Raw genomic sequence first — 56757 nt, forward strand, 5'->3', positions numbered from 1 at the left:
GCAGTGTCACAAGGATTCGGGGCCATCCGAGGCGGGCTTGACGCGGTGCGAACCCGCGCGCACGAGGACACGATCGTGGTCAGCGCCAGCATCGGTTTCACCAGCCTTTACCTGTTGCCGAGACTGGCCGGGTTTCAGGCGGATCACCCCGACACCAAGCTCCAGATTGTCACCCGGGATCAGAACCCAGACTATGATCCGGCAAAATGTGACGTCGTTATTCTTTTCGGCGAACACGGCATTCCGGGTTGCCCATCGCTGCAAATATTCCCCGAGCGCATGGTGGCCATTTGCCGCCCCGACCTGTTGCACGACGGGCAACCCTATTCCCGCGCGGCATTGGCCGGGCAAAAACTGCTGCATATGTCCGAGCGTGACCATAACGGCGATTGGGGGCGGTATTTCCAGGGAACCGGAAAGAAAGTGCCGCCACCACCCGGCCATGACACCTACCTCAGTTTCATGGTCTATCTGCGCGCCATTCAGAACGGTCTGGGCATCGGTATTGGCTGGCGGCCCTTGATTGACGAGTTTCTTGCCAACGGAACCCTTGCGCTGGCCTGTGACCACGAGCATGAAAGCAAACGCGGCTACTTCTGCTCGGTCACGGCTTTGGGGAAAACAAAAACCGGCGCCCATCTGTTTCAGAACTGGATCGCGCAGGCGGCATGATGCGCGGTCCAGTGCCCGCCGACAACAGCGTTTTCACTTTTCTGCTTGCAGGTTTCTCGCCATGATCGAACCACCGTGCAGGCGCAGCGGATCGCAGCAACCCGATACAGGATAGCCCCATGAACAGATCGGAAAATCCCGGCCCCGCAACAACGCCGCGCACACGCGCCAAGGCCCGCCACATTCTGGATAACTATTATATCGGACCGGCCGGAGACGGCTCAGTTCTGGAAATTTGGGGCTATACTGACCGCATGTCCTATGCACCGGGCGATCGGGTTGCGTTGCGGGTTTCGACCACTGCCCAAAACTGGACACTGGAAATTGGCCGCGACGGGCAGGATTACGAGCCGCTGCTTCACGAAACCAACCTGCCCGGCATGTACCAAACCACCCCGCCGGACTGTTCGGTGAATGGATGCGACTGGGCAGTCGCCTACAAATTCACCATCCCCGATGACTGGCGCCCGGGCGGATACCTGATCACCTTCAGTGCGGAACAGGACGGCGACCGGGTCGAAGAGCATCACCTGTTTCTGCTGCGCCGCGCGGCGGATCGCGTGCCCGCCCCTTACGTTCTGGTCTGTGCCACCGGCACCTGGCTGGCCTATAACTGCTGGGGAGGTTCGAACCATTATCAGGGCATTACCGGACCCGACGGTGATGCATTTTCACCCGTGGTTTCGACCCGGCGCCCCTGGACCCGTGGGTTTTGTAAACTGCCCCACGGCGCCCCGCGCGCGGTTCCCGAAGCCCCGCATGTGCCCGGTGGAATGGTACGTTACCCCTACATGGAATGGGCCTATTCCTATGGGTACTCCAAGAAATACGCCTCGGCCGGCTGGGCCAGTTACGAGCGGCATTTTGCTGTGTGGGCCGAAGCGAACGGTTTTGATCTGGACTTTGCCACTCAGCACGATCTTGATGCTGACCCGGACCTGCTGAACCGCTACAAATGTGCGATTTTCGTGGGTCACGACGAATACTGGTCTGCCCCGATGCGCCACGCCGTGGACCGGTTCACCGAAAACGGCGGCAAGATGGCGCGGTTTGGCGGAAACTTCCTATGGCAGACCCGGATCCAGGATCAGGGCCGTCAGCAGGTCTGCTACAAATACAATGCCGATCAGGATCCTCTGGTAGGAACAGACCGGGATAATCTGGTCACTTCCGCATGGGAGGTCGCCCCCACCAACTGGCCCGGCGCACAGACCTTTGGCGCAAACGGGCTGGGGGGCGTGTATGCCAGCCTCGGACGTTGCGCGGGTCAGGGCAGTGGCGGTTTCACCGTCTATCGCCCCCGGCACTGGGCGTTTGCAGGCACTCAACTGGGTTACGGCGACCAACTGGGGGCGACCTCGCGCATTTTCGGGTACGAGGTGGATGGCGTCGATTACCGGATGGAGGATGGCCTGCCCTTTGCCACCGGATATGACGGCACCAATCCAGAGGTCGAAATCCTTGCGCTGGGTCTGGCTACAAATGTCGAACCCGACCACGGCGTCTGGGGTGAAACCGTCTACATCGGTAACGATGATGCCAGTTTCAAAGCGCAGGCAATCTTTGGAGAGGTCACCGAAGAAACGCTGGACCGTAGCACCCGCGGCAACGGGGTGATCGTGCACTGGCACCGCGGCAAGGGTGAGGTGTTCAACGCCGCCACCTGTGAATGGGTCATGGGGCTGACCCGGCGGGATTGGCAGGTTGAACGGATCACAAGGAACGTACTGACCCGGTTCGGTATCTGAACGTCGCGGACGCCGCGGTTGCTTTGCGTGCTATTGGGTGCAGGCCAAACCGGCAATCGGGTCTGTGCGGGAAACTTCCTTTACCTGAGCAACATCGCCGCAAACAACCTGAAGCCGCAGCATCCCTGCGTTCGGAAACCTGTCGAAATACGCGAACTTTACTCGATCAAGCTGCTCTGCGTTCTGGCAAGTGATCCGATAGTCGGCAACAAATTCCATATGCCGTTCGTCACCTGCCTTGTCGCTCTGCCCCTGTGCGACGCTGGTCAGCGTTACATTCGCTGACGCGTTAAAACAGCCAGCTTCGACCGGAGGTTCAAACAACTCCAGCGGTTTGGACAGGTCCGACACGGCCCGGGCTACCAGCACGCGATCGTCGTTGTTTTCCGCCGGATGTTCGAACCCGACGATGTCCGCTCCGGGCGCGGAAAATGAGAGCTGTATGCTCGTATCGGAGTGGGTAACGATCAGTGTTCCCGTACCGTGGCTATGTGATTGAGAAATATTGGATTCTTCGGCCAGAACAACGACTGGCATCAGGGAAAATGCGACCATCGCTGCTTTCATAACCAGTGCACCGTTCAAAAAGAATCACTGGCTTTATTGTATTCCGATCCGTCAATCGCGCAATGTCAGCACCCCAACCAGACCTCGCCAGATATGGGTAGGGGGCGCGGTCGGAACATAATACGACTATTTCCGACAATAAAACTCAGGTTGACATTCCTGACTAATTAAATCAGCTATAGACGGAACGGTGCCTGCCACAAGACACCCGAACTATTGTTTCTGACAGGAAAGAAAATCATCATGACCAAACGCTTTGCCACAGCGGGTACGTTGACACTACTTGCCGCAACTTCAGCAATTGCCGCTGATGCGCCCTCCCGGGCGGACGTTCTGAACACCTATGCCAAAATCGCCGAAGCCACGTTTGAAGACAGCCTGATTGCCGCGAAATCCCTGCAAACCGCCGTCGACGCACTGATTGCCGATCCGTCCGACGCCACGCTGAACGCCGCACGCGCCGCTTGGATTGCGGCCCGCGTGCCCTATCAGCAGACCGAAGTCTATCGCTTCGGCAACGCCATCGTCGACGACTGGGAAGGCAAGGTGAACGCATGGCCACTGGATGAGGGGCTGATCGACTATGTCGACGCCTCCTACGGCGGACCGACCGACGAGAATGAGTTTGCGGCGCTGAACGTCATCGCCAACCCCAGTTTCGATCTGTCCGGCAACACTATCGACGCCGCCGAAATCACGCCCGAATTGCTGAGTGAAACCCTGCACGAAGCAGACGGCATCGAGGCCAACGTCGCAACCGGCTATCACGCCATTGAATTCCTGCTTTGGGGCCAGGATCTGAACGGCCACAGCTCGGGCGCGGGAAACCGTCCTTATACCGACTATGCGCAGGGTGACGATTGCACCGGCGGCAACTGCGATCGCCGCGCACAGTATCTGAGCGCCGCAACCGAACTGCTGGTCAGCGATCTGGACTGGATGGCCACCCAGTGGCAGTCAGGCGGTGCGGCACGCGCCGCACTGGCCGAAAGCGACAAGGCCGGTGTCAGCGCCATCCTCACCGGCATGGGCTCGTTGTCCTATGGCGAACAGGCGGGTGAGCGGATGCGCCTTGGCCTGATGCTGAACGACCCCGAGGAGGAGCATGATTGCTTCTCGGACAACACTCACAACAGCCATTACTACGACGGGCTGGGCATTCAGAACGTCTATCTGGGCAGCTATACCCGCATCGACGGCACACCGGTTTCCGGTGCGTCGCTGTCGGACCTGGTACTGGCCACCGACCCGTCGCTGGACGCTGAGATGAAGGTCAAACTGGCAAACACCATGCAAGCGCTGGGTCGTCTGAAATCGACAGCCGAGGCAGGCTTTGCCTACGACCAGATGCTGGAACGCGGCAATGAAGGCGGTGAGGTCCTGATCATGGGCGGTGTGAACGGCCTGATCGACCAGACCAAGACCATTGAGCGTGTCGTGGCTGCGCTGGACCTGGATCAGGTCAGCATCGAAGGCTCGGACAGCCTAGATAACCCAGGTTCGGTGTTCGAATAAGACCTGTCTGGCCGGGCACCCCCTCCCGGCCTGACTGAACCGGAAGCATCTGAACGTGGGTGCTTCCGGATATCCGGATCACCGGGGTTTGATGTGAAAAGCCGCATCCGAACCCCCAACTGACATCAAAGCTCGACCGCAAAAATGGGCACATTACCATGATCATCTGCCACTGCACACATATCTCGGACCACGACATCCGCGCCGCGATCGACTGGATGCGCGCGTCTGACCCGCACACGGTGATCACGCCCGGAAAAATCTACCATGCGCTTGGGAAATCAGCGGATTGTGGCGGATGCATGCCGCTTTTTCTCGACTCGATGCGGTCCTGCGATAATCTGGAAGTCCCCATGCAACTCCGCGCCCTGCGCAGCGGAGCAACACAGGAGAGTGCAGATGAAAGGCGACCCCAAAGTCATCGAATACCTCAACAAATCCCTGCGGCATGAACTGACGGCGGTCAGCCAGTACTGGCTGCACTACCGCCTGCAAGAGGATTGGGGCCTTGGCCATATGGCCAAGAAAAGCCGCGAGGAAAGCATCGAAGAGATGGGCCATGCCGACAAGCTCATCGAACGGATCATCTTCCTGGAAGGGCATCCCAATCTGCAAAAACTCGATCCTCTGAGGATCGGCCAGACCCCGAAGGAAACGCTGGAATGCGACTTGGCGGCGGAACAGGATGCCCGCGCGCTTTATGTCGAAGCCCGGGAATATTGCCGCGAGGCGGGCGATTATGTGTCGATGTCATTGTTCGAGGATTTGATCAGTGATGAAGAAGGCCATATCGACTTCCTCGAAACGCAGCTCGACCTGTATGAAAGGATCGGCGAAGCCAATTATGCTCAGCTCAACGCGTCGAAAATGGACGACGTGGACTAAACTCTGTCTTTTGTCGGTGGTCACGTGCGTGGCCACCCCCTCCCTGTCCGCCGAACTGCGTGACATTCATCTGAACTTCCAGCCCAGAACCGAGGAAGAGCGCAACCGGATCTCCGCCGTCACGGCGTTGCCCGATGATTTCAGCGCGCCGCAACGGTTCGAGGACCTGCCCGCCGGGGCGGCCACCGTGCGGGCGCGCCAGGACGCCGATGCCTTTTCACAACCCTCGGGCAATCTGAGCTTCGAGCAGGAGCTGGATTTCCGAGTCGGCAACGGGCTGTTCAGAAAGATTTGGGTCTGGTCCCCCGCATCTACATTGGCCTCGGACGGTCTGGGCCCGCTTTACAACGCCCGATCCTGTCAGCGATGCCACATCAAGGACGGGCGCGGCCATACGCCCAACGGCCCGGACGACAGCGCGATATCGATGTTCCTGCGCGTGTCTGTTCCCGGTGGCCCCGACGACGGGTATTCCGAGATCGAGGACTACATCGCCACCCGACCCGAACCGAATTACGGCGGCCAGATGCAGGACCTGGCCTTGCCCGGCCATCCGGCCGAATACCGGCTGGATATCGCATATGATGATGTCCTCGTTGAACTGTCGGAAGGCGAAACTGCCATCCTGCGCCGCCCGACCTACAGCGCAACAGATCTGGGATACGGCCCGTTGCACCCGGGCGCGATGCTCAGCCCCCGCGTGGCGCCACAGATGATCGGATTGGGGTTGCTTGAAGCCATCCCGGTCGACGATCTGCTGGCCAACGCCGATCCCGAAGATATGGATGGCGACGGAATTTCCGGACGCCCGAACATCGTCTGGTCAGCGGAATTTGGTGAACCCATGTTGGGCCGGTTCGGCCATAAGGCCGGAATGCCGACGATAATGGAACAATCCGCCGCCGCCTTTGCCGGTGACATCGGCATTTCCAGCCCGCTCTACCCGGCCCCGCACGGCGATTGCACTGACCGCCAGACTGCTTGCGTTGCGGCCCCCCATGGCGATCAGGACATTCGGGAATTCGAAATTGACCAGCAGGGCATGGACCTGGTTGCATTCTACAGCCAGAACCTTGGCGTTCCGGCCCGACGCGATGTGAATGATCCGCAAGTGCTGCGCGGGAAAGAGGTGTTCTACACCTCCGGCTGTGTTTCCTGCCATACGCCCGCTTTCGTCACGCACCGCATGGACGACCGGCCAGAACACAGCTTTCAGTTGATCTGGCCGTATTCCGACCTGCTGCTGCACGACATGGGCGAGGGACTTGCAGACAACCGCCCCGAAGCCCGCGCCGATGGCCGGGAATGGCGCACCGCACCGCTGTGGGGCATTGGCTTCACCGAACAGGTGTCCGGCCATACCCAGTTTTTGCATGACGGGCGCGCCCGGTCGCTGCTTGAAGCCATCCTGTGGCATGGGGGTGAGGCGCAGGCGGCGCGGGACAGTGTTGTTTCGATGCCAAAAGCCGACCGCAATGCCCTTGTGCGTTTCCTCGAAAGTCTCTGATTCATGCGAATTCTCACCTTACTGGCTGCCCTCATACTGCCAATAGCTGTCCACGCTCAGGATCGTCAGGCTGTACTCGCGGACACGGTGCAATCCCACATCCTGCCGCGTTTTGCGCAGCTTGCAGACACGTCCGGGACACTGAAAGCATCGTCGCAAGCGGATTGCTCAATGGACGCCCCCGATCTGCAGGCGGCTTATCACGATGCCTTCGACGCATGGATTTCTGCCAGCCACCTGCGCTTTGGCCCATCGGAAACCGATGACCGCGCCTTTGCCCTGGCGTTCTGGCCCGACAGTAAAGGTTTCACGCCCAAGGCGCTGTCTGGACTGATCGCCCGGGAAGATGATGCGGTCTATTCCGCCGAAGGTTTCGCGGAAACATCCATCGCGGGACGCGGTTTCTTTGCTTTGGAGCAGGTTCTGTTCGACTCGCAACTGTCCGTGGCAGGCGCGGATGACTATCGCTGCGCTGGTTCGGGCCATCGCGACAGATATCGAACGGAATGCGCGGGCTATCGACAACGACTGGCAGTCCTATGCCGGCAAAATGGCTCGACCCGGACCCGACGGCCCCTACCGGTCCGATGATGAAGCGATGCAGGAACTGTTCAAAGCCCTGATCACCGGTCTGGAGTTTAACGCCGACACCCGCCTTGGCCGCCCCATGGGAACGCATGACCGCCCCCGCCCCAACCGGGCCGAGGCACGCCGGTCCGAACGATCCCTGCGCCATGTGGAATTGTCGCTGATCGCCTTGCGCGATCTTGCCGCGCATCTGTCGACTGGTCATCCCGGGATTGCCGATGATCTGGACGCCACCTTTGCAAGAGCCATAAGCCGGGCACAATCACTGGACGATCCGGCCTTTGCGGGTGTCGCCGATCCACAGGGACGCATCCGGGTCGAAGCGCTGCAACAGTCGATCAACGACATCCGCGCTATTGCCTCTACCGAACTCGGCCCGACCCTTGGCATCAGCGCCGGGTTCAACTCACTGGACGGAGACTGATCCGCATGACCACCCGCCGCCGCTTTCTGGCCGGTCTGACCGCCGCCGGTCTTGCCCCCATGAAAGGGTGGGCGTCGGTGGGCGGCCCGGACTATCTGGCTGCGGCGTTATTCCCGGATGCTACGTACCGCCTGGCCGGGTTGGATGTGAACGGAACCATCCTGTTTTCCCTGCCATTGCCCGCCCGGGGCCACGCCGCCGCCGCGCATCCACACTTGCCGCAGGCGGTGGCCTTTGCCCGCCGTCCCGGTACCTTTGCCGCGGTGATTGATTGCGCCACTGGGGTGCAAATCGCCGGGTTGCAGGCCCCAAAAGGGCGCCATTTCTATGGCCACGGTACCTATTCGCGAGATGGAACAAGGCTGTACACGACCGAAAACGACTATGACGCTGGCGCGGGCATCATCGGCATCTGGAACGGCCAAGATTACACTCGGATCGGAGAGATTTCCTCGGGCGGTATCGGCCCGCACGACTTGCGCCTGATGCCGGATGGCGTTTCTTTGGTCGTCGCCAATGGCGGGATCGAGACCCATCCCGACACGGGCCGCACCAAGCTGAACCTGCCGGTGATGCAACCCAACCTGACCTATCTTGACCTGTCCGGCGACATTCTGGAGACGGTGGAACTGCCGCGCGCGATGCACAAGAGCTCGACCCGTCATCTGGCGGTGCGCCGGGATGGACTTGTTGCCTTTGCCATGCAATGGCAGGGCGACGCGACCGCTCACCCGCCGTTATTGGGCCTGCATCACCGTGGTCAGGCGCCCAGGCTTTTGGCGGCACCCGACACCGATCAAGCCACGCTTCAAGGCTACGCAGGAAGTATCGCGTTTTCTGCCAATGGCGAAACCGTCGCGATCACCTGCCCGCGCGGCAACGCGTTGCATCAGTTCAATGTCGCAGACGGGCGACTGGCCAGCATCCACCAGCTTGACGATGTATGCGGGTTAAGCGCAGGGCCCAAGGGGTATGTCTTTACCACCGGCACCGGAGTGATCGGCAGCCTGAGCGGCATCAGCGCCAACAATTTGGCCCAACTGGACTGCCAATGGGACAACCACCTGATCCCTGTCCGGGCGTTTGGCTGAACCTCGGCATTTTCCGTCGCATAGATTAAACTTGGACGAATCAAACTGCTACCGTATTGGCGGGCGCAAAACCGGCACTCCAGACTTACAAGGACTGACTTGATTGAAACACACGCCCAACGCACCGCATTCCATCTACGGGGTTGAAAAATGGGGCAAAGGCCTCATCGAGGTGACGAAGCAGGGCGAGATCGGTCTGCGCAATCCCATGGCGCCAGAGGCTGCGGCAATCAGCCTGCCCGGCATCCTGAGCGACCTTGAGGAACGCGGCATCAGGGCCCCGATGCTTTTGCGTATCAGTTCCTACTTGGAAAACGAGATCGCTCATATCAATGAAAGCTTCCGTGATGCGATTGCCCGTACCGGGTACAAGGGGCACTATCGCGGTGTCTTCCCGATCAAGGTGAACCAACAGGCGCAGGTCGTGGACCGGATCGTCGAGTTCGGGAAGAAGTACAATTACGGCCTGGAAGCCGGATCGAAACCCGAACTGGTGATCGCGCTTGCCCATCGTCTGGCCAGCGAAGCGCTAATTGTGTGCAACGGCGTCAAGGATGCGGAGTTCATCCAACTGGCAATCCTCAGCCGCAAGATCGGCTTTAACACCGTCATCGTGCTGGAAAGCCCGAAAGAGGCTGACACGGTGATCGAGGTCTATAACGATCTGGGCATCGAACCCCTGATCGGTGTGCGGGTCAAACTGACCAACCAGATCAGCGGCAAATGGGAAGAAAGCTCGGGCGACCGGTCCGCCTTTGGCATGAACACCGATCAGCTGGTCGCTACTGTCGACAAACTGAAAGCGGCCGGTCTGCTGCATTGCCTGAAGCTGCAGCACTCGCATCTCGGATCTCAGGTGCAGGACGTCAACGACGTGCGCCGCGCCGTGGGCGAGGCCTGCCGGTACTACACCGAACTGACGCGCGAGGGCGTGCCGCTGACCCATCTGGACCTCGGCGGCGGCATGGGTGTGGACTATACAGGCGAAAAGAAAGCCGCCGAGAACTCGATCAACTACACGGTCGAGGAATACTGCGCCAATGTCGTCGAAACCGTGGCCTACGCGATGGATGAGGCCGAAGTGGCCCACCCGACTCTGGTCACCGAAAGCGGTCGCGCTGTGGTGGCAACCTCGTCGATGCTGCTGTTCAACGTGCTGGAAAGCACGCTCTACGATGCGCCCAACGGGCCCGAGGTGGAACCCGATGACCACCATATGGTTTCGGACCTGGCCGCTGTGTCCAGTTACCTCAGCAGCGACCGGTTGCAAGAATGCTGGAACGACGCCACCTTCTATCGCAATGAACTGCGTGCCCTGTTCCGGCGCGGCTATGTCGACCTGCGCCAGATGGCCCGGGCCGAGCGCATCTACCTGTCGCTGATGACCCGCCTCAAGGCGCTTGCGGCCAGCGACGATCTGGAAACCGATGTGGACGACCAGCTTGAAAAAGTGGCCGATATCTACCACTGCAACTTCTCGCTGTTTCAGTCCCTGCCCGATGTCTGGGCCATCGACCAGTTGCACCCGATCGTCCCGCTGCAGGGACTGAACGAAACACCCGACCGCCGCGCGGTCCTGTCCGACATCACCTGCGACAGCGACGGCAAAATCGACCGCTTCATCCTGGCCGATGGTGTCTCTCCCAGCCTGCCGGTGCATTCGCTGCCTGAAGAAGACGAATACTACATGGGCGTCTTCTTCGTCGGCGCCTATCAGGAAACACTGGGCGATCTGCACAACCTGTTTGGTGATACCAACGTTGTCACCATCGACCTGCGCGCTGACGGCGGCTTCGACCTGCTGCACGAACAGGAAGGCGACACCATCTCCGAAGTTCTGTCCTATGTCGAGTTTGACCCCGGCGATTGTGTCGCTGCCTTCCGCAAAATGGTGGACGAGGCGATCTCGACCGGTACTCTGAAAGCCAAGGACCGCAAAACCCTGATGAGCGCCTACCGCGACTCGATCAACGGCTACACCTATTACGAATAACCCCCTGTGAGAGGAGAAAACCCCATGGGCAAAACACTGGTTGTCGGCGCAGGCGGCGTATCCCACGCCGCCGTGCACAAGATGGCAATGAATTCAGACATCTTCACCGAGATTACTCTGGCCAGCCGCACGAAATCGAAATGCGACGCCATCGCCAAATCGGTGAAAGAACGTGTTGGCGTTGATATCGCCACCGCAGAACTGGACGCCTACAAGGTCAAAGACACGGTCAAGCTGATCAAGGAGACCGGCGCGGAAATCCTCGTGAACCTCGCCCTGCCCTATCAGGATCTGGTTCTTATGGATGCATGTCTTGAGGCCGGTATCCATTACCTCGACACCGCGAACTACGAGCCCGAGGATGAGGCCAAGTTCGAATATCACTGGCAGTGGGCTTATCAGGAGCGGTTCAAAGAGGCTGGCCTGACCGCCATCCTCGGCTCGGGTTTCGATCCGGGTGTGACCAGTGTGTTCGCCAAATGGCTCAAGAAACACAAGCTGGACACCATTCGTCAGATCGACGTTCTGGACGCCAATGGCGGCTCGAACGATCAGGAATTCGCCACCAACTTCAACCCGGAGATTAACCTTCGCGAAGTATTGGCCGAAGTGCGCCACTGGGAAGGTGGCGAGTGGAAGCACTCCCCCGCCATGACCCATAAGGTCGAGTTTGACTTCCCCGCCATCGGCCCCAAAAACATGTACCTGATGTATCACGAGGAACTGGAGTCGCTCTCGACCCACTTCCCCGAGATCGAGCGTGCCCGCTTCTGGATGACCTTCGGTGACGCCTATATCACCCACGCCAAAGTGCTGGAAAATGTCGGCATGACCCGCATCGACCCGGTGATGCATAACGGCAAGGAAATCATCCCGATCCAGTTCCTGAAAACCCTGCTGCCCGATCCTGGCGATCTGGGCGCGGAAACCAAGGGCAAAGCCTGCATCGGCGACATCGCCACGGGTCAGGCCAAGGATGGCTCGGGCGAGAAGACTTATTACATCTACAACATCTGCGACCACGAGGAATGCTATGCCGAGGTCGGCAGCCAAGCGGTCAGCTACACCACCGGTGTCCCTGCCATGATCGGCGCGGCACAGGTTCTGAAGGGCAACTGGACCGAGCCGGGCGTCTGGAACATGGAACAGCTCGACCCGGATGATTTCATGGACATGCTGAACAACCACGGCCTGCCGTGGCAGGTCCATGAACTCGACGGCCCCGTCGAATTCTGATCTGGTCTTCATCTTTTTCCAAATACTCCGGGGGTCCGGGGGCAGCGCCCCCGGCCTCTCCACCCCAAGGAGACGCCGGTTATGTCCGACATGATGACCACACAAGCCGGGGATGCCGGAGCCTTCCGCAATTTTGACCTGAGCCGTGTGCCGACCCCCTGCTTCGTGGTCGATGAAAAGGCCGTCGAGCGGAACCTGACCGTTCTCGCCGATATCGGATCCGGATCAGGCGCGCATGTGCTGAGCGCGCTCAAAGCGTTTTCGATGTTCTCGCTTGCCCCCCTGGTACGCAAACATCTCGGTGGCACCTGCGCCAGCGGCATCTACGAGGCTCGGCTGGGCCGCGAGGAATATGGCGGTGAGGTCGCCACATTCTGCGCCGGGTACAAGGACGCGGATATCGACGAGATCCTGTCACTGTCCGACCACATCATCTTCAACTCTCCGGCGCAAAAGGATCGGTTTCTCGCCAAGGCACAGGCTGCGGGCGTTCAGGTCGGCTTGCGCATCAACCCGGAACACTCCGAGGGTGAAATTCCGAAATACGATCCCTGCGCCCCCTGTTCTCGGCTGGGAACGCCCGTCAGCCAGCTCACCTCGGAAACCCTGACCGGGGTTGATGGCCTGCACATGCACACGCTCTGCGAGCAGGGATTCGAGCCGCTGCAGCGCACGTGGGACGCCGTCGAACCGAAACTCATGCCGTTCATGGGGCAACTCAAATGGCTGAACTTCGGCGGCGGGCACCATATCACCCGCGACGACTATGACCGCGACGGGCTGGTCGCTTTCATCAAGGGCATCCGCGAAACATATGGCATCGATGTCTATCTTGAACCCGGCGAAGCCGTCGCACTGGACGCAGGCGTTTTGATTGGCGAAATCCTCGACCTGCCGACCAATGGCATGAACCTTGCGATCACCGATATCTCGGCCACCTGCCATATGCCCGACGTGATCGAAGCCCCCTATCGTCCGGCTTTGATGGATGAAGCCGAGGCTGGCCACACATACCGTCTGGGCGGCCCGTCCTGTCTGGCGGGCGACGTGATCGGCGACTACACATGGGACAAGCCGCTGGAGATCGGGCAGCGCTTCGCCTTCCTGGACCAAGCCCATTACTCAATGGTCAAGACAAACACATTCAACGGCGTGCCGCTGCCGACCATCGCGCTGTGGAACAGCGAAACGGACGAACTGAAAATCATCAAAAAGTTCGGCTATGAAGACTTTAAGGACAGACTCTCATGAGCATTTTCCTCGACAGTGAACTGACCGCCTCCGAGCGCACTGAAGATGCGCGGTTCCACGTGATCCCGGTGCCGCTGGAGCGCACGGTGTCCTATGGCTCGGGCACGGCCAAAGGGCCCGAAGCAATTATCGAGGCCTCAAATGAGCTGGAGCGGATCGTCGGCAGCGCTGAACCCTGCCTGCAGGGCATCTTCACCGAGCCGCCATTGGATTGCGATGCCTCGCTGCCGGAAATCATGGAACGCCTGGCCCAACGCACCGAAGCCGCAGTGCGCGCGGGTAAGGTGCCGGTGACGCTGGGTGGCGAGCATTCGCTCAGCTACGGTGCAGTCATGGGTGTTGCCCGTGCGTTGGGTCAACCAATCGGTATTGTTCAGGTGGACGCGCATGCCGACCTGCGCAACGCCTATCAGGGCGAAAAACACTCCCACGCCTCAGTCATGCATCTTCTGGCCGAGGAAGGCATCCGACTGGCCCAGTTCGGCGTTCGTGCCTTCTGCAAAGAAGAGGCCGAGAGCCGTGTACAAAACAACGTTTTTCACGTCGATGCCGAAGAACTGGTGACCGACAACATCCACGCCATCGACCTGCCCGAAGACTTCCCGGAACTGGTTTATGTCAGCTTTGATGTTGATGGACTGGACCCGGCGATCATGCCGGCAACCGGCACCCCCGTTCCCGGTGGGCTGGCCTATTACCAGGCGCTGCATCTGGTGGAACACGCGTTGAAGGGGCGAAAATGCGTCGGACTCGATGTGGTCGAACTGGCCCCCGATGGCGATGCCGCATGGGATTTTACCGCCGCGCAGATCGTCTATCGTCTGATGGCAAGCTGCTGATCGGTTCAGGCGGGCGGCTCAGGCCCGCCTGTCATTTTTCTTAATCAATCTTGCCGTCGTCCGCCGTCTCGTTCAATTCCATGTGGCCTTCTCCCTTGTTCAGAACCCGGCGCAACATGGGTTCAAAGAACTCCAGCGGTTTGGTCGGGTAATCGGGGTCGAAGGCGCACTGGTCGTATTCGTGGCAGAAATACCGGCAGTCTTCCCAGTACGGGCTGTCACGATACTTGTCGCGGGCGTTGCGGTCGCCACCCAGGAAGTGATTGTAATAATACCCCTGAAACACGCAGTGATGCTTGAGAATCCAGTAGGTTTTTTCGCTGACATAGGGCTTCATCATCGCCGCTGACAGCTCACCATGGTTGTAGGGGGACAGGATATCGCCTGTATCATGCACCAATGCAGCGATGACGATCTCTTCGTCGGCCCCGTCGTTATAGGCACGGGTCGCGGCCTGCAGGCTGTGTTGATAACGGTTTACAGGATAGGGCGTCCACTCTTCATCGAGCGAACGGATTGCATCCAGAATGCGATCCGGCAGAGCCGCGTTATAGGCGTCTTCGTATTCCATCACCGCCAGAAAATCTTCCTTGGTGGCGTTTTCGAAACTGGTCCAGGTGGGTTTGTGGCTTTTGTCCAGCATGGCGCGTCCTTTGGCTGAAGTTGCGCATCATGATAGTGCAATCCCTGTGGCCAAAAAAATGAATTGATTTTATCGGTTCGATCAAAAAATACTTTCGGTATGCAGATCAAAGCGCTCGAAACATTTCTGTGCGTTGCCGAGGTCGGAGGCTTTCACGCCGCGGCCCGCAAGCTGAACGTGACCCAGACTGCCGTCAGTGCGCGTATCCGCGCGATTGAAGATGAAACGGGAAAGCAACTGTTCAATCGGGGCGCGGGTGGCACCACACTGACTGATTTCGGGCGGCAATTCCGCCCTTACGCTGAACAGATGCTGTCGCTTTGGTCCTTTGCTTCACACGACCTGCCGTCTCAATCCCAGAACCGCATCGCCTTGCGGCTTGGCGCACAGCTGAGCATCTGGGATCCGTTGCTGGTTGATCTGGCCGTGCGGTTCGAACGGCAGTCCGGAAAACTGTTGCTGACGCTGAACTATGACCACGATCTGAACATGGTCGACGCTGTCGCGACGCATGTTCTGGATGCCGCCCTGACCCATGAAAAACCGGCCGATCCGCGCGTGGTGTTTCACGACTTGGGCACCGAGCGCCTGATACTTGTCCGAACCCGGGGCACGGCCGACACCGGCCAGGATCTGGTATTTGTCAATCTGGAATTGGGTGAAGTCTATCAGGAGCACGTGAAATCCGTGGCCCGACAGGCGCCGGGGCAGACGATTTTTCTTGGCAATTGCATGATGGCGCTGCGCTATGTGTTCCGCCGGGGCGGAACCGGGTATTTCCCGCGCTACGTCATCGAAGACCACCTGCGATCGAAGGAACTGATCCCGATTGAGGGGGCACGTGACCTGTTACTGCCGCTCTATCTGGTGACCCGCCGTGATGGCGCGGGCATCGACGATATCCTGAGCTGCCTTGCCGATCTTCGCGGCTGAACTCAGGTGCCTGCCTGCGGCATTGTCTGGCTTTCGGTTCGCCGCATCACGACAAGCGGCCGGCCCGCAACAAACAGGAACATGCAGGAAATCAGGATGCCCCCGAAGGCCGGCAGATACAGCATCGGCCACATGGCAGGATCGGCGATGACAATGGGAGAGATAAATCCGCGAACACCCTCCAGCAGAATAAGGATGGTGAAAGCCCCGAATATCTGTGGCCAAAGGCCAAACCGCGAGAAACTGCCCAGCATCAGCGTGGAATACCCCGCCATCGCGACAGCAATACAGATCGCGATCCAGGAGAACCGCTGGTGCAGCTCCTCGATCATCTCACCCTGACTGAATCCTTCCGCTGCCGAGATTGCGTCCCGGTCATTGAGCAACTCGATTGTCGGAACCGCTTCGAGGCTGCGGTCGTTCATGCCGCGCGAACTGGTCAACCCGGATATGTCGTAAGACGCGTCCTGAAACAGGGTCGAAGACAACGTCCGGCCTTCACGGTCCAGGCGCAGCGCAATCCCGTCCAGCATCACAAGATGCAGACCCGCATCATTGTTGACCAGATACGCCGTCTTGCTGGAATAGCTGGCCGAGTTCAGTTTGTCGCGACGATCGGAAACAAACACTTCGTGCAAAGTACCGTCCAGATCAATGCTGCCGATATAGACCGTCACCGAAGCGGCCGGGTGCAGAAATTCACCCTCGTTCAGCAATTGCGCGGTAACGTCCCCGGCGACTTCGGCCTGCCGCTGCTCAAGCTGATCGACGGATGCTGGGCGCAGGAAGATGCTGATGACCGCCATCATCAGCCCGGCAATGACACCAAAAACCAATACTCCGCGCGCCAGCCGCCACGGGCTTGACCCGGTGGCCAGCATCACCGTCATCTCGCTTTCCCGACTCAGCCGGTTGGTGGCGTAGACTGCGGCAGCAAATACGGCCATTGGCATCACCGTGCGGATCAGCGTCGGCAGCGTCAGGGCCGTGAATTCAAGAAACACCATGGCCGACTGACCACCGCTGATTACCCGGTCAAACAGGCTGACTGATCGGGTAATCCAGAAGACGCCAACCAGAACCAGAGTGAAAAATCCGAACAGCACCAGCAACTGCCGCAGGAAGTAACCATCGAAACGCGACATATATCCCCATCCCGGTGCGTTCTGTCTGCACGGGACAATAGGCCATTCATTCGCCGGAGGGAACAGCGATTGCCCGTGAAACTGAACCCGCACAAGAAAGGGTATCCCCAACCTGGGCTTCGTCGACAACATGGAAGGAAATGGCAGGGGCAGCAGGGTTCGAACCCGCGACCTACGGTTTTGGAGACCGTCGCTCTACCAACTGAGCTATACCCCTGTGGTGCGACCCAGATATGCCAGCCGCGCGGCGGACTCAAGAGGCTTTTTGCGATTCATCGTCAGATCACCCCGGGGACAAACAAGTTGCACAGAACGCGCAGTTCTTTAAGACAAGGTCTGGTCAGCAAAAGGATACAATACGTGAGCCTCCGCAAGAAAATCGCAGACAGCGAAGCCGTTCTCAACTGGGCGGCGCGGCGGATCGCCAGCTACATCCGGATGGTTCATCGCAACACGAACTGGCAGCGCCTCGGGTTTGAGGAAATGGACAAACTGGTGGAACAGGGTGAGCCGGTGATTGTTGTGATGTGGCACCAGCGGCTGACGCTATCGCCCTACCTCTTTCCATTGGACAAGGGACGGGTTTGTACCATCACGTCGGCCGCGCGCGCCGGCAGCATGGTGGGCCGGGTGCAAAAGCTGTTCGGATTGGACTCGATCGCCATGACCAGCCGGAAACGCCACGTCGCCTTGTCGCGCGAGGTGCTGGGGATGATCAAGCAAGGCATTTCGATTGGCATTGCCGCCGACGGTCCGCGTGGGCCCGAACGGGTGTTGTCGACCGTGCCGCTGGTTTGGGCCCGCACCTCGGGTAAACGGGTGTTTGGCATTACCTTTTCTACCCGCTACGGGCGCGAGGCCGGAACGTGGGACCGCATGCTGCTGCCCCGCCCCTGGCGCAATCAGGGCGTTTTCCTGTGTCGGGAATGGACCGAAACCGTCCCCCGCAAAGCCAGTGAAGAACAGATCGAAACGCTCAGGCAAAGCCTTGAGCACCACATGAACGATATCACGGCAGAAGCGGACCGGATGGTCGGGCGTGAACCCTGGCAGGGTTAACAGCCAAGCATCAATTCCAGCCAAAACAACCGGACTTCAACTGCTTCGAACAAGGTGTAGTTGATTTGTCTTCTTGCAACAGTCATTTCGAACGGCAGGTTTCGCCGGTACTGCATTCTCGCAGCGGTTGAAATTTTCAATTAACGTCGGTGCCGAATCACGAGATACGACACCATGACTGATTCAAAGCAAAAGCAAGATTTTTCAGAACGAATACAACGCATTCAGCAGAAACACGGCACCCCTCCGCCACCGCAAGTCCAAACAGAAGCTCCGCCCAGTGAACCGGCGCCGAAAGGTCATAATCTCCGCAACGCGATGATCTGGGCCATATTGGCGGCCATGGCCGGGGTTGCCGGGTTCCACGGCCTGATGATGTTCGACGAGTGGAAACTGTCGCAAGCAGCGGCCCCAGACAACCAGCCGGCCCCACAGCCACAACCCAAGCCTGTGCAGGACGTTCGCCAGATCACCGATCAAGGCTGGAGCATTCCCAGCCCGGGTCTGGCAACTGCGGGCCGGGGACAGTTGACCGTGTTGGATGTGGCGACGGGCTTTGAATCTTCAGTGAAGGACGCCCCACCCAACGTGCTGATCCCTTTTGCCGTTAACTCCAATTGCACCTTCAAAAGACCGCAGCCGAATGATGTTGCTTATAACGTGCGCATGGAGACCGGCACGCTGCTGACAACGACCCATGTGTTCTCGAACCGGGCCATCGCAAATGCACTGATCGACCAAATCAAGGGTGTGCAGGTTTCGGAAAAACACTATCAGACCGGATCCCGGGCGCAGGGACGGATGTTTGCCGTGGACGTGTTTGTCACGGACACGTCGGCACCCGTCTATCTGGTGCTGCAAAGCTTCCGCCAGAACGTGATCTGGAACCTGCAACTGGCCAGGGGTGTCACCCTGTCGCATGTCGCGATGATCGGCGAGAACTCGGGTCTTGTGGTGCCGGAACAGGACATGCCGCTCGAGGCAATCAGGATCAGCGACTTTGTAACGAACTTTGAATTTGGCGCGAATGATGACCCGGGGCCTTGCATGGTTGCACCATGGCGAAGGCCACAGGTGCATTAGCCCGCGCAGACCAAGGCGGATAACGGAAATGATCTGTACACGAACCAAATTTACAGCTTCAACACCGGTTACCGCGCGTTTGACGCATGGTACCGGCAGGTCATGGGTGTGCCTGCGGACACCAATGTAACAGCCCCCCACAGTGCGGCCCATGTCCTGGTGGGCGACCTGCCGGACCAGCCAATCGAATATCGCAGCATGGCCAGACGTGATGTCTATGTCTCGGAAAACGACTTTACGCTGATCGGAGATGACACGTTTGAGGACACGCATGTCATGCTGCTGACCGCCGCGGTCGGTGGTGACCTTGCGCTGCTTGATCCCGCGCCGCAGGAGGTTTCCCGGCAATGAAACTGATAGGTATGGCCCTGACTCTTTCAATCCTGGCGTTACTTGCGGTGTGGTATCTGCCGACGATGTACTGGGGCTTTCAAATCAGCCACGCGGTATCCCGGGCGCAGTCCGGCGAAGACGCGGCGTTTGAAACCGTGGGTGAACTTGCCGAAGGCCCACCACTTGTTGCCTGGCTGCGCAACAACAAGAAGCTGAACGCAGCATTCAACCCCACGGACCTGACCACAGGTCGCTATGTGTCATACAAGCTGGAAATGCCGTTTGAGGCTTTGCTGAAGCCCGGAGAAACCCTGCCAGAGCCGGATTTTCAGGAACTTTATGCCCATGCGCGCGCGCCGCAAACTCTGGCGGGATACTGTTTCGAAGTACTGGGCAACCTGGGAACAAAATGTGATGTTTCCAAATCCAACGCCACGCTTTCACGGGATGGAAACGTCATGATCATCGGAAACCTGCAATATGTCCCAGATTACGAAACCGGCGATCCGTCAGTCGTCAAGAACGGCGAACTCATCTCGGCCCGGGTGCGGCTGATTGGTGGCCGCGATCTTCACAACACTCTGGGCAACCACGCAGAGTTGTTCGAAAAGGCACGCAGAATCTGTACCGAAATCCGCGCCTTGCCGGGAAACTGCATTATCTCTTCGATCAGTTTCGATATCACCCCACGGGACGGCGTTCAAATTCTGCGGGCCTCGGCCCGTTTCGACGCCTTCGCCGATAGCACGCAATATCGACGCGACTCTCTGCAAACTGCCGTGGATCAAATAGCCGAAGACTTAGTGAACTGATCGTTGCCCCTTCCGGGTCAACCTCGCTCAGCCGCCACGCAGGCGTTGCATCAGGTAAATCTCGCTGCCTTCCGGGATCGGTTCGGTCAATCCCGAGGCGATAACACGGCCATCGATGGCGATTGATACCCCGGCATCAATCGGTGCCTGCAATTGCGGATGCGCGCGAACAAGTTCGCGCAGCAGCTCGCCGGTGGTTTTGGCCTGCACCTCAACCACCTGCTGGCCCCCAGTCAGAGACCGGAGGCCGGACCAGAGGTGGACCTCAACCATTGTCCTTGAGCGCCGCCAGAATGCGGGGCGGCGACATTGGCAATTGCTTCATCCGCACGCCCGCCGCATTGGAGACAGCGTTGGCGATGGCCGCGAGCGGCGGCACGATGCCGGTCTCGCCCACGCCGCGCACACCGAACGGGTGGCCGGGGTTGGGCACTTCGACAATCACCGTGTCGATCATCGGCAGGTCACTGGCCACAGGAATGCGATAGTCGAGGAAAATCGAGTTCTGCAACCGGCCATCCTCGCCGTAGATATACTCCTCATTCAGCGCCCAGCCGATGCCTTGCGCGGCACCGCCCTGATACTGACCTTCCACATAAGTCGGGTGGATGGCCTTACCGGCATCCTGAATGACCGTATAGCGGGTGATCGCGGTTTTGCCGGTTTCCGGATCGACCTCGGCATCGACGATGTGGGTGCCAAATGACACGCCCGCCCCTTCCGGAGTGGCTTCGAAATGGCCCGAGATCGGGCCACCGGTCGCGCCCATATCGGCAGTGATATCGGCCAGCGGCATTGGATCGAAATCGCCTGCGTTCGGACCCGAAGGCACGGCACAGCCATTTTCCCATTTCACCGCGTCAACCGGGATACCCCATTTGGCCGACGCGCGTTCACACAGACGTTCCACAGCGTTTCTGGCTGCCTTGATGGTCGCCAGACCGCTGGCATAGGTCACACGCGAGCCGTGGCTTACGTCATTGTAGCCCAGCGTCGCCGTATCCGCGACGGTGACACGAATGTTCTCGTATGGGATACCCAGCACTTCGGCCGCCATCAGGGCCATAGACGCACGCGAGCCACCGATGTCGGGTGTGCCGACCATAACCTGGGCCGAGCCGTCCTCGGACAGAGCAAGCGAGACGCTGGTTTCACCACCGTGATTGAACCAGAACCCGCACGAAATGCCGCGCCCCTGCCCCGGTTTCAGCGGCGCCGAATAGTGGGGATGGGCCTTGGCTGCCTCAAGCGTTTCGACCAGACCGATACGTTCGTAAGTCGGGCCATAACTGGCTTTGGTGCCTTCGTGCGCCGCGTTCTTCAGACGCACGTCCACCGGATCCAGCCCCAGCTTCTTGCACAGCTCATCCAGCACGGATTCTACTGCGAACGCCCCCATGGGTGCGCCGGGGGCGCGATAGGCGGCCTGTTTCGGACGGTTGGCCAGAACGTCATAGCCGACCTGACGAACATTGGTCAGGTTGTAGGGCGCAAAAGCGCACATGGCGGTCATATCCCCGGGCGCTCCCGGAAAGGCACCGCCCTGCAGTCGGAAGATACCTTCGGCCGCCGTGATCGTGCCGTCTTTCTTCATGCCGATTTTGATATCCATCGACGCGGACGAGGTCGGGCCGGTAGCACGGAACACCTCAGAGCGGCTCATTACGATCTTAACAGGCCGGTTGGCCTTGCGGCTCAGCGCCAATGCAACCGGTTCGATGAACACGGTGGTCTTGCCACCAAAGCCACCACCGATTTCCGAGGCGGTCACCCGCAGCTGCGCCGTTTCAAGGCCTAGCAGCGTGGCGCAGTATTTCTGCGCGTACCAATGGCCTTGTGTGCAGCACCACAGCTCACCCTTGCCGTCACTGCCCAGAGATCCAAGGCAGGCGTGCGGTTCGATATAGCCCTGATGCGTTGCCTCGGTGACAAAACTGTCTTCCAGGATCAGATCCGCCTCGGCAAACCCGGCCTCGACGTCGCCATGGCCGCTTTCGTGATAGCGCACGACGTTGGGGTGCATCCCTTCGGGCACGGAATAGTCCGCAGCCCCTTCGCGGATTACCGGCGCATCAGGGGCCATCGCCTTGTCCACATCCGTGACGTGGGGCAGCACTTCGTACTCGACCTCGATCAGCTTGAGCGCATCGCGCGCAGCCAAAGCCGACGTGGCCGCAACCGCCGCAACAGCGTGACCGTCATAGAGGGCCTTTTCACCCGCCATGACATTTTCCAGCACGCTCCAGAATTCGCCTTCCAAACCGGGCTTGAAGGGCACATCCGCGAAATCGGCCCGGGTCACAACGGCTTTGACGTCCTTCAGCGCCTCGGCCTTCGATGCGTCGATCTTCACGATCCGCGCGTGCGCATGAGGGGACCGCAGGATCGCGCCGTGCAACATCCCGGGCGCATAAGCATCGGCGCCAAACCGGGCCCGGCCCGTCACCTTGTCCAGACCATCCGGCCGGTCAGGACGGGTACCCACGAAATTGAATTCGGATTTCCGATCGTCGAGTGCCATTACGAAGCCTCCCGCATCTCAGCTGCCGTATCCATCACGGCACGAATGATCTTGTCATATCCCGTGCAGCGGCACAGGTTGCCCGCCAGCCAGTACCGGGTCTCCTCCTCGGTCGGGTTCGGGTTCTTTTCCAGCAGGGACTTCGCCGCAACCAGAATACCCGGCGTGCAGATGCCACATTGCAGGGCAGCGTATTCGATGAATTTCTTCTGCAGCGGGTGCAGAACATCGCCATCCGCGATACCTTCGACGGTTTCGATCTGCTTTCCCTCCGCCTCGACACCCAGCATCAGGCACGAGCATACCAGACGGCCATCAACCGTGACCGAGCACGCGCCGCAATCGCCGGTGCCGCAGCCTTCTTTGGCGCCGGTCAGGTTCAGCTTATCACGCAGGCAGTCCAGCAGGGTTTCGCGGGGATCACACAGGTATTCAACCGCGTCACCGTTCACGGTGGTGGATACGTGTAACTTGCTCATGCTTGCTCTCCCTTCGCGCGGGCATAGGCGATTTTTGCGGCGCGCTTTGCCAGAACACCCGAAACTTCGGTGCGGAATTCGATTGTGCCGCGTTTGTCGTTGATCGGATTACAGGCGGCGGATGCAGCCGCAGCCAGTGCATCAAGCGCGGTGTCGTCCAGAGTGGTGCCGATGATGGCCCTGGCGCAGTCTTCGACCAGCAGAACGGTCGGGGCCACCGCACCCAGCGAAACACGCGCCTCGGTGATCTTATCACCATCCAGGCGCAGGTTCACGCCGACGCCGACGACGGCGATGTCCATCTCGGTACGTGGAATGAAGCGCAGATATGCGTCTCCACCGTTGTCTCCCCGCGCCGGAATGTGCACTGCGGAAATCAGCTCGCCCTTGGTCAGCGAGGTCTTTCCGGGGCCAACAGGAATATCTTCGACCGCGACCTCCCGCGTGCCGCCAGGACCGGTCACGGTCACCGTGACACCGGCCGCTACCATGGCCGGCACGGAATCAGCCGCAGGCGAGCCATTGCACAGGTTGCCCGTCAAAGTCGCGCGTCCCTGTACCTGGGTGGAGCCGATCAGATCCATTGCCTCGACCACGCCGGGCCAGTCGCGGCCAAGTTCGGGGTGCTCGCTCATTTCGGCACCGGTGGCGGCGACGCCCAGGGTCCAACTGCCATCGGCGTTTCGGGTGATGTCCCGCACCCCATTGATTTTTTTCACGTCGATCAGTGTATCGGGGGTCACCAGTTCCGAACGCAATTGCACCAGTACGTCGGTGCCGCCTGCAAGAAACCGGGTCGTGCCCGTTGCATTCGCTGCCAGCGCCGAAGCTTCTTCGAAACTGTTGGGGCTGTGATAGTCCATTTGTTTACCTCGCACCTGTGGATCAGGATTAACTGGGGTTTGAACGGGACGTTAGTGCAGCAACCAGGTGGCGTCCATGGCCGGAACGACCAAAATTTAGGTTTCCCAAAGTCGTTTTTGAACAATTGTCAGAGGTCAATCTCGATCACGCCATCCGCATTCGCGGCGCGGCTTTGGCATAAAATGATAGCTCCTTCGCGCTGCCGGTTCGACAACACAAAATCACGATGCTCAATTTCGCCCGAGATAACCCCGCATTTGCAGACCCCGCAAATGCCGTCGGCGCATTTCACATCCACATGAATTCCCGCCTCATTCAGAACCTGCGCGGCATCCTTGTCCGATGGGACGGTCAGCTCCCTGCCTGACTTTGCTAGCTTCAGAATGAACGGATGGTTTTCGTATTCGGGTTGCTCGGGAACCGAGAAATACTCCAGATGCCGGGCGTCTTCGGGAAAACCCTGTCGTTCTGCCGCTTGTATCACGCCGTCCATATATCGATCCGGACCGCAGGTATAAACGTGCCATCCTTCCTGATAATCAGACAGGATGACATCCAGATCGGCCCGGGTGTTTTCGTCTGAAAAATGGTAGTGCACATGATCGCCCCAGGGCGCTGCGGCAAGGTCCTGCAGGTAACCAGCGTCCGCCCGCGTACTGGCGGAATAGTGCAGCTCGAAGTCTCTGCCCAGCGCGTGAAGCCTGTGCGCAAAGGCAATCATCGGGGTGATGCCGATACCGCCGCCCATCAGGAACGTCTTGCTGGCAGTCTCATCCAGTTCAAAGTGATTGATGGGTTTTGAAATGAATACCTTGCGCCCCTTGCCGAAGATACGGTGCAACAGCGCCGAACCGCCGCGCCCTTCATCTTCGCGCAGGACGCCGATCTGATACGTAGTCCGGTCAGCAGGATCGCCCGACATGGAATACTGACGCAGAAATTCCGGGGCGACCAATACATCCAGATGTGCGCCGGCAGTCCAGTCCGGCAACGGCGCACCATCCATGGCCGAGAATTCGTATTTCGTGACATCAGAAGACAACTTGTCGACCCTGGTCAGTTCAACCCGCATCACCGGTGCGTCTCCGGCGATCTGATAGCGGTGAACCACGCTCATATCCCCGGCAGCTTTGCGCGCCTTGTACTCGTCTGCCGAAACCAGAGCCTCATAGGCGGCGATCCCGGCCTCGCGGTCCATCGCGAACGGATAGGGCCATGGGTGCGGGGCCAGGTAAGCCGGGTAGACGGCCAGCGTCTGATCCTCGTATTTCAGGTCCAGATCCTTTTGCAGGTCACGCCGGTTCAGGGGATGGGTCGAAGGGCGATAGGCCCCGTCCGCCTGCAACTCGATATCCCACCACCATTTCTTGGTGTCGTTCAAACCGCCATTTCCGACCGCGTCGTCCAATCGCGCCAACACGGGTGCGACGGATGGGATGTTCATCGCTGCCCAGCGGAAAGGGCGTTCGCTGAACAGGCCTTCAAGGTTCCAAGGGCAGGTTTTCATGCACCGCCCGCACATGGACCCGCCCGGTGTCGTGATCCGATAGGTGGCGCATTTCTGGCTGTCGGACTTCCAGATTTCATAGCCGTTGAACATCAGTTTCGGTCCGGCAGTGATCGCCCCCGAGGGACATTCGCGCGCGCATTTGTTACAGGACTCGCAAAAGCTTTGCAGGCCAAAGTCGATGGGCTTGTCGTGGCTCATCGGCATATCTGTCGTTACCACGCCCGATTTCAGACGCGGCCCCAGATAGGGGTTCAGGATCACCTCGCCAATGCGGCTGACTTCGCCCAACCCGGACAGCAACAGCAGTGGTGGCTGCAGCACTTCGCCATCCATCACCGTATGCGCCTTGGCCTTGTAGCCCAGATTGCGGATTTGCTGGGCAATCACTCCGCCCAGTAAGGAAAATCTAAGATACGCACGCATGGACTGGGCGACGCTGATCCAATCGTCACCGCTGGCGCCCTCCATCGTCTCATATCCCTGATCAATGATCATGCTGACGGCCTGATCATGGGGCGAATCGATGGCTTCGCCGGTTGCGTCGTGGGAATACCAGGCCCATTCCGGGCACCGGCTTAGACCGACAGCATCAACCCCCAGAAAGTAGGACGCCGCCTTGATGTTCGCGGCGTTCCGCTGCGCATCTGTTGGCTTGCGCCCGTCGGCGCTGTCGCCATCCTGCAACAGAACGAAGGCACCCAGCGCGCGCCTTTGTGCGAAGCTGGGCGCGGATTTGCGGACGTAGTGCCCGCCTTTGGCCGCGTCTTGCAGGGGCTTGCCCATATCTCCGAATTGCGCGCGGGCAAACATGTCCGCCCGTTTCGGCACACGGGCCACGTTTTCCTCGTCAATGTATGTGGTTGGATCGTCGACACGCGTCAGCTTTTCGAACGGATGCGCGCCATCCACATAGCGCCGCTTGGCATAGGGGTCACGGTTCAGCGCACTTTTGGCAAAACCTGCACCCAGCCACCACGCAGGACCCTGAGTTTTGAACCACGGCTGCTGCGCCATGGGCTTCAGGGGCCTGTCATGGGCGATCTCCATCTCGGTGGTGATTGCAGCCAACCCGAACCGTTTGCCAAGCCAGGGGGCGACAAGCGCGCCGCCCTCGGCCGTGACCAGCCCCGCGGCAACGGCCAGCCTGTTCAGATCCACCTCGGACGACATGACCGTATGCGCCCGCGCATCGAACCCGAGCAATCGGATATAGTTGGCAATCACCGCCGCGTTTTCGGTCGCCAAAAGGCAGGCACGATGGTCCTGTGCATCCCTGATCCACTCTGTCCCCGGCTCATCCGCGTCCGGGTCGCGATGATGTTCGTACAGGAAAACAATCGCGTGTCGGTGGGCGTCTATCGAGCCGGTCTCCGCCTCCATGCTTTCCTTCAGATCCGCCATGATCACATCGATGCCCGAGGCCAGCGTCTTGGTCTGGCGCGTTCTCAGGGCGTGGGCCAGCCGGTCGATGTCGCGATTTCTCCGGGGTTCGGGCAACAGCGCCTCAGTCGGCAGCGGTCCGCATCCGATCATCGATGCATCATTGAAATAACCAAACGCCTTCAGATGATTGGCGCGCTCCGACGGGCTGTCCGGGATTCCCGCAATCGCGGGGTTCACGAACCCGTCACGGATTGCATCCATCATGGCCTGAAATTCGCCCATCGCGTTTACGATGCTTTCAGGCTGGTCGGGGCGGTGAAAGCTGAGCTCTTTCATCGGCGGCACAAGCGACAGATCCGGAAGGTTGTCCTGCCGAGCCAACCGCTCCATCGGGTACGCCCCCATGTGGACGGGTCGGTTCTTGTCCGAGAAAAAGCGTATTCCCATTTCGCGCCTCCTGATCTGAAAGCTGCCTATCCTGCCGTGGACAGCAAATCCATTCATGAATAATCATAGATTGTATGAGCAAAACTGATTTTACTGATTTGGATGGCAAGGTGCTGCGCATCTTCCTGACGATACTCGAGGAAAGCTCGGTCTCGAAGGCGGCCGACCGGCTTGGCGTTACGCAATCCGCAATCAGTCATACACTGGCGAAGCTGAGACTGGTGTTGAACGATCCGCTGTTCATTCGTTCAGGTCAGGGCCTGACCCCGACCGAGCGCGCCTTGTCCCTGAAAGAGCCGGTTCAGACGCTGCTCGACGACATGCGGGCCCTGACCCACGAGCGCCCATTCGATCCCTTGTCCGAAGAAATGGCGTTCGGGATCGCCACCAACGACATGCCGCGCGAGCTGATCTTTCCCGAGCTGCTGCGCGCCAGCCGCGCGGACGGCATTCGCGTTGAACTTGGTTTTATTCCGTCAGGTGTACCCGACCCCGACCTGCTGCGCGGTGACAGGTGCCAACTGATGCTGACGCCTCTGCCGCCGGACGGGCCGGACATCATTCAGAAGCTGTTGATCACCAGCCCGCTTATGATTTTCTATGACAGCGCGATGCGAACGCCCCCGGACAGCTGGCCCAGCTATTGTCAGGCGGAACATGTCGAAGTGCGGTTTGCCGATGGGCGCAGTTCACGCGCGGTGATGCGCGGCGTTGATCAGTCGCAGATCAGGCCACCCACCGTGGCCCTGCCGCATTTCAACGCTATTCCATCTTTCGTGAAAGGCAGCGATCTGATCTCGACCGACACGGCGCTGATGAAGCAGGGGCCGTTGTCTTCGCTTGATTGCGCGCCGCTTCCGTTCAACTGTGACCCTGTTTCGATCTACATGGTCTGGCACCAACGATCGACCAACGACCCCGCGCATCGGTGGCTGCGAAACCGGATCGAAGCGGTTGCTGCAAAGCTTCAGGTCTGAGACAACAGCCAGTCGCGAACCAACCCGACCAGTTCTGGCTGTCGTGGTTTGGCAGGCGCTACGACGTGAAACCCCAGATCCCCGATCAGAACATCCGGCAGTGCTTGCACAAGACGACCGGATTCCAGTTCCCTCTCTACCAGCGGCGCGTTTGCCAGCGCGATCCCCTGCCCCGACATCGCCGCATCGATGGCAAGGCTGGTCTGGCTGAAACTCATCATCCGGGGTTTGCCGGTTACTCCGACACGCTCAAGAAAAAGCGGCCAGAGTCCGTGCGTATCGTTCAGCAGGACCTGGCCCAGAAGATCACGTGCAGCCCGCACATTCCCTGCCAGGTCCGGACTGCAAACGGCGACGAACTCGGTCGAAAACAGGGGTGTTACGACCAGCCCGGGTCCGAAAGGTGCGCGACCTTGCCTGACGGCGATGTCCACATTGTCGGTCCGGAAATCTGCCAACCGCTCGCGGGCGTCTACCTGAACCGAGATGTCGGGGTGCAGGTCCGTGAATGTGTTCAGGCGCGGGACCAGCCATTTCGACGCGAAGCTGGGTGTAACCGAAATGGTGATCTGTCTTGTGCCGGCCAGGTCATCGACGGCCTCTTCGATAAGCTGGAAGGCCCGTTGCAGCGGTGCGTGAAACCGCCGCCCCGCTTCGGTAAGGCGCAGCCCGCGGGGCATTCGGTCGAACAGTTTTTCCGCCAACCGCGCCTCCAACCCGCGCACCTGCTGCGCGACCGCGCCTTGTGTAACGCCCAGTTCGTCAGCGGCGCGTCGAAAGTTCAGGTGTCGTGCCGAAGCTTCAAAAGCCCGCAATGCATTCAACGGAGGTAGAGCGGCCATCGCAATAACCAGTAGATTTTCTACTGTTTTATGGCAGAAGAACTGATTGGTCAAACCCGGCCGCAACCTGCACATTCAATCCAGACATTCAATCGGAGAGAAGAAATGGCAAAAGTGGCTCTGATCACGGCAGGCGGCAGCGGCATGGGAGCGGATGCGGCCCGGCGGCTGGCGGCGGATGGCCTCAAGGTCGGCATCCTGTCCTCATCCGGCAAGGGCGAGGCGCTGGCGGATGAGTTGGGCGGCGTCGGTGTCACCGGATCGAACCAGTCCAATGACGATCTGCAAAGGCTGGTTGATACGTCCATGGCGCAATGGGGCCGCATTGACGTGCTGGTCAATTCCGCCGGACACGGACCGCGCGCGCCTGTTCTGGAACTGACGGACGAGGACTGGCACACCGGAATGGACGTCTATTTCATGAATGCTGTCCGCCCGACACGGCTGGTCACACCAATCATGCAGGCGCAGGGCGGCGGATCGATCATCAACATCTCGACCTTCGCCGCATTCGAACCGGATCCGGTTTTTCCGACCTCAGGCGTGTTCCGGGCTGGGCTGGCGGCCTTTACAAAACTGTTTTCGGACAAATACGCAGCAGACAATATCCGCATGAACAACGTCCTGCCCGGCTTTATCGACAGCTTGCCCGAGAAAGAGGAATTCCGGGCGCGCATACCCATGGGAAGGTACGGTCGCAGCTATGATGAGATCGCGTCCGTCGTTGCCCTGCTGGCATCCGAAGGGGGCGGATACATCACGGGTCAGAACATTCGCGTCGACGGTGGCATCACACGATCCGTCTGACCTCACAACCGCGCCTTCACCAGATGCGTCAATGCCGCGCCTGTTTCAAAAAAGGCGCGGCGCAATCCTGTCCAGCCTTCACGATGCGCATCCACAGGCTGTACTGGCAGCACTGACGGATCATCCACCAGAAGGCTTTCGGCCATGAGACGCCCAAACACGGTTCCCGGCCCGATGCCGCGCCCGGAAAAGCCGTGCGCGGACAAGGCGCGCGGTCCAAGCCGAGTGATTTTCGGGATGTGATCCGATGTCATTGCAATTCGCCCATGCCAGCCATCTGTCAGCGGTTGGTCCGCCAGTTGCGGATAAAGCTCGGCCATCTTGCGGCGTACCCACCCGGAATGAGCCCACCGCCCGGCGTAGCCCAGATCCCCCATTGCGCCGATGATAAAGCGCCCATCGCCATCCGTTCTGAAGGATGTCATGATCAGGCCGGTATCCCAGCACCCTTCGCCGCCCGCAAGGATGGTGTCGCGCACACCATCCGGCAAAGGCTGCGTTGCATATTGGAAGTAGTAGACCGGCACGTAGGCAGGCGCGGTTTCCTGCAGGTCGCAGTGATAGGCATTTGTCGCCTGAATGAGCGCCTTGGCCCGAACAACTCCGCCTTCCGTGATCAGTGACCAGCCGCCCTCGTTCTGTGTCAACGAACGCACGGGGCTGTTCGTGAACACCCGCGCCCCGGCCGCGATTGCGGCCCGGGCAAGCCCCTGAACATAAGATAGCGGCTGGATGGTTCCCGCTCGGGGGTCAAAAAGCGCACCGTGAAACGCGGAACTGCCGGTACGTCTACTGGTATCCTCGGCAGTCAACAGCTCGACCGGCGCGCCGGATGCGCGGAGCTGCGCATGGCGTTTCGCAATGTCCTGATTGCCTGCCGGGGAATGTGCGCAATGCAATGTCCCGTTCCTGACCGGCGCACAGTCAATTCCGTGTTGCCCGATCAGGCGAAAGACTTCGTCCGGAGCCCCGGCCAACAGGTCAATCAGTCGGTCGCCTTCCGCCTTACCGAGATACGCGCGGATGTCGTCCGGAGGCAGCCATAGGCCCGCATTGGACAGCCCCACATTGCGCCCCGATCCGCCGTGCCCGATCTCCTGCGCCTCGAGCAGACAGACCGATGCGCCTGCTTTGGCGGCCGTCAGGGCAGCGGAACAGCCGGTGTACCCCCCGCCGATTATCGCCAGATCCACGGTCAGATCGGCAGTCAGCCGGGTGCTGTCCACATGCTCGCGGCTGGTATTCAGCCACAATGGCTTTTCATGATCGCTCAACTCGACGCCCTCGGATTCGCACCAGTCCTCATCGGTGTATCAGCCGGTTACCAGCATTCTCTGATCGTCGCGACCCATGGCAATCAAAAGGGGCTCTGCCTCCTGTCGGCCCTGAAACGCAGCCTTGTCGGCCATGCCCTGCCAATTTGCCAGAACCAGTGATTGCGCGACCGCGCCACCAAGCGTTGCGCCCGGCCCGGTGACAATGAACAGATCGGGGGCAAACTCGCGCGCGGCGGTCTGCACGGCACGTGAAAAGTCATAGGTTTCCGTGACCTGATGCCCCAGCGTGTAGTCCCAAAGCGCCTCTGTGTCGGTTGCGCCGGGCCACCAGATCTTGCCGCGTCCGTCGATCAGCGGCAGATCCGGCTGAGCGAACAGTTCCTGGCCAAGCAGGGCACGGCCCCTAGCTGCAACCGGTGCCTGAAGCCCGGTATGGAACGCCGCGTGATTTGCCAGTCGCATAGGAAACCGTTCCTGCACCACCGGCTGCGACTGCTCAAACGCTTTCAGCCCGTCCTCGTTACCCGCCAGCACAAGCATCCCACCCAGATCAATGGAGAGTGCCAGAGCGTGTCCGTTTAACGCATCAATTCTCGCCACATCTGCCAGCAACTCAGCCTTCCGTGCAGGATCGTTCACCCAATCGTCACCCACAAACGGATATACCAGCTGACCACCAATCAGCTGTTCCTGCATGAGGGTTCCCATCGTGTTAACCACCCGGAACCCATCTCGCGTACTCAACGCGCGCGCGGCGGCCAGTGCGATATACCACCCCATCGAATTGCCGGTAACGGCCACAATTTCGATATCGTCCGAAAGCGACTGAGCATCCGCAAGCGACGCCGCATAAATCAGGGGTGAGGCCACATCGCCTCTGGAGTACTTGCCGACCATATAGCGCTGAGCGCCATCCAGCGCCGTGACACCTTCCTGACCCGCTTCGGCGCGAATGGCATCAAACGCGGCGAACATGTTCATCCGATCCGAATGGTGTCGGTGCAGATAACCCAGTTCGGGCTTGTTATAGGTACCCCGTCCGGGGCAGATCACAACGGCGGTTCGGGTCATGGCTGCACTCCGGTCAGCTTCAGTGCAGAGGCGACGATACCATCTTTGGACGGCAGCGGCGCGGCATAGGCGGGGCCCGTCGCTATGAAACAATCTTCGGCCACGATGCGGGCGGTTGGTATCCCGTCACTTTCTTCGCAAAAGAACGTCATCAGCGCCTCGGACTGGCTTCCGGTCCTGCGGCATTCGTCCACGATCAACACATGCCGGCACGGTTTGGTAGCCTGCCGCAACGCGTCTTCCGGCAGGGGGGCCAGCCAGCGCATATCGATGACACGCACGCTCAGCCCTGCGGCCTCCAGTTCGGGCAAAGCCTGCCGCGACAGGTAATGTCCGTTGCCATAGGTCACGATCGCAAGATCGGTTCCTGCGCCATGCACGCCCACATCCCCCAACGCAATTCTCTGTTCGGGCGAAGGATAGGTCGTCATCCAACCGCCATCCTGCGGTGCATGCAGATCCCGCATCGGATACAGCGCGATGGGTTCCAGGAACACCACCACCCGTTGCTCTTCCCGGGCCAGACGGGCACACTCGCGCAACATTTTCGCTGCATCCACTCCGTTCGACGGGCAGGCAATGATCACACCCGGTATGTCCCGCAACACTGCCAGCGAGTTGTCGTTGTGGAAATGCCCCCCAAAGCCTTTCTGATATCCAAGGCCCGCAATCCGCAGAACCATCGGGTTCGAGAACTGCCCGTTCGAGAAAAACGGCAGAGTCGCCGCCTCGCCCCGGATCTGATCCTCGGCGTTGTGCAGATAGGCGAGGAACTGAATTTCCGGGATCGGAATGAACCCGTTGTGCCCCATTCCGATCGCCAGCCCCAGGATGGATTGCTCGTCCAGAAGGGTGTCGATGACCCGATCCGGCCCGAACCGTTGCTGCAGCTTCTGGGTTACGCCATAGACACCGCCCTTGCGCCCGACATCTTCGCCCATGCAGACGATCTCGCGATGTTCCAGCATCAGATCGGTCAGCGCCCAGTTGATCAGGCGACTCATCGGTTGCGGTTCATCCATTGCCCGCATGTCACCGCCAAACGCCGTGGATCGCGCACCGGCGCTGGGGCCGTTTGTGGGTTTGCAGACGCGTTTTGGTGGGACCAGGCTGGCCACAACGTCTTCGGCACTGGTCAGATGCGGGCGGGTCGCGGCCTCGGCGGCGATCCGGTCAGTACGGGCGCAGGTCTGGTTATAGATTTTCAATGCCTCGTCCGGCGTCATGGCCCCGGCCTGATCCAGCAGGCGAACGGTATGCAGCAAGGGATCGTTGGCTTCATCGGCCTCGACCTCGGATTTGCTGAGATAGGTTGTCGGCACATCCGCCCCCGCATGGCCATAAAGACGAACTGTTTTCAGATGCAGGAAAGCGGGCTTGCGGCGCGTCCGGACATATTCGGCGGCCTCCTGTGCCACGGCAAAGGTTTCGAAAATATCCAGCCCGTTGGCCTGGAAGTACTTGATGCCCGGCCGATGCTCCATCGAGGCCTGAATCCAGCCTTTTGGCGTCTTCACCGAAATACCGATGCCGTTGTCCTCGCAGACAAACAACAAGGGCAGCGGCGTTGACTGCACACTGGTCCAGCCGGCCGTGTTGATTGCACCCTGTGCAGTCGAGTGATTGGCCGACGCATCACCGAAGGAACACATGGCGATCCCGTCTGCGGGCAGGTCCCGATGCTCGGGGTCATGACGCCGGGCGGCACCCAGCGAATAGGCCGCGCCCACGGCCTTGGGCAAATGACTGGCAATGGTCGAGGTTTGCGGCGGTATCATCAGCGCCCGGGATCCCAGCACCTTGTGCCGGCCGCCTGACGTCGGATCCTCTTTCGAGCAGGCAAAGCTGAGAAGCATGTCCCAGGCGATCTGCTGACCAGGGACCTGTTCAGCCCGCGCAATCTGAAACGCGGCATCGCGGTAGTGCAGAAAGGCAATGTCGGTCGGCCGAAGCGCGTGGGCCACGGCCGCCATGCCTTCGTGCCCTGAAGAACCGATGGTATAAAACCCTTGACCTGCCTTCTGCATCGCCCGGCTTGTCCGGTCCAGCGCACGGCTGAGAACCTGCGATCGGTAGAGCGAGACAGCCTCGGGCCCGCTTAGCCCCGGATGCGGCGGCGCGCCTTCGGGCAAGTCGCGACGGGCGACGCGGGTCAGGAAGTTGTCGTGAACGTTCTGGGCGCGGTCCATTGCAAATCCCCGGTCTTTGAATTCAAATCTTTTCGACGGCGGCCGCGATGCGGCTCAGCCCTTGTTGCAGGCTTTCGGTGGCATAAGCAAAAGAAAGCCGCAGATGCCCCGGCATCCCGAAGGCCCGCCCCGGCACCAGCGCGACACCTGCTTCCTCCAGCAGGTAACGGCAAAATTCGTGATCGACCGGCATTTTAGGTGGAGTTTCGGGGAACACATAAAAAGCCCCGTCCGGCACCGCACATTTCATCCCCGCCGCATTCAGACCACGGACCACCAGATCACGGCGCGCCTGCATTTCGGTGCGCCGGTCCACCAACAAATCCTGCGGTCTGGTAATCGCAGCCAAAGCCGCAGCCTGCGCGACCGAACACGCACCCGAAGTGATCTGCCCCTGCACCGCGATCATCGCCTTGATCAAGGGTTCAGGCCCAATACCCCAGCCGATCCTCCAACCGGTCATCGAATAGGCTTTGGACACGCCGTTTACAGTCAGCGTCCGGTGCGGAAGCTCGGGCAAGGCCTCGACAAACGGGGAAAACGGCACATAGGACAAATGCTGATAAATCTCGTCGGCAATGACCCAGACCTGCGGATGACGTTGCAACACCGCGCCCAAAGCCTGCAATTCCGCCTTGGAATAGACTGCTCCCGTCGGGTTTGACGGCGTATTGAGCAGCAGCCAGCGCGTGCGCGGCGTGATCGCCGCCTCCAACTGTGCGGGCAAGAGTTTGAAACCTTGCTGTTTCGGGCACTCCAACACCACAGGCACACCGCCCGCCAGCCTGACCATGTCTGCATAGCTGGTCCAGAACGGCGCCGCGGTGATAACTTCATCGCCCGGGTTCAGGGTTGTCATCAGCGCGCCGGACAAAACCTGCTTGGCACCTGTCGACACGATGACATTCGCGGGCCCGACCCCCGCTTGGCCTGCAATCGCCGCGCGCAGGGCCGGTGTTCCCCCCGTGGCCGGGTATCGCGTCTGACCCTGAACAGCAGCAAGATGCGCGGCCTCGACCACGTGCGGCGGCGTGGGAAAGTCGGGTTCTCCAGTGCTGAGCGCGATCACATCCACGCCCTCGGCCCGAAGACGCGCCGCATGTTCGGAGATCTGAACGATTTCCGAAAGCTCTATCCCGTCGAGCCGCTCGGCCCGGTTAAACTCGGCCACTGTTTCTAGACTGCCCATTTGCCAGATTCCTGTTACCCATCAGCCTGCCCTGTATCGGGCTAGCAGCTTCGCAATGCCAGTGATATTCCATCCGAAAGGTATGAGGATTCGTTATATGATTGCGCCGCGCCGTTTTCTGCCTTCGATCCCGTCGTTGCTGGCGCTGGAAGCGGTTGATCGCCTCGGCAGCGCCTCGGCAGCGGCCGAGGAACTGTCGCTGACGCAAAGTGCGATCAGCCGTCAGCTCAAAACCATGGAGGAGCAGCTGGGGGTTGAACTGATCCGGCGCACCCAGATGCGCCTGCATCTGACACCGGCGGCCAAGGAATATGTCCAGATTGCCCGAACCGCACTGCACCAGCTTGCGCAGGCCTCTCTCAAGCTCAAGGCAAACCCGACGGGCGGATCGCTGAGCCTGTCCATTCTGCCCGCGTTTGGCATGCATTGGCTGGCCCCCCGGCTTCAGGATTTTGCACGCCGTCACCCCGAAGTGACCGTGAACCTGAATACCCGCCTCAGACCGTTTGACTTCCAGACCGAGCATTTCGATGCCGCCATCCATTTCGGACAACGGGACTGGCCCGGCGTCAATTACCTGCCCATCATGCGGGAAGACATTCTGCCTGTCTGCGCCCCGGATCTTCTGCCAAAGAATCAAGGCGATATTGAATGGCTGACATCGGCCCCATTGCTGCACATCGAAACCCGCCCGGACGCGTGGGAGCAATGGTTCGCGATACAGGGACACCCCGTCAAAGGCTTGACCGGAATGATGTTCGATCAGTTCTCAACCATGATTCAGGCCACAATCCACAGGCTGGGTGTCGCACTGCTTCCCAGCTATCTGGTTGCCGAGGATCTCAGGAAAGGCAGACTGTCGCTGGCGTGGCAGGGTCCGCCGGTCAGCCTGGGTGACTATTACCTGGTGTGGCCGCAGCACCGACCTGCCGCAACACCGCTTGTTTCTTTCCGCACCTGGCTTGAGGGGCAGGTCGCAACACCACCGGATTAAGCGGCTGGACCGCTGTCAAAGGAGGCCGAATTGGACGACAAGATCACCATTCGCGAAACGGGCGCATCAGATCGGGCACAGATTCTGGAATTGTACCCTGAAGCGTTCCCGGACGAAGATCTGACACCGCTGGTCGCGGAACTTCTGACGCTGGAAAAGGATATCCTGTCACTGGGTGGGTTCATCGGTGATCGGCTGGTGGCCCATGTCCTTTTCACCACCTGCCGGACAGAAAACGACCCGGCACCGGGGGCCCTGTTGGGGCCGCTTGCCGTTTCATCGGACCTTCAGCGACAGGGGATTGGCACACGGCTGGTCAACGCAGGCATCAGCAAGCTTGAGACACTCGGGAACCAGCAGGTCTATGTGCTTGGTGATCCGCAGTATTACAGCCGTTTTGGGTTTCTTGCGGAAGACCGGGTATCCACGCCCTATCCCATTCCAACGGAATGGGCCCCGGCGTGGCAGTCCCTGCACATCAACCGGAACCAGACAAAGGCGTCTGGCGTTCTACACCTGCCAGATCCGTGGATGAACCCTATTTTGTGGGGCTGATCCATCTGCTGTCACGAACGCAGCGCGCCCCGGCGCGCTGCGCGGCCCAACAGGAGGAGGTGTTCCGCAAGGAACATTGACGACTGGCGGGAGCGTTCAGGACTCAGACGTCCAGGGAACGGGCGATGAGCTCCTTCATCACCTCATTTGTCCCGCCGTAGATCATCTGAACCCGCGCATCCGCATAAAGGCGGGCAATCGGATACTCCATCATGAACCCGTATCCACCAAACAGTTGCAGGCATTCATGCATGACCTCGTTCTGAACCTCGGAGCCCCAGTACTTCACCATTGACGCCGTGGCCGCATCCAGTTCGCTCGCTTCAAGCTTTCCGATACAGTCATTCACAAAGCTGCGCAGAACTTCGGCCTTGGTCTTGCATTCGGCCAGCTTGAATCGCGTGTTCTGAAAATCCATCACGCGCTGGCCAAAGGCTTTTCGTTCCTGCGTGTATTTCACCGTTTCTGCGATGGCGAAGTCGATCGCGCCCAGTGCCATGATGCCAATGGTCAGACGCTCCCAGGGCAGCTGCTTCATCAACTGATAAAAGCCCTGCCCCTCTTCCGGGCCGATCAGGTTCGTCATCGGAACCTTGACGTCTTCAAAAAACAGCTCGGCCGTGTCGTTGGCCTTCATACCCAGTTTCTTCAAGTTGCGGCCCCGACGAAACCCCTCCGCGCCGTCGGTTTCAACCGCAATCAGGGACACCCCTTTGGACCCCTGCGATTTGTCGGTCTTCGCCACCACAAGGACAAGATCGGCTGTCTGGCCATTGGTGATGAATATCTTGGATCCGTTGATCCGGTACGAATTGCCATCCTTATCAGCCGTGGTTCGCACCGCCTGCAGGTCTGACCCGGTTCCCGGCTCGGTCATGGCAATGGCGCCGACCATCTCGCCGCTGGCCAGTTTTGGCAGCCATTTCTGTTTCTGATCTTCGCTGCCATAGGTGGTGATGTAATGGGTTACGATGGACTGAATCCCAAATCCCCATCCGGCATCGCCTCGTGAAGCCTGTTCGTACAGCGTGACCGAGTCGAACCCCATGCCGCCACCGACGCCGCCGTAAGCCTCGTCAATCGAGCCCGCCATCAGGCCGGTCTCGCCCGCTTTCGTCCAGAACGCGCGATCAACGATCCCTTGATCGACCCAGCGATCAATGCTCGGGACAAGCTCGTCATCCATGAACCGGCCGGCCATTTCGGCAAACATCCGGTGTTCGTCGGTGACCCATGCGGCGGTCGAAGTGAAAAGCGACATATCGTATTCTCCGGTCTTTGATAGTCCGATGCTATCCCCGGCCCCGGATTCTTCCAATCCGGGTGACGCCGCGTTCTCAACCCTTGCTACGCGACGTTCGTTTGCGCGGTCTGGCGTCTGACCTGCTCATCAAATCCGGTCATGTCAGTGCGTGGTTCAGCAGAACCTGCGCCGCCTCCTTTGCATCCTGCGCAGGGTCGCATTTTTTTAGAAGAACCGCCGTCACAATCGCGCCCTCCTGCAAAAGCAGCAGCTGGCACCCCAGACTTTCAGGATCACGAACCCCGGCCTTGCGGCACAGATCGGTCATGTAGTCCAGAAGCAACCGCTTGTGCTCGGCCGCCTGAACGTGGATCGGGTGGTCTTTTTCCTGATACTCCGCCCCGGCCTTGATGAACATGCAGCCGCGGTATTTGTCTTCCTCGAACCATTCCTTCAGCACATCGAAACTGGCGATCAGCTGACCGGCGGGCGTTTCGGAAAGGTCTTCAATCCTTCGGACGAACCAGTTTCGGAAGTTTTCATCTCGCAGGCGCAATGCCGCAAGGATCAACTCCTCCTTGGTGCGGAAATGCTTGTACATCGATGTTTTGGATACGCCCGTTTCAACCACCAGCTTGTCCATTCCGGTGGCATGAAAACCGTCCCTGTAGAAAACCTCCAAGGCCTTGCGGACAAGCTCATCACGTTTGTTGGGGCGCATTCCTAGCTCCTGATTGCACTGATCAGTACATATACACTTTCTAAAGAGGCTTCAATGACAACAATTAACATATTGTTTTATAACGCTATTACCAAAGTCAGGAGGGTGAAGTCGAATATTTTGAAAAAAGGGGCTTGAAAACATGTACCGATCTGTACATCTTATCATCAAGATTGACCGATCTGTACACCAAAGGATTTCAACGATGCGACGCCGTGCCAGCCTATTTTCACCGCAGTACGTTCCCTTTCTTCTGACTCTGGCGCTGATCACGGCCGCCTTAACCTGAAAGCCTGTAATATGAACCGCCCCCCTTTGCCGCCCTTCACGCATGTAACGGCCACCCGGAAAGTGCGCATGGCGGAAAACGCCTGGAACAGCCGCGCCCCGGACGTCGTAACGCCCGCCTACACGGAAGACAGCCGCTGGAGAAACCGCGCCGAGTTCCTGAGCGGCCACGCCGAGATTCACGCGTTTCTGACACGAAAATGGGCCAAGGAGCTTGAGTACCGCTTGATCAAGGAATTATGGACCTATCGCGACCATCGCATCGCTGTACGGTATGCTTATGAATGGAACGACGACAGCGGTCAGTGGTTCCGGTCATATGGCAACGAAAACTGGGAATTTGCTGAAGACGGCCGAATGGCCTCGCGCCACACGTCGCTGAATGACCTGCCGATCACGGTAGAACAACGCATGTTCCACTGGCCCGCAGGACAGCGCCCCGACGACCATCCCGGCCTGTCTGATCTGGGTCTCTGAAAGGACAGCCCATGCCACGCGCGTTTTCCGAACTGACCTTCACCCCCGCCGTTCGCGCCCATCAGGAGAGGATGGGTTCGGCGCGAAGTTATGCCAAGTTCCTGGACAGCGGTCCGCAAAAGGGGCACCTGATCGGAGAGGCTGAAAAGGCATTCATTCAGGCCCGCGATAGTTTTTACCAATCCACTGTATCCGAGACCGGTTGGCCCTATGTTCAATTCCGCGGCGGTCCGATCGGGTTCCTGAAGGTGCTGGGGCCGCAAACCCTTGGATACGCTGATTTTTCAGGCAACAAACAGTACATTTCACGCGGGAATTTGGACGGCAACGACCGGATTGCCCTGATCCTGATGGATTATGCCAATCAGCGCCGTCTGAAGATTCTGGGACGGGTCGAATTCACCGAAGGCGAAGCCGCAGCCGCCAGTCTTTACCCTGACAACGCCGAAGCCCCCGCCGAGCGCGCAGTGATCATCAAGGTCGAGGCCTTGGACTGGAACTGCCCCCGCCACATCACCCCTCGTTTCACCGAGGCCGAGCTTCGGCCTCACCTGAATTCGCTTGGCCAGCAACTGGCGCAGCTTCAGGCCGAAAACGAAAAGCTCAGGCAGTAATTGGCAGGGCGATCCTGAACACGACGTCAACAACGCTCCTTACCCTTGAATTAGAACAAGGAATTACCCGAATGATGCGATCAACAATGAATTTGGCCAGCGCGCTGTTAGCTGGCATCGTTTTTTCACTGGCAGTGATTTCGTTTGGGTTCTTTGCCTCGCCCGAAGCGGTTCGAACGTCTCCGCCCGCGGCGTATAACTCGCTTCTGCTGATACAGTTTGAAACCAGGTAATGCCGAACCGTCTAGGGGTTTGCGGATCGAACAAGCGCTTCGATCCCTGCCGCGCAAAAATCGATCAGTTCGTCGGTCCCGGCAAGTTGTCCGCCTTCTGACAAGGCATCCACCCGCCATGCACTGTTGAGATGCGCCAGAACTGAGGACACCGAATACACCTGCCCGCTGGCCAGCAAAGCGGCATCAACCTTCGGGTACAGCGCAGCGATTTCCGCAATGAAACGCCGCGCCGTTGGGTCGAAGCATTCCGCCGCGATGGCGCGCCAGCGCGGGTCCACAGACACATGCGCCACCAGACGCCCATAGGCCATCCATCCCGCTCCGCCCGTTTCGGCTAACGTAATGTAAGGCCGAATGAAGCAGTCCAGAACACCGCGCAGTGTTGGCTGACCAGCTTCTTTCAACGCGTTCAGGGCGTCCAGCCGGATTTGGGCCAGTTCATCCGCGCGACGCGCAACGGTCTTGTGAAACAACTCTTCCTTGCCGCCTCCGTGGTGATGCACCAACCCGACTTGCACACCGGCTTTGGCCGCGATGTCCCTGATCGACGCCCCTTCGAATCCGCGATCGGCAAACAGCGCCTCGGCCGCGTCCAGAATGCGCGCCCGGGTCTGCAGCGATCGTTTCGATGGTGCCCTTTGTCGTTTTATTTCAGTCACTTTGGCGGTCATGAAAATCATCTTGCCTTATTTTGTACGATCGTTCAACTTAAGCCGTGCGAACAGGGGAGAGTTCATGTCAGAAAAGCGCGAGGCATTCGCCCTCATCGGGGCGGGCCCGATGGGGTTGGCTGCGGCCAAGGTGCTAAAGGAACAAGGTATTCCATTTCAGGGGTTCGAGCTGCATTCGGATGTCGGTGGTCTGTGGGACATTGATGCCCCCAGATCAACCATGTATGAGACTGCCCACCTGATCTCGTCAAAGCGGATGACGGAATTTACCGACTTCCCGATGGAGGATGGGGTCGCCGAATATCCGTCGCATCGGGCAATGCGGGATTATTTTCGCGCCTTTGCTGATCACTTCGATCTGCGCAAGTTCTTCACATTCAATGCCGAGGTAACGAAAGCTAGGCCGTTGGGCGCACCCGGCGATGGCTGGCGCGTTTGCTGGCGGGATCAGGACGGGGAACATGAGGCCGAGTTTGCCGGTGTTCTGATCGCCAACGGCACCCTGTCCGAACCTAACATGCCGCAGTTCGCAGGCACTTTTGAAGGCGAACTGATCCACGCCTCGCAATACCGGTACCCCCAACAGTTCGATGGCAAACGCGTGCTGATCGTGGGCGCAGGAAACTCGGGTTGCGACATTGCGGTGGACGCCATTCATCATGCCGTGCGCTGCGACCTGTCGATGCGGCGCGGGTACTATTTCGTTCCGAAGTACGTGTTTGGGAAGCCAGCTGATACGATGGGCGGAATGATCCGCCTGCCCATGTGGCTGAAGCGCAAGATCGACAGCCTGATCCTTGGGTGGTTCGTCGGCGATCCGCAGAAATACGGCTTTCCCAAACCGGACTACAGACTGTACGAAAGCCATCCAATCGTGAACTCACTGGTGCTGTACCACGCGGGTCACGGAGATCTGCGCGTTCGGCCCGACATTCAGCAGATCGACGGCAAAACTGTGCATTTCACAGATGGCGGCAGCGAAGACTATGATATGATCCTCGCCGCGACCGGGTACAAACTGCATTACCCGTTCATCGACCCGGATCTGCTGAACTGGCAGGGCGATGCGCCGCATCTTTACCTCAACTCCATGCACCCGGACCGCGACGACTTGTTTGTTCTGGGCATGATCGAAGCGACCGGTCTGGGCTGGCAGGGACGCCACGAGCAAGCCGAGATGGTGGCGCGCTATATAAAAGGTATTCAGAGCGGCTGCACCGCGGCGACCGAACTGAAAGCCACAAAACAAAAATCCTATGAGCGCGCCACCGGGGGCATGAACTACCTCAATCTCGCCCGCATGGCGTATTACGTGGACAAGGCGACCTATCGCAAAGCGGTCACCGGCTGGATCGACAAGCTCAGGAAAGCCACCCCATGACCGGCATCGATGAGATCACCCTAAACTTCAGCCCTGCCTCTCTGATATTGCTGAATGGCATTCTTGCAATCGTGATGTTTTCGATTGCCATCGACCTGACCCCGCAGGATTTCAACCGCCTGCGCCGGGCGCCCAAGCCTGTGATCGTGGGGCTGGCCTCACAATTCGTGGTGCTGCCTGCGCTGACGTTTGTACTGGTCTGGCTGGCGGCCCCGCGTCCTTCGATTGCTCTCGGGTTGATCCTTGTCGCAGCCTGCCCCGGCGGCAATATCTCTAACTTCATAACGCATCGTGCTGGCGGCAATGCCGCCCTGTCCGTATCGATGACTGCATTCGCCACGATCGGGGCAATCGCAATGACCCCGTTCAACATTGCGTTTTGGGGCGGGCTTTATCCACCGACCCGGGAAATCCTTCAAAGAACGGCAATCGACCCCTGGCAGATTGCGATCATCGTGGGGCTGATGCTGATCCTGCCTCTGGTGCTTGGCATGGTGCTGAACCAGCGCCGGCCGGATCTGACCGCGCGGTTGCGGACACCGCTGCAGTACCTGTCCATGGGCATCTTCGTTGCGTTCATCATTCTTGCTCTGGCGGCCAACTGGGACTTTTTCCTGGGCTTTGCCGGAGCCGTCGCCGGGCTTGTGATCATTCACAACGCGCTGGCTTTGGGGGGCGGTTGGGTTGTGGCCACTCTGACCCGGCTGTCCCCCTATGACCGCCGTGCCATAACGATCGAAACCGGTATTCAGAATTCCGGCCTCGGGCTGGTCCTGATATTCGCGTTCTTCAATGGATTGGGCGGCATGGCCGTTGTGGCAGCCTTCTGGGGCATCTGGCACGCGATCTCGGGGATTGCGCTGGCAACTGCCATGGCCCGGACCGAGGCGGCCCGATGACCCGCATCCTGATTACCGGTGCTGCCGGAACAGTCGGGCGCGCCCTTCTGGCCGAAGTCAAAGACCTTGCTGTATTTGCCACAGACCTGAACCGACCGTCCGACCTACCTGAAGACACCGCGTTTCTGCATCTGGACGTAACCACCGAAGAAGCGGCACGTGTGATCGCGAAAGTGAAGCCGGAAGTCATCGTTCATCTGGCCTCGATTGTGACGCCACCGCCCGGAATGGGCCGCCAGAAAGCGTTTGATGTGGATGTCACAGGCACAAAAAACGTGTTGAACGCTGCAATTGCCAATGGCGTTCGGCGGCTGGTCGTCACGTCGTCGGGCGCTGCCTACGGCTATCACCCGGATAACCGCGTCCCGCTACGCGAAAAGGATCCGCTGCGTGGCAATGCCGAATTTCCCTATGCCGACCACAAACGGCAGGTCGAGGAGATGCTGGCCGAGGCCCGTCAACGTGCGCCGCAGCTTGAGCAGGTGGTCCTGCGCGTGGGCACTGTACTGGGGGAAGGCACGGACAATCAGATTACGGCGCTGTTTCACAAACCGCGCCTGCTGGCGGTGTCCGGCAGTGACAGTCCCTTTGTCTTCATCTGGACCCGCGATCTGGCGCGTATACTGAAACGTGCGGCGACAGATGGACCGGCCGGTATCTTCAACGTGGCCGGCGACGGAGCGCTGGGAATAACAGAACTGGCGCACCTCCTGAACAAACCTGTTTTGCGCCTGCCTGCGTGGGCGATCCGATCAGTCCTGAGCCTTGCCCGCCCCCTTGGCCTGTCGCGATACGGACCGGAACAGGTGCGATTTCTGCAGTACCGCCCGGTGCTGGACAACACTGCGCTGAAAACCGATTTCGGATACACCCCGGAAAAGACCAGCGCCGAGGTATTCGCGCTGTGGAAAGGATGGGCGGGGCTATGAAAACGGCGGTGATATCCGGCGGCGCAGGTGGGCTGGGTCGGGCCTTGTCGGCGGGGCTTCAGCAGCGGGGCTGGCGTGTTGTCCTGCTGGATCTGAATGTTTCAGATCTTACGGCGACCCCAACACAGCTTCCGATCGGGTGCGACCTGACGAAACCCGAGCAGTTGCAGGAAGCGGTCCTCGAGACCATCACATCCAGCGATGGCATCGATCTGGTCATCTACAATGCTGGTGTCACCCAGATTCGCGGGTTTGACGTTTCCGACGACACCAGCCATCGCAAACTGTTCGAGATCAACTATTTCGCCGCCGTCGCAATGGCGCGCGCGTTTCTTCCGGAGCTTCGCAGAACGCAGGGCACGCATCTGGCGATCTCGTCGGTCGCGGGCTTCGCGCCGCTTTATCACCGTACGGCCTATGCTGCCTCGAAACATGCGCTTGAAGGGTTTTTCAAGTCGCTTCGATCCGAAGAGGGGCCGCACGGCGTCAGAGTGCATATTGCCGCGCCGTCCTTTGTTTCCACCAATGCCGGCAATGCCGAAACGCAGGCAGACGGAATGGCGCGTCCCGGCTCGGCATCCGATGAAATGGACGCCATGAGCCCTGAAAAAGCTGCCGAGGTCATCCTGCGGGGGTTGGACAGGTCCAAGCCCATGATCCCGGTCGGGCGTGTTGCGCGCCTTGCGTGGTGGCTCAACAGTTTGTCGCCGCGCCTGTATCAGCGACTGATGGAACGGAACATGCGCGGATCCTGAATTCGGATAAAAAACCATTCGAACCCCTTGACCTTCCCGTGACTGGAACCCCCATGTGCAGGGAAGAACTTACGTCGGGACGAGTCGGATGGCTGAACTGAAAACACTGCAACTCAGGATCACGGGCATGGGATGCGCTTCCTGTGTCGGACGTGTGGAAGCGGCGCTGCGGGGTGTTTCCGGCGTAACTGACGCTTCTGTCAATTTCGCAACGGAAACGGCACAGGTTTCAATCGAAGGCCCCTTGGCACCGCTGGTTCAGGCGTTGGATAGCGTTGGATACCCTGCGGCAACCCAGCAAGCGACGCTGAGAATCGAGGGGATGAGTTGCGCCTCATGCGTGTCCCGGATTGAACGGGCCTTACTGGCCAGCCCCGGTGTCATTGATGCGCAGGTCAACCTGGCGACCCAGACAGCACTGGTCTCGTACCTCGAAGGGACGACGACCCCCGAGGCACTGGCGCAGGTGTCGGACGGAATCGGGTATACCGCGCATGTCGACCAGGGGAATGCGCCTGATCCTACGCCCGCCGATAAATCGGACGAGTTGAACGTCCTCCGTCGCTCGACCCTGCTGGCGGCGGTTCTGGCATTACCGGTTTTTGTGCTTGAGATGGGCGGGCACATGGTCCCTGCCTTCCATCATTGGGTGCAGGCAAATATCGGCGCGCAAACCAGCCACATGATCCAGTTTCTTCTGACCGCGGTTCTGCTGGTTGGCCCGGGTCGTGTCTTTTATGCCAAAGGCGTCCCGTCCCTGCTGCGTGGCGCGCCCGATATGAATGCGCTGGTTGCCCTCGGCACAGGCGCGGCTTTTCTTTATTCAGTCATCGCCACCTTTGCGCCCGGAATACTGCCGCAAGGAACGGCGAATGTTTATTTCGAAGCAGCCGCCGTCATCATCGTGCTGATCCTTTTGGGACGCCTGTTGGAAGCGCGCGCCAAGGGTCGAACAGGTGCTGCGATCCGCAGGCTGATTGGGTTGCAGCCCAAAACGGCGCGGGTTGAAAGGGACGGCATGGTCGCAGACCTGCCCGTCGCAGACATTGTGGTGGACGACATCCTGCAAATCCGCCCGGGCGAGCGCGTTCCTGTAGACGCCGAAGTGCTGGACGGCACATCTTATCTGGACGAAAGCATGATTACCGGCGAACCGGTGCCGGTCGGGAAATCCGCCGGTGACACCGTGGTCGGCGGCACGGTCAACGGCACCGGGGCGCTGCGCGTCCGCGCCATACGCGTGGGGGCAGACACCGTGCTGGCCCAGGTCATACAGATGGTTGAAAAGGCGCAGGGCGCGAAACTGCCGATTCAGGGTCTTGTCGACCGCATAACCTATTATTTTGTTCCTGTAGTTATTGCGATGGCAATGCTTACAATCGCGCTGTGGCTTGTTTTTGGCCCCGAACCCGCACTGCCCCTGGCGCTGGTTGCGGGCGTTTCGGTGCTGATCATAGCCTGCCCCTGCGCGATGGGGCTGGCAACGCCGACCTCAATCATGGTCGGCACCGGGCGCGCGGCCGAATTGGGCGTTATGTTCCGCAAAGGTGATGCCCTGCAGCAATTGCAACAGGCGCAGGTCATCGCTTTTGACAAAACCGGAACGCTGACGTTGGGCCGGCCCGAGCTTGACGGCATTATCCCGGCCAACGGATTTGACCCGAAAAAAATGCTGCGCCTTGCCGCCGCGCTTGAGGCCCGGTCCGAACATCCAATTGCCACCGCGATCACAAGGGCCGGTCCACCGGATTTGCCTGAGCTGTCCGGGTTTGAATCGATGACCGGGCTTGGCGTACGCGCCGAGGTCGAAGGACAGGACGTCATGATCGGCTCAGCGAAGCTGATGATGCAAAACGGAATAGACATTGACGATCTGAGGACCGAGGCGGACAGGCGCGCGGCGTCGGGGGCCACGCCCCTGTATGTTGCCATTGACGGCGCGGCAGCGGCATTGCTTGCCGTATCCGATCCGGTCAAGCCGGGAACAAAAGAAGCGTTGGCGCAGCTTCGCGATATGGGGCTGAACCTTGCAATGATCACAGGCGACAACGCCCGCACCGCGCAGGCACTGGCTGATGAGTTGGGCATTGACCATGTCGTCGCCGATGTTCTGCCCGATGGAAAACTTTCCGCGATCACCGAACTGCAGGACAGTCTTGGCGTGGTAGCCTTTGTTGGCGACGGGATCAACGATGCGCCGGCGCTGGCTGCTGCAGATATCGGCCTTGCCATTGGTACGGGAACGGATGTGGCAATCGAGACGGCAGACGTCGTTTTGATGTCCGGCGATCTGCGGGGCGTCGCGAACGCCTTGGAAATCAGCCGCCGGACTATGCGCAACATCCGCCAGAACCTCGGCTGGGCCTTTGGCTACAACACGCTGCTGATCCCCGTCGCCGCGGGTGTTTTGTTTCCGTTTGGCGGGCCGCTGCTGTCCCCGGCGCTCGCGGCGGGGGCGATGGCCTTGTCCAGCGTCTTTGTTGTGACAAACGCACTGCGTTTGCGGCGGGTGAGCGTCAGCGCGCCCGTACCCTCTGCAATCCCAACAACCCAATCGGTGACACCATGAATATCGGAGACGTTGCCAGCCAGACCGGTCTGCCCGCTAAAACCATCCGGTATTACGAGGATATCGGACTGATCAGGCCCATGCGTGATGACAACGGCTATCGCAGGTTTCGCGAACAGGACGTGCACAAGCTGATCTTTCTGGGCCGCGCCCGTGCATTGGGCTTTACGATCGGCGATTGCAGGACACTGCTGGCCCTTTACGAAGATGAAACCCGCGCCAGTGCTGATGTCAAAAAGGTCGCACGCGATCACCTGGCGCAGATCGAAATCAAGATTGCGGATCTCAACGCCATGCGTGACACGCTAAGCCACCTGATTGACGCCTGCGCCGGAGACAATCGGCCCGACTGTCCAATCCTCAGCGATCTGGGTCGCAAAAGCTGACACGGGGTTGCCCTTTGCCCGCAGCTTTGCTTTGTCTCTGCTGAACATTCCGGCCCGCCACAAAACGGAGGCAGGGCCGGACAGCTGGGAGGATCATCTGATGGCAAAACTCGCGTTCCTAGGTCTGGGTGTCATGGGTTATCCCATGGCTGGCCACCTGCAGGCAGCAGGGCATGACGTCACCGTTTACAACCGCACGGCGAAACGGGCCGAGGCCTGGGTTGATCAGCACGGCGGCGCAATGGCGGGAACCCCGGCGGAGGCTGCGCAAGGCGCGGAACTGGTCTTTGCCTGTGTGGGCAATGATGACGACCTGCGCGCGATCTGCACCGGCGAGAACGGCGCTTTTGATGGCATGTCGCAAGGTGCCGTCTTTGTCGATCACACCACGGTATCCGCCAAAGTGACGCAAGAGCTTGCATCGGTTGCGGATGATAGGGGATTTGCCTTTGTGGACGCGCCCATTTCGGGTGGCCAGTCGGGCGCAGAGAACGGCGTTCTGTCCATCATGTGCGGCGGTTCGCAAACCGCCTATGAAAAGGCCGAACCGGTCATGCAGGTCTATTCGAAGATATGCCGCCGTATCGGCGACAGCGGCGCTGGCCAGTTGACGAAGATGAGCAACCAGATCGCCATCGCCGGTGTTGTGCAGGGTCTCAGCGAAGCCCTGCACTTTGCCGAAAAAGCCGGGTTGGACGGCCGTGCCGTGATCGAGGTGATCAGTCAGGGTGCTGCCGGAAGCTGGCAGATGGAAAACCGGCACGAAACGATGCTGGACGATCATTTCGACTACGGGTTCGCGGTGGACTGGATGCGGAAAGATTTGGGTATTTGTCTGGACGAGGCCAACAGGAACGGCGCGTCGCTGCCACTGACGGCATTGGTTGATCAGTTCTACAAGGACGTTCAGAAACTGGGCGGCGGGCGATGGGACACCTCTTCCTTGATCAAACGCTTGCGCGCGCTGGACTGAAGGCAAGGCGGCTGCCCCGTTTGCCGTAAGCGGCAGTTCACCCCCGAGATATATGGGCACAAAAGAAGAGATCGGCTTTGGGAAAGGACACAAAGCGCATGAATGATCTGACGCAATTCTGGGCGGACGCGCTGCGTGCGACCTGGGGGATCGAAGCGAGGCTGACCCGGCTGGACGGCGAATACGATCTGAATTTCCTGGCCGAAGCAACCAACGGACGGGACTACGTTCTCAAGGTGATGCGGGCCGGGTGTGAGGCCGAGTTTGTGGACCTGCAGGTTCAGGCATTGCGCCATATCTCATCCGAGGCCCCCGGCCTGCCGTTCCCGGCGGTCATCCCGGACCTGACCGGTGAATTGCTGCCCGAAATCCCTGACGATCAGGGTCAGCCAAGACTTGCCTGGTTGCTGGAGCGTCTGCCGGGCCAGTGCTACGCCAAGGCCGCGCCCAAAACCGACGAACTGATCATGAAGCTGGGCCGTGTTCTTGGAGCGACGGACCGTGCTCTGGAAAGGTTCGACCATTCAGGGCTGAGCAGGGAGCATTTCAAATGGGATCTGACACAGGCCCGGTGGATTTCCGGCAGGCTTGAGGTTGTTTCGGATCCCAACCGGCGCGCGTTGCTGACCGAAATCTGTGATGGGTTCCATGAGGTATCCGGCAGGTTGGCCGCAATGCCCAGGCAGGCCATCCACAATGACGCAAACGATTACAACATTCTTGTTGAGGGTGAGCTTGGGCAACGCCTGAAGATCTCGGGCCTGATTGATCTGGGCGACATGTGTGCGGCGCCGCGTATCTGTGACCTCGCAATTGCCGGGGCCTATATTGTTCTGGATCATCCCGGGCCTGAACGCGCCCTGACGGCGCTGGTGCGTGGCTATCACGCCGCCAACCCGCTGCGCACCGACGAAGTCGACCTGATCTGGCCGTTGCTGCGGATGCGTCTGGCGGTGTCTGTCGTGAATTCGACTCTGATGGCGGCTGAAAACCCGGATGATCCCTATGTCACCATCTCTCAGGCTCCGGCCTGGCGGTTCCTAGAGAACACATCCGTCAATGGCGGTCTGATGCCCGCCCGTCTGCGTGCGGCCTGCGGGCTGCCGGTCACGGACGGGGCCGAGCGTATCCACGCCTATCTGTCCGACCACCGCGGCCAGTTTGCGCAGATGTTCGGGCAGGATCTGGCGGATGTGCCGATGGGATCGCTTTCGGTTGAAAATTCGACCTGGCCTCAGAACCCGTTCCACATGCCTCTGGAAGAGGCCGCCCGCGTGGGCGCCGAGTTCGGCGATGGCCTGTGGCTGGGGTATTACAACGAGCCGCGCCTGATTTATGCCGAGCCGGGTTTCCGTAAGGGACCTTGGAAGGCCTCGGACCGGCGGACTGTTCATCTGGCCGTTGATGTATTCGCGCCCGCCGGAGCCGTGCTATTTGCCCCGATGAGCGGACGTGTTGAAGTGGTCGAGAACCGCGACGCCCATCTGGATTACGGCGGCGTTGTGATCCTGCATCATGAAACCCCTGAAGGCGATCCGTTCTATACCTTATATGGTCACCTGGACCCCGAGGTCTGCGCCCGGCTGAAGCCGGGCGATCCCGTCGCACAGGGCGCGGCCTTTGCCCGCCTCGGGGATGCCAGTCAGAATGGAGGCTGGGCCCCTCATGTGCATTTCCAGCTGGCCCTGACCACCGCCGGGATGGAGGCGGACTGGCCCGGTGTCGGCGACCCGGACGAGATGTATCTGTGGCACGCAGTCTGTCCGAACCCTGCGGCAATATTGAACCTGCCGGACGACAAGGTGTTTTATCGCCCGACCGACAAACAGGCGATCCTGCGCGGGCGCCAAGACCATTTCGGTGGCAACCTATCGCTGACCTATGACGATCCGGTCATGCTGGTTCGCGGCTGGAGGCATCATCTGTTCGACGAGTGGGGCCGCCCCTATCTGGACGCCTATAACAATGTCCCCCACGTGGGTCATGCACATCCCCGCATTCAGGCGGTCGCAGCGGACCAACTGAAGCGGATGAACTCGAACACGCGCTATCTTCACCCGGCTCAAACGGCATTTGCCGACAAGATTCTGTCGAAACTGCCGGATCACCTCGAGGTCTGCTTCTTCGTGAACTCGGGGACCGAGGCGAACGAACTGGCCTTGCGGCTGGCGCGGGCGCACACAGGGGCAAAGGGGATTGTAACGCCGGATCACGGCTACCACGGCAATACCAATGCGGCTGTGGCGATCTCGGCCTACAAGTTCAACAAGCCTGGCGGTGTGGGGCAGGCGGATTGGGTCGAACTGGTCGAAGTGGCCGACGACTATCGAGGTTCATTCCGACGTGACGATTCCGACCGTGCCGCGAAGTTCGCAGACTTGGTGGACCCCGCGATTGCTGCATTGAAGGCCAAAGGACATGGGGTTGCGGGCTTCATCGCGGAAACCTTCCCATCGGTCGGCGGCCAGATCATTCCACCCAAGGGCTATCTTCCGGCCGTTTACGAAAAAATTCGGGCCGCAGGTGGCGTTTGTATTGCGGACGAAGTGCAGACCGGCCTTGGCCGGCTGGGCGAGTATTATTTCGGCTTTGAACATCAGGGGGCACTGCCCGACATCGTTGTCATGGGCAAACCCATCGGCAATGGCCATCCGCTGGGCGTTCTGGTCACGACCAAGGAAATCGCCAACAGCTTCGACAATGGCATCGAGTTCTTTTCGACTTTCGGCGGTTCGACCCTGTCCTGCCGGATTGGGAAAGAGGTGCTGGACATCGTCGACGACGAGGGATTGCAGGACAATGCCCGGAATATGGGTGTACGCCTGATGGACGGCCTGCGCGGGATTGAGGCTGATTTTGGCTGCGTCGGGGATGTACGCGGGATGGGTCTGTTTCTGGGCGTCGAACTGATCAACCCTGACGGATCGGAAGGAACCGAGATCTGCAAGTTCGTCAAGAACCGGATGCGGGTTCATCGTATTCTGATCGGGAGTGAGGGTCCAAAGGACAATATCCTGAAGATTCGCCCGCCGCTGACGATCGAGGCTGAAGACGTGGACATGATCCTTTGGGCCTTGAGAAGCGTTCTGAGCGAAGTGGGTGATTATGCACCCACCCCAGTCTGCGATCACGACCACCATGTTGGTTGCAGTTGCTGCTGAATTCAGAAGAACCCCGCTGCGCAGCTCGGGGTTCTCTCATCATTCGGTCTCTTTCAATGTAAAGTAGCTGCCGGGGTATGATGCCCCGTGTTGGGCAACGGAGCCGAGATGGTCATTCGGCGCAGCGCCAGCCCAAATTCTTCGGACAGACAGACAAGCGCCGGTGCAAAATCCGGCCTGATAATAAGCGAGGCCATCATCATCGCATCCTCTCGCGCCCCTTCGGATGCGGCAGCAATCATCTGCGCAAAGCAGTTTTCGTCCGCACCCAGGCATGCGCAGTTCAAGCCGTGGCGTATCAGAGGTCGGCGCCCATGGTTTGCGCACAGCGAGCACAACCTGTCCAAGGTCAGCATTGCGGCGCGACCGTGATCATTACCCAAAGCGATTTCAAAATCGCTTGCGGCATCAGCGCGGCCGTTGGCACCGTTTCCCCACAGCCGCAGATACATGACGGCTCCTGCCTCGACCGGGCTCAGATCCGCCAAATGTCCAACCGTTGCCCCGCCGCGCGAGGACTGCGCGCTCATTTCGTGAGGATCAGCTTGCCGGCACGGGTGATGCGCAGCGTGTACAGCTGGTCCCCCAACTCGATATGAGCCAGATTTCCACCCTTGGTCAGGTCTTCCGCCTTATGAGCTGGCAACATGGAAACGGCATAGGCCTGGCTTGGATTCGGGTTCTGCATGTTCATCGGGCAACTCCGGATAGGTTTTGGCAAATCGCCTTGATCTGATTGCGCTTTTCAACGATCTGGCTGACCCGGAGCCGGGTTGGCTGACTGTCTGCGCCTTAATCTGATTATTTTACTCAGGTTTGTCAAGCATGTGCCTTCACATTTCCGCATAACTGTTTGATTGCGTCGGGCCGGGACACCGGGTAGGTCTTGGAACGCATTGATACCGGTGGACATTTTTTGTGACTGCAACCCTTGTATTCGATCTGGATGGAACCCTGCTCGACAGCCTCGCCGACATTGCGGCGGCGGCAAACCGAATGCTGGATGATGTCGGTCATCGACCGTTGGAACTGAACACTATCCGGCAATTCGTTGGAAACGGCCTTCCCAAACTGGTCGAGCGGGTCATCCACCATTGCGGCCTTCCCCTTGAACAGCATTCCGACCTGACACAGAGAACCCTGGCCCACTACAACGCCGCCAGCAGCGTCCACACCGTTGCGTATCCCGGCATGATCCAGGCGCTGCATGCGCTCAGCGAAATGGGCTGTGCGATGGGTGTATGCACCAACAAACCCGAACGGCCCGCCCGGCACATCCTGGAAGCGCAGGGAATGTCAGGTTTCTTTGATGCTGTTTTCGGTGGCGATACCTTGAACATACGCAAGCCCAATCCGGCCCATCTTAATGCCTGCTTCGAAGCCCTGCCCGACACAGGACCGCGGCTGTTTGTCGGAGACAGCGAGGTTGACGCTGAAACGGCACGCCGCGCGCAGGTGCCTTTTTTGCTTTTCACCAATGGTTACCGGAAATCGGCCATTTCGGACATTTGCCATGATGTCGTGTACAACGATGCATTGGAACTGCCCGCGCTTGTCGCGCGGTTGGCGACTGGTCAGGCCGGAGATCTGTAAACTTGCCTGAAAGGGGTAAGGGGCCGGCCGAGGGGGTAAGTAGCCAGCCCCTTCTTGGGGGAAAAGTGGTTTGGTCTGTTTAGACCCGGTATCTGAAATACATAATTAACGATTCGCGGCTGACAGCGATATTGGGGGATTCCCGTAGGACCCAGTTTTCACGCCCATGAACACCGATTTTCCTGACAGAATGCGGCTCGAGGATTGGTGGCCAATGCCGCAGATACTTGAGTGTATCTGGCCTGGATTGCCCCACTGGATTGGCCGGATGCATCCCGGGGGCAAAGATCGGATTGACACCTCAGCCCAAATCATGAATGTGCCGCGGGGTTACAAGACAACCTGAGGGTCATGACGTCAGCATCACCTGTCACGGCAGGACAAGCGCTGAGTATCGTTGGCAATCAATTGCGGTGCTGTTAGATTGAGAGCAGAAACGAAGAAAATTTCGCTCAACCTGACAGTTTGGCTGAATCGTGTATCGGCCCACTAATATTGCAAGATTACAAATAGTTGGCCTATGAAGGGGCGAAATCATGAAAGTGCCGCACAGCTCAGACGCAGAAAACACTTCTGGCTGCTGCAACGTTGTCGTGCCCGTTCACCGGGAACTGACGGACACGGAAATGGCGGCCCTTCTGCACAATGTCAGGATACTGAAGTCACACGATGTCACCATTCTGGGGCCAGACGCTCTGTGCGATTACCTTGACAACACGGTCACAAAAAACGTCCTGCGGGAAACGGAAGGAACAGCGCGGTCTCTTTGCCTGTCCGATTCCCATTTTGTCAGCATCGACTCGTACAACCAACTGATGATCAGTCAGGAGTTTTATGACCAATTTGCTGATTTTTCCTACATCCTGATTTGCCAGGTCGATTGTCTGATCATTCAGGATCATCTCGATTCCTGGACCGCGCATGGATATTCCTTTGTCGGAGCGCCGGTTTTTGACGGGTACAGCCAACCAAACCTGCCGTATGACTTCACCGGTGAACTGAACGGTGGATTGTCCCTTCGCAAGATCAGCGATTGCCGTAGGGTGACGCATGAGGCGCTTTTCCTGACTTGCGCAGGTGCCGTCAGAATAGCCAACAAGGTTGGTGCCGTGGCCCTGGCAAACCTAGTGCTTCGTCTGTTCGGAAAAACAATCATTCCCGTAAAACCCGGCGTGAACGAGGATGTGATCTGGACAAACCTGGTGCCGCGTTATTTCAGCGGGTTTACAATTCCCACGCCGATGCAGGCGTCGCGGTTCGCGTTTGAAGCCGCGCCGGAATACCTGCTGGAATGCAACGACGGGAAGCTGCCATTTGGCTGCCACGCCTTCCAAAGATACGGCAGTAAGTTCTGGCGCAAGTATTTCCCGGACGAGTATTTCAGCACGGACCGGTAGCCCTGCCCGCGCAATACTCACCAGTCTAAAAAAAACCGCAGATCAGAACGCGATGGGACTAGTCCACCAGATTGCGCAGGTATCTTCCGTATGCCGTTTTCCGGAACAATTCCGCGCGTTTCAGAAGCTGCTCCTGCGAAATCCAGCCGTGTTCGAACGCGATTTCTTCTGGGCACCCGACCTGCTGACCTTGCCGGTTCGATAGTGTGTGCACGAAGTTTCCGGCTTCAAGCAATGACGCATGTGTGCCGGTGTCCAGCCAGGCATAACCGCGCCCCATCTGCCTGACGCGTAATGTTCCGTCGTCCAGGTACGTCTCAAGCAGGGACGTGATTTCAAGTTCTCCGCGTTCCGACGGCTTGACCTGCCGCGCACGCTCTGGCGCGGTTCCGTCCAGAAAATACAGTCCCGTCACGGCATAGTTCGACGGTGGCACTTTGGGCTTTTCAACGATGCTCTGCACTGCGCCGGTCGCATCAAAGCCAACCACGCCATAACGTTCCGGGTCGGCCACGCGATAACCAAAAACGGTTCCGCCTGTGCTTTGCGCATCGGCCTTTTGCAGTTGGGTCGGTAGACCATGGCCAAAGAAGATGTTGTCCCCCAGCACCATCGCCGACGGCGCGCCGTTCAGAAACTCTTCGGCCAGCAGATAGGCTTGCGCCAGACCGTCCGGCGACGGCTGGGTGATGTAGGTCAGTTCCAGACCCCACTGGCTGCCATCCCCCAGCGTGCGCTGAAACTGGTCCTGATCCTGGGGCGTGGTGATGATGCAGATCTCGCGGATTCCCGTCAGCATCAGTACCGACAGCGGATAATAGATCATCGGCTTGTCGTAGATCGGCAGAAGCTGTTTGGACACACCCATCGTGATCGGGTACAGACGGGTGCCCGAGCCGCCGGCCAGAATGATACCTTTACGGTTCGTCATGATGAAATCTCTTTGCTGTTCAATACGTCGCGCAGGCCGGCCCGCCAATCGGGGCGTTCCAGACCGCAGGCAGACAGGCTGCTGCAGTCCATTCGCGAATTCAG

General features: G+C 59.4%; 53 protein-coding genes, 1 tRNA gene and 1 pseudogene (2 of these 55 running past the window's edge). 33 read left to right on the forward strand and 22 right to left on the reverse strand.

The genetic code is table 11. The features are described 5' to 3' along the window. A protein-coding gene (locus ACR0MI_RS13600) for a LysR family transcriptional regulator (RefSeq protein ID WP_170615969.1) crosses the window boundary here: on the forward strand, positions 1-672 show its 3' portion. 204 nt of this gene lie to the left of the window's left edge; 672 of the gene's 876 nt are visible here — the last part of the coding sequence; its start codon lies off the left edge, out of view; the stop codon is at positions 670-672. 119 nt (positions 673-791) lie between these two features. Further along, positions 792-2420: a N,N-dimethylformamidase beta subunit family domain-containing protein gene (locus tag ACR0MI_RS13605; protein WP_480854615.1), complete on the forward strand. Its 1629-nt coding sequence runs from the start codon at positions 792-794 to the stop codon at positions 2418-2420. A gap of 30 nt (positions 2421-2450) precedes the next feature. Here ACR0MI_RS13605 and ACR0MI_RS13610 read toward each other — a convergent pair whose 3' ends face one another. After that, entirely contained in the window at positions 2451-2975 is a 525-nt protein-coding gene (locus ACR0MI_RS13610) for a ZrgA family zinc uptake protein (protein ID WP_170619732.1), read from the reverse strand. Positions 2976-3230: 255 nt separating this feature from the next. Between ACR0MI_RS13610 and ACR0MI_RS13615 the strand changes: the two genes are divergently transcribed. Continuing rightward, on the forward strand, positions 3231-4502 hold the full coding sequence (locus tag ACR0MI_RS13615; protein WP_480854617.1) for an imelysin family protein: 1272 nt from the start codon (positions 3231-3233) through the stop codon (positions 4500-4502). A 125-nt stretch (positions 4503-4627) separates the two neighbouring features. On the opposite strand, the gene ACR0MI_RS13620 is transcribed toward ACR0MI_RS13615, so the two are convergent. Next, on the reverse strand, positions 4628-4771 hold the full coding sequence (locus ACR0MI_RS13620; protein ID WP_480441793.1) for a hypothetical protein: 144 nt from the start codon (positions 4769-4771) through the stop codon (positions 4628-4630). Here ACR0MI_RS13620 and ACR0MI_RS13625 point away from each other — a divergent pair. The 9 genes and pseudogenes from ACR0MI_RS13625 (at position 4721) to speB (ending at position 14316) form a co-directional block, all read left to right on the forward strand. Beyond that, entirely contained in the window at positions 4721-4954 is a 234-nt protein-coding gene (locus tag ACR0MI_RS13625; RefSeq protein WP_480441791.1) for a (2Fe-2S)-binding protein, read from the forward strand. The genes ACR0MI_RS13620 and ACR0MI_RS13625 overlap by 51 nt on opposite strands. Beyond that, positions 4902-5387, forward strand: a complete 486-nt coding sequence (gene bfr / locus ACR0MI_RS13630) for a bacterioferritin (protein WP_170615959.1) — start codon at positions 4902-4904, stop codon at positions 5385-5387. Before ACR0MI_RS13625 ends, bfr begins: the two co-directional genes overlap by 53 nt. Beyond that, entirely contained in the window at positions 5347-6894 is a 1548-nt protein-coding gene (locus ACR0MI_RS13635; RefSeq protein ID WP_170817218.1) for a di-heme oxidoredictase family protein, read from the forward strand. The genes bfr and ACR0MI_RS13635 overlap by 41 nt, the downstream gene beginning before the upstream one ends. 3 nt (positions 6895-6897) lie before the next feature. Further along, positions 6898-7906 (forward strand): annotated as a pseudogene (locus ACR0MI_RS13640) (imelysin family protein). A 5-nt stretch (positions 7907-7911) separates the two neighbouring features. Continuing rightward, on the forward strand, positions 7912-8997 hold the full coding sequence (locus ACR0MI_RS13645) for a DUF1513 domain-containing protein (RefSeq protein WP_170619730.1): 1086 nt from the start codon (positions 7912-7914) through the stop codon (positions 8995-8997). A 103-nt stretch (positions 8998-9100) separates the two neighbouring features. Next, a complete protein-coding gene (gene speA / locus ACR0MI_RS13650) occupies positions 9101-10990 on the forward strand; it encodes a biosynthetic arginine decarboxylase (protein WP_170615953.1) in 1890 nt (629 codons plus the stop codon). A gap of 24 nt (positions 10991-11014) precedes the next feature. Beyond that, positions 11015-12226 carry a saccharopine dehydrogenase family protein gene (locus ACR0MI_RS13655; protein ID WP_480854620.1) on the forward strand — a complete coding sequence of 404 codons (1212 nt, stop codon included), beginning with the start codon at positions 11015-11017 and terminating at the stop codon, positions 12224-12226. An 81-nt stretch (positions 12227-12307) separates the two neighbouring features. Then, positions 12308-13477 (forward strand): carboxynorspermidine decarboxylase, encoded by a 1170-nt coding sequence (gene nspC, locus ACR0MI_RS13660; RefSeq protein ID WP_170615948.1) that lies wholly within the window; start codon positions 12308-12310, stop codon positions 13475-13477. After that, positions 13474-14316, forward strand: a complete 843-nt coding sequence (gene speB, locus ACR0MI_RS13665; protein WP_170615946.1) for an agmatinase — start codon at positions 13474-13476, stop codon at positions 14314-14316. The genes nspC and speB overlap by 4 nt, the downstream gene beginning before the upstream one ends. Positions 14317-14356: 40 nt before the next feature. Here speB and ACR0MI_RS13670 read toward each other — a convergent pair whose 3' ends face one another. Next, complete coding sequence (locus ACR0MI_RS13670) at positions 14357-14959, reverse strand: HD domain-containing protein (protein WP_170615944.1); 603 nt, start codon at positions 14957-14959, stop codon at positions 14357-14359. Between the two features lie 99 nt (positions 14960-15058). Here ACR0MI_RS13670 and ACR0MI_RS13675 point away from each other — a divergent pair, with 99 nt between their 5' ends. Further along, positions 15059-15892 (forward strand): LysR family transcriptional regulator, encoded by an 834-nt coding sequence (locus tag ACR0MI_RS13675; RefSeq protein WP_480854627.1) that lies wholly within the window; start codon positions 15059-15061, stop codon positions 15890-15892. A gap of 2 nt (positions 15893-15894) precedes the next feature. On the opposite strand, the gene lptF is transcribed toward ACR0MI_RS13675, so the two are convergent. Together lptF and ACR0MI_RS13685 are read right to left on the reverse strand one after the other, a co-directional pair. Next, positions 15895-17037 carry an LPS export ABC transporter permease LptF gene (gene lptF / locus ACR0MI_RS13680; RefSeq protein ID WP_170615940.1) on the reverse strand — a complete coding sequence of 381 codons (1143 nt, stop codon included), beginning with the start codon at positions 17035-17037 and terminating at the stop codon, positions 15895-15897. A 141-nt stretch (positions 17038-17178) separates the two neighbouring features. Beyond that, positions 17179-17254 (reverse strand) — tRNA-Trp (locus tag ACR0MI_RS13685). Positions 17255-17397: 143 nt separating this feature from the next. Here ACR0MI_RS13685 and ACR0MI_RS13690 point away from each other — a divergent pair. The 4 genes from ACR0MI_RS13690 to ACR0MI_RS13705 all read left to right on the forward strand — a co-directional run bounded on the left by ACR0MI_RS13690 (position 17398) and on the right by ACR0MI_RS13705 (position 20324). Continuing rightward, positions 17398-18096, forward strand: coding sequence for a DUF374 domain-containing protein (locus ACR0MI_RS13690; RefSeq protein ID WP_170615939.1), 699 nt, complete (start codon positions 17398-17400; stop codon positions 18094-18096). 318 nt (positions 18097-18414) lie between these two features. Continuing rightward, positions 18415-19179 carry a hypothetical protein gene (locus ACR0MI_RS13695; protein ID WP_170817217.1) on the forward strand — a complete coding sequence of 255 codons (765 nt, stop codon included), beginning with the start codon at positions 18415-18417 and terminating at the stop codon, positions 19177-19179. Between the two features lie 102 nt (positions 19180-19281). Next, positions 19282-19530: a hypothetical protein gene (locus ACR0MI_RS13700; RefSeq protein ID WP_480441750.1), complete on the forward strand. Its 249-nt coding sequence runs from the start codon at positions 19282-19284 to the stop codon at positions 19528-19530. Beyond that, a complete protein-coding gene (locus ACR0MI_RS13705) occupies positions 19527-20324 on the forward strand; it encodes a hypothetical protein (RefSeq protein ID WP_480854630.1) in 798 nt (265 codons plus the stop codon). Before ACR0MI_RS13700 ends, ACR0MI_RS13705 begins: the two co-directional genes overlap by 4 nt. Positions 20325-20351: 27 nt before the next feature. Here the strand turns inward: ACR0MI_RS13705 and ACR0MI_RS13710 are convergent, their stop codons facing one another. From ACR0MI_RS13710 to ACR0MI_RS13730, 5 genes are all read right to left on the reverse strand, one after another. Further along, on the reverse strand, positions 20352-20597 hold the full coding sequence (locus ACR0MI_RS13710) for a MoaD/ThiS family protein (protein WP_170615930.1): 246 nt from the start codon (positions 20595-20597) through the stop codon (positions 20352-20354). Beyond that, a complete protein-coding gene (locus ACR0MI_RS13715) occupies positions 20590-22845 on the reverse strand; it encodes a xanthine dehydrogenase family protein molybdopterin-binding subunit (RefSeq protein ID WP_170615928.1) in 2256 nt (751 codons plus the stop codon). Before ACR0MI_RS13715 ends, ACR0MI_RS13710 begins: the two co-directional genes overlap by 8 nt. Further along, on the reverse strand, positions 22845-23324 hold the full coding sequence (locus tag ACR0MI_RS13720; protein WP_170615926.1) for a (2Fe-2S)-binding protein: 480 nt from the start codon (positions 23322-23324) through the stop codon (positions 22845-22847). Before ACR0MI_RS13720 ends, ACR0MI_RS13715 begins: the two co-directional genes overlap by 1 nt. Continuing rightward, positions 23321-24187, reverse strand: a complete 867-nt coding sequence (locus ACR0MI_RS13725) for an FAD binding domain-containing protein (RefSeq protein ID WP_170615924.1) — start codon at positions 24185-24187, stop codon at positions 23321-23323. The genes ACR0MI_RS13720 and ACR0MI_RS13725 overlap by 4 nt, the downstream gene beginning before the upstream one ends. Positions 24188-24315: 128 nt before the next feature. Then, positions 24316-27528, reverse strand: a complete 3213-nt coding sequence (locus tag ACR0MI_RS13730) for a reductive dehalogenase (protein ID WP_170817214.1) — start codon at positions 27526-27528, stop codon at positions 24316-24318. A gap of 74 nt (positions 27529-27602) precedes the next feature. On the opposite strand from ACR0MI_RS13730, the gene ACR0MI_RS13735 reads away from it, so the two are divergent. After that, positions 27603-28505, forward strand: coding sequence for a LysR family transcriptional regulator (locus tag ACR0MI_RS13735; RefSeq protein ID WP_170615919.1), 903 nt, complete (start codon positions 27603-27605; stop codon positions 28503-28505). Here the strand turns inward: ACR0MI_RS13735 and ACR0MI_RS13740 are convergent. Beyond that, positions 28496-29347: a LysR substrate-binding domain-containing protein gene (locus ACR0MI_RS13740; protein WP_170619725.1), complete on the reverse strand. Its 852-nt coding sequence runs from the start codon at positions 29345-29347 to the stop codon at positions 28496-28498. The two genes, ACR0MI_RS13735 and ACR0MI_RS13740, sit on opposite strands and share 10 nt — an antisense overlap. Positions 29348-29452: 105 nt before the next feature. Between ACR0MI_RS13740 and ACR0MI_RS13745 the strand changes: the two genes are divergently transcribed. Then, positions 29453-30154 carry an SDR family oxidoreductase gene (locus tag ACR0MI_RS13745; RefSeq protein ID WP_170615915.1) on the forward strand — a complete coding sequence of 234 codons (702 nt, stop codon included), beginning with the start codon at positions 29453-29455 and terminating at the stop codon, positions 30152-30154. 2 nt (positions 30155-30156) lie between these two features. Here ACR0MI_RS13745 and ACR0MI_RS13750 read toward each other — a convergent pair whose 3' ends face one another. From ACR0MI_RS13750 to ACR0MI_RS13765, 4 genes are read right to left on the reverse strand one after another with little or no spacing between them, the layout of a single operon-like run. Next, positions 30157-31428, reverse strand: coding sequence for an NAD(P)/FAD-dependent oxidoreductase (locus ACR0MI_RS13750; protein ID WP_170615913.1), 1272 nt, complete (start codon positions 31426-31428; stop codon positions 30157-30159). A 39-nt stretch (positions 31429-31467) separates the two neighbouring features. Continuing rightward, positions 31468-32502, reverse strand: coding sequence for an ACP S-malonyltransferase (locus ACR0MI_RS13755; protein ID WP_170615911.1), 1035 nt, complete (start codon positions 32500-32502; stop codon positions 31468-31470). Next, positions 32499-34691: a thiamine pyrophosphate-dependent enzyme gene (locus ACR0MI_RS13760; RefSeq protein WP_170817213.1), complete on the reverse strand. Its 2193-nt coding sequence runs from the start codon at positions 34689-34691 to the stop codon at positions 32499-32501. Before ACR0MI_RS13760 ends, ACR0MI_RS13755 begins: the two co-directional genes overlap by 4 nt. Before the next feature lie 22 nt (positions 34692-34713). Beyond that, on the reverse strand, positions 34714-35880 hold the full coding sequence (locus ACR0MI_RS13765) for a pyridoxal phosphate-dependent aminotransferase (protein WP_170817212.1): 1167 nt from the start codon (positions 35878-35880) through the stop codon (positions 34714-34716). Between the two features lie 97 nt (positions 35881-35977). Here ACR0MI_RS13765 and ACR0MI_RS13770 point away from each other — a divergent pair, with 97 nt between their 5' ends. Both ACR0MI_RS13770 and ACR0MI_RS13775 read left to right on the forward strand, forming a co-directional pair. Further along, on the forward strand, positions 35978-36874 hold the full coding sequence (locus ACR0MI_RS13770) for a LysR substrate-binding domain-containing protein (RefSeq protein ID WP_170615905.1): 897 nt from the start codon (positions 35978-35980) through the stop codon (positions 36872-36874). Positions 36875-36904: 30 nt separating this feature from the next. Then, a complete protein-coding gene (locus ACR0MI_RS13775) occupies positions 36905-37429 on the forward strand; it encodes a GNAT family N-acetyltransferase (RefSeq protein WP_480854635.1) in 525 nt (174 codons plus the stop codon). Positions 37430-37532: 103 nt separating this feature from the next. On the opposite strand, the gene ACR0MI_RS13780 is transcribed toward ACR0MI_RS13775, so the two are convergent. Next, positions 37533-38690 (reverse strand): acyl-CoA dehydrogenase family protein, encoded by a 1158-nt coding sequence (locus ACR0MI_RS13780; RefSeq protein ID WP_170615901.1) that lies wholly within the window; start codon positions 38688-38690, stop codon positions 37533-37535. A 139-nt stretch (positions 38691-38829) separates the two neighbouring features. Continuing rightward, the gene (locus ACR0MI_RS13785) at positions 38830-39393 is read right to left on the reverse strand and encodes a TetR family transcriptional regulator (RefSeq protein ID WP_170615899.1); all 564 of its coding nucleotides are present in this window, start codon (positions 39391-39393) and stop codon (positions 38830-38832) included. A gap of 300 nt (positions 39394-39693) precedes the next feature. Here ACR0MI_RS13785 and ACR0MI_RS13790 point away from each other — a divergent pair, with 300 nt between their 5' ends. Both ACR0MI_RS13790 and ACR0MI_RS13795 read left to right on the forward strand, forming a co-directional pair. Then, the gene (locus ACR0MI_RS13790; protein WP_170817210.1) at positions 39694-40158 is read left to right on the forward strand and encodes a nuclear transport factor 2 family protein; all 465 of its coding nucleotides are present in this window, start codon (positions 39694-39696) and stop codon (positions 40156-40158) included. 11 nt (positions 40159-40169) lie between these two features. After that, on the forward strand, positions 40170-40772 hold the full coding sequence (locus ACR0MI_RS13795; RefSeq protein WP_170615894.1) for a pyridoxamine 5'-phosphate oxidase family protein: 603 nt from the start codon (positions 40170-40172) through the stop codon (positions 40770-40772). A 244-nt stretch (positions 40773-41016) separates the two neighbouring features. Here the strand turns inward: ACR0MI_RS13795 and ACR0MI_RS13800 are convergent, their stop codons facing one another. Further along, on the reverse strand, positions 41017-41679 hold the full coding sequence (locus ACR0MI_RS13800) for a TetR/AcrR family transcriptional regulator (RefSeq protein WP_170615893.1): 663 nt from the start codon (positions 41677-41679) through the stop codon (positions 41017-41019). A gap of 64 nt (positions 41680-41743) precedes the next feature. Here ACR0MI_RS13800 and ACR0MI_RS13805 point away from each other — a divergent pair, with 64 nt between their 5' ends. The 8 genes from ACR0MI_RS13805 (at position 41744) to ACR0MI_RS13840 (ending at position 52732) form a co-directional block, all read left to right on the forward strand. Then, the gene (locus ACR0MI_RS13805) at positions 41744-43060 is read left to right on the forward strand and encodes an NAD(P)-binding domain-containing protein (RefSeq protein ID WP_170615891.1); all 1317 of its coding nucleotides are present in this window, start codon (positions 41744-41746) and stop codon (positions 43058-43060) included. Beyond that, positions 43057-43959, forward strand: a complete 903-nt coding sequence (locus ACR0MI_RS13810) for a bile acid:sodium symporter family protein (RefSeq protein ID WP_170615889.1) — start codon at positions 43057-43059, stop codon at positions 43957-43959. The genes ACR0MI_RS13805 and ACR0MI_RS13810 overlap by 4 nt, the downstream gene beginning before the upstream one ends. After that, a complete protein-coding gene (locus ACR0MI_RS13815) occupies positions 43956-44888 on the forward strand; it encodes an SDR family oxidoreductase (protein ID WP_170615887.1) in 933 nt (310 codons plus the stop codon). Before ACR0MI_RS13810 ends, ACR0MI_RS13815 begins: the two co-directional genes overlap by 4 nt. Beyond that, entirely contained in the window at positions 44885-45643 is a 759-nt protein-coding gene (locus ACR0MI_RS13820; RefSeq protein WP_170615885.1) for an SDR family NAD(P)-dependent oxidoreductase, read from the forward strand. Before ACR0MI_RS13815 ends, ACR0MI_RS13820 begins: the two co-directional genes overlap by 4 nt. Before the next feature lie 88 nt (positions 45644-45731). Next, positions 45732-48212, forward strand: coding sequence for a heavy metal translocating P-type ATPase (locus tag ACR0MI_RS13825; RefSeq protein WP_170619722.1), 2481 nt, complete (start codon positions 45732-45734; stop codon positions 48210-48212). After that, positions 48209-48598, forward strand: coding sequence for a Cu(I)-responsive transcriptional regulator (gene cueR, locus ACR0MI_RS13830; protein ID WP_170619721.1), 390 nt, complete (start codon positions 48209-48211; stop codon positions 48596-48598). Before ACR0MI_RS13825 ends, cueR begins: the two co-directional genes overlap by 4 nt. 100 nt (positions 48599-48698) lie before the next feature. Further along, positions 48699-49571 (forward strand): NAD(P)-dependent oxidoreductase, encoded by an 873-nt coding sequence (locus tag ACR0MI_RS13835; RefSeq protein WP_170615879.1) that lies wholly within the window; start codon positions 48699-48701, stop codon positions 49569-49571. Positions 49572-49669: 98 nt separating this feature from the next. Then, positions 49670-52732 (forward strand): aminotransferase class III-fold pyridoxal phosphate-dependent enzyme, encoded by a 3063-nt coding sequence (locus ACR0MI_RS13840; protein WP_170619720.1) that lies wholly within the window; start codon positions 49670-49672, stop codon positions 52730-52732. A gap of 53 nt (positions 52733-52785) precedes the next feature. On the opposite strand, the gene ACR0MI_RS13845 is transcribed toward ACR0MI_RS13840, so the two are convergent. Continuing rightward, the gene (locus tag ACR0MI_RS13845) at positions 52786-53262 is read right to left on the reverse strand and encodes a hypothetical protein (protein ID WP_170615876.1); all 477 of its coding nucleotides are present in this window, start codon (positions 53260-53262) and stop codon (positions 52786-52788) included. After that, a complete protein-coding gene (gene hemP / locus ACR0MI_RS13850; RefSeq protein WP_170615874.1) occupies positions 53259-53426 on the reverse strand; it encodes a hemin uptake protein HemP in 168 nt (55 codons plus the stop codon). The genes ACR0MI_RS13845 and hemP overlap by 4 nt, the downstream gene beginning before the upstream one ends. Positions 53427-53650: 224 nt before the next feature. Between hemP and gph the strand changes: the two genes are divergently transcribed. Together gph and ACR0MI_RS13860 are read left to right on the forward strand one after the other, a co-directional pair. Further along, positions 53651-54325, forward strand: coding sequence for a phosphoglycolate phosphatase (gene gph, locus ACR0MI_RS13855; RefSeq protein ID WP_170615864.1), 675 nt, complete (start codon positions 53651-53653; stop codon positions 54323-54325). 536 nt (positions 54326-54861) lie between these two features. Beyond that, a complete protein-coding gene (locus ACR0MI_RS13860) occupies positions 54862-55722 on the forward strand; it encodes a DUF5672 family protein (RefSeq protein WP_170615862.1) in 861 nt (286 codons plus the stop codon). 58 nt (positions 55723-55780) lie between these two features. On the opposite strand, the gene rfbA is transcribed toward ACR0MI_RS13860, so the two are convergent. Both rfbA and rfbD read right to left on the reverse strand, forming a co-directional pair. Further along, positions 55781-56653 (reverse strand): glucose-1-phosphate thymidylyltransferase RfbA, encoded by an 873-nt coding sequence (gene rfbA / locus ACR0MI_RS13865; protein WP_170615860.1) that lies wholly within the window; start codon positions 56651-56653, stop codon positions 55781-55783. Beyond that, positions 56650-56757, reverse strand: the 3' portion of a protein-coding gene (gene rfbD / locus ACR0MI_RS13870) for a dTDP-4-dehydrorhamnose reductase (protein WP_170817206.1). 747 nt of this gene lie beyond the right edge of the window; only the last 108 of its 855 coding nucleotides appear in the window; the start codon falls outside the window, past its right edge; it ends in the stop codon at positions 56650-56652. Before rfbD ends, rfbA begins: the two co-directional genes overlap by 4 nt.

Source organism: Ruegeria sp. D4 (assembly GCF_056534475.1).

Bases quoted from the DNA above. Each gene is read 5' to 3' on its own strand.
- ACR0MI_RS13605 (WP_480854615.1), top strand. From the start codon at position 792: ATGAACAGATCGGAAAATCCCGGCCCCGCAACAACGCCGCGCACACGC.
- ACR0MI_RS13610 (WP_170619732.1), bottom strand. From the start codon at position 2,975: ATGGTCGCATTTTCCCTGATGCCAGTCGTTGTTCTGGCCGAAGAATCC.
- ACR0MI_RS13615 (WP_480854617.1), top strand. From the start codon at position 3,231: ATGACCAAACGCTTTGCCACAGCGGGTACGTTGACACTACTTGCCGCA.
- ACR0MI_RS13625 (WP_480441791.1), top strand. From the start codon at position 4,721: ATGCGCGCGTCTGACCCGCACACGGTGATCACGCCCGGAAAAATCTAC.
- ACR0MI_RS13620 (WP_480441793.1), bottom strand. From the start codon at position 4,771: ATGGTAGATTTTTCCGGGCGTGATCACCGTGTGCGGGTCAGACGCGCG.
- bfr (WP_170615959.1), top strand. From the start codon at position 4,902: ATGAAAGGCGACCCCAAAGTCATCGAATACCTCAACAAATCCCTGCGG.
- ACR0MI_RS13635 (WP_170817218.1), top strand. From the start codon at position 5,347: ATGCTCAGCTCAACGCGTCGAAAATGGACGACGTGGACTAAACTCTGT.
- ACR0MI_RS13645 (WP_170619730.1), top strand. From the start codon at position 7,912: ATGACCACCCGCCGCCGCTTTCTGGCCGGTCTGACCGCCGCCGGTCTT.
- ACR0MI_RS13655 (WP_480854620.1), top strand. From the start codon at position 11,015: ATGGGCAAAACACTGGTTGTCGGCGCAGGCGGCGTATCCCACGCCGCC.
- nspC (WP_170615948.1), top strand. From the start codon at position 12,308: ATGTCCGACATGATGACCACACAAGCCGGGGATGCCGGAGCCTTCCGC.
- speB (WP_170615946.1), top strand. From the start codon at position 13,474: ATGAGCATTTTCCTCGACAGTGAACTGACCGCCTCCGAGCGCACTGAA.
- ACR0MI_RS13670 (WP_170615944.1), bottom strand. From the start codon at position 14,959: ATGCTGGACAAAAGCCACAAACCCACCTGGACCAGTTTCGAAAACGCC.
- ACR0MI_RS13675 (WP_480854627.1), top strand. From the start codon at position 15,059: ATGCAGATCAAAGCGCTCGAAACATTTCTGTGCGTTGCCGAGGTCGGA.
- lptF (WP_170615940.1), bottom strand. From the start codon at position 17,037: ATGTCGCGTTTCGATGGTTACTTCCTGCGGCAGTTGCTGGTGCTGTTC.
- ACR0MI_RS13695 (WP_170817217.1), top strand. From the start codon at position 18,415: ATGATCTGGGCCATATTGGCGGCCATGGCCGGGGTTGCCGGGTTCCAC.
- ACR0MI_RS13700 (WP_480441750.1), top strand. From the start codon at position 19,282: ATGGGTGTGCCTGCGGACACCAATGTAACAGCCCCCCACAGTGCGGCC.
- ACR0MI_RS13705 (WP_480854630.1), top strand. From the start codon at position 19,527: ATGAAACTGATAGGTATGGCCCTGACTCTTTCAATCCTGGCGTTACTT.
- ACR0MI_RS13710 (WP_170615930.1), bottom strand. From the start codon at position 20,597: ATGGTTGAGGTCCACCTCTGGTCCGGCCTCCGGTCTCTGACTGGGGGC.
- ACR0MI_RS13715 (WP_170615928.1), bottom strand. From the start codon at position 22,845: ATGGCACTCGACGATCGGAAATCCGAATTCAATTTCGTGGGTACCCGT.
- ACR0MI_RS13720 (WP_170615926.1), bottom strand. From the start codon at position 23,324: ATGAGCAAGTTACACGTATCCACCACCGTGAACGGTGACGCGGTTGAA.
- ACR0MI_RS13725 (WP_170615924.1), bottom strand. From the start codon at position 24,187: ATGGACTATCACAGCCCCAACAGTTTCGAAGAAGCTTCGGCGCTGGCA.
- ACR0MI_RS13730 (WP_170817214.1), bottom strand. From the start codon at position 27,528: ATGGGAATACGCTTTTTCTCGGACAAGAACCGACCCGTCCACATGGGG.
- ACR0MI_RS13735 (WP_170615919.1), top strand. From the start codon at position 27,603: ATGAGCAAAACTGATTTTACTGATTTGGATGGCAAGGTGCTGCGCATC.
- ACR0MI_RS13740 (WP_170619725.1), bottom strand. From the start codon at position 29,347: ATGGCCGCTCTACCTCCGTTGAATGCATTGCGGGCTTTTGAAGCTTCG.
- ACR0MI_RS13745 (WP_170615915.1), top strand. From the start codon at position 29,453: ATGGCAAAAGTGGCTCTGATCACGGCAGGCGGCAGCGGCATGGGAGCG.
- ACR0MI_RS13755 (WP_170615911.1), bottom strand. From the start codon at position 32,502: ATGACCCGAACCGCCGTTGTGATCTGCCCCGGACGGGGTACCTATAAC.
- ACR0MI_RS13760 (WP_170817213.1), bottom strand. From the start codon at position 34,691: ATGGACCGCGCCCAGAACGTTCACGACAACTTCCTGACCCGCGTCGCC.
- ACR0MI_RS13765 (WP_170817212.1), bottom strand. From the start codon at position 35,880: ATGGGCAGTCTAGAAACAGTGGCCGAGTTTAACCGGGCCGAGCGGCTC.
- ACR0MI_RS13770 (WP_170615905.1), top strand. From the start codon at position 35,978: ATGATTGCGCCGCGCCGTTTTCTGCCTTCGATCCCGTCGTTGCTGGCG.
- ACR0MI_RS13780 (WP_170615901.1), bottom strand. From the start codon at position 38,690: ATGTCGCTTTTCACTTCGACCGCCGCATGGGTCACCGACGAACACCGG.
- ACR0MI_RS13785 (WP_170615899.1), bottom strand. From the start codon at position 39,393: ATGCGCCCCAACAAACGTGATGAGCTTGTCCGCAAGGCCTTGGAGGTT.
- ACR0MI_RS13790 (WP_170817210.1), top strand. From the start codon at position 39,694: ATGAACCGCCCCCCTTTGCCGCCCTTCACGCATGTAACGGCCACCCGG.
- ACR0MI_RS13795 (WP_170615894.1), top strand. From the start codon at position 40,170: ATGCCACGCGCGTTTTCCGAACTGACCTTCACCCCCGCCGTTCGCGCC.
- ACR0MI_RS13800 (WP_170615893.1), bottom strand. From the start codon at position 41,679: ATGACCGCCAAAGTGACTGAAATAAAACGACAAAGGGCACCATCGAAA.
- ACR0MI_RS13805 (WP_170615891.1), top strand. From the start codon at position 41,744: ATGTCAGAAAAGCGCGAGGCATTCGCCCTCATCGGGGCGGGCCCGATG.
- ACR0MI_RS13810 (WP_170615889.1), top strand. From the start codon at position 43,057: ATGACCGGCATCGATGAGATCACCCTAAACTTCAGCCCTGCCTCTCTG.
- ACR0MI_RS13815 (WP_170615887.1), top strand. From the start codon at position 43,956: ATGACCCGCATCCTGATTACCGGTGCTGCCGGAACAGTCGGGCGCGCC.
- ACR0MI_RS13820 (WP_170615885.1), top strand. From the start codon at position 44,885: ATGAAAACGGCGGTGATATCCGGCGGCGCAGGTGGGCTGGGTCGGGCC.
- ACR0MI_RS13825 (WP_170619722.1), top strand. From the start codon at position 45,732: ATGGCTGAACTGAAAACACTGCAACTCAGGATCACGGGCATGGGATGC.
- cueR (WP_170619721.1), top strand. From the start codon at position 48,209: ATGAATATCGGAGACGTTGCCAGCCAGACCGGTCTGCCCGCTAAAACC.
- ACR0MI_RS13835 (WP_170615879.1), top strand. From the start codon at position 48,699: ATGGCAAAACTCGCGTTCCTAGGTCTGGGTGTCATGGGTTATCCCATG.
- ACR0MI_RS13840 (WP_170619720.1), top strand. From the start codon at position 49,670: ATGAATGATCTGACGCAATTCTGGGCGGACGCGCTGCGTGCGACCTGG.
- ACR0MI_RS13845 (WP_170615876.1), bottom strand. From the start codon at position 53,262: ATGAGCGCGCAGTCCTCGCGCGGCGGGGCAACGGTTGGACATTTGGCG.
- hemP (WP_170615874.1), bottom strand. From the start codon at position 53,426: ATGAACATGCAGAACCCGAATCCAAGCCAGGCCTATGCCGTTTCCATG.
- ACR0MI_RS13860 (WP_170615862.1), top strand. From the start codon at position 54,862: ATGAAAGTGCCGCACAGCTCAGACGCAGAAAACACTTCTGGCTGCTGC.
- rfbA (WP_170615860.1), bottom strand. From the start codon at position 56,653: ATGACGAACCGTAAAGGTATCATTCTGGCCGGCGGCTCGGGCACCCGT.